50 protein-coding genes and 1 other RNA gene (1 of these 51 only partly in view) are annotated in these 57510 nt (G+C 63.7%); 33 read left to right on the forward strand and 18 right to left on the reverse strand.

Annotated elements, in window-relative coordinates:
- From dnaA to gyrB, 4 genes are all read left to right on the forward strand, one after another.
- Entirely contained in the window at window positions 1–1488 is a 1488-nt protein-coding gene (dnaA, locus tag LCW13_RS00005; RefSeq protein WP_043331654.1) for a chromosomal replication initiator protein DnaA, read from the forward strand.
- 145 nt (window positions 1489–1633) lie between these two features.
- Window positions 1634–2737: a DNA polymerase III subunit beta gene (gene dnaN / locus LCW13_RS00010; RefSeq protein ID WP_043331653.1), complete on the forward strand. Its 1104-nt coding sequence runs from the start codon at window positions 1634–1636 to the stop codon at window positions 2735–2737.
- 176 nt (window positions 2738–2913) lie between these two features.
- Window positions 2914–3999: a DNA replication/repair protein RecF gene (recF, locus tag LCW13_RS00015; RefSeq protein WP_153636738.1), complete on the forward strand. Its 1086-nt coding sequence runs from the start codon at window positions 2914–2916 to the stop codon at window positions 3997–3999.
- Window positions 4000–4018: 19 nt separating this feature from the next.
- Window positions 4019–6436, forward strand: a complete 2418-nt coding sequence (gene gyrB / locus LCW13_RS00020) for a DNA topoisomerase (ATP-hydrolyzing) subunit B (RefSeq protein ID WP_153634997.1) — start codon at window positions 4019–4021, stop codon at window positions 6434–6436.
- 159 nt (window positions 6437–6595) lie between these two features.
- On the opposite strand, the gene LCW13_RS00025 is transcribed toward gyrB, so the two are convergent.
- From LCW13_RS00025 to glyQ, 5 genes are all read right to left on the reverse strand, one after another.
- Window positions 6596–7543 carry an alpha/beta hydrolase gene (locus tag LCW13_RS00025; RefSeq protein ID WP_153634998.1) on the reverse strand — a complete coding sequence of 316 codons (948 nt, stop codon included), beginning with the start codon at window positions 7541–7543 and terminating at the stop codon, window positions 6596–6598.
- A 155-nt stretch (window positions 7544–7698) separates the two neighbouring features.
- On the reverse strand, window positions 7699–8211 hold the full coding sequence (gene luxS, locus LCW13_RS00030; RefSeq protein WP_043331647.1) for an S-ribosylhomocysteine lyase: 513 nt from the start codon (window positions 8209–8211) through the stop codon (window positions 7699–7701).
- A gap of 137 nt (window positions 8212–8348) precedes the next feature.
- The gene (gene gmhB, locus LCW13_RS00035; RefSeq protein ID WP_153634999.1) at window positions 8349–8978 is read right to left on the reverse strand and encodes a D-glycero-beta-D-manno-heptose 1,7-bisphosphate 7-phosphatase; all 630 of its coding nucleotides are present in this window, start codon (window positions 8976–8978) and stop codon (window positions 8349–8351) included.
- Between the two features lie 376 nt (window positions 8979–9354).
- Complete coding sequence (glyS, locus tag LCW13_RS00040) at window positions 9355–11424, reverse strand: glycine--tRNA ligase subunit beta (RefSeq protein WP_153635000.1); 2070 nt, start codon at window positions 11422–11424, stop codon at window positions 9355–9357.
- A 2-nt stretch (window positions 11425–11426) separates the two neighbouring features.
- Window positions 11427–12383: a glycine--tRNA ligase subunit alpha gene (gene glyQ / locus LCW13_RS00045; RefSeq protein ID WP_107335756.1), complete on the reverse strand. Its 957-nt coding sequence runs from the start codon at window positions 12381–12383 to the stop codon at window positions 11427–11429.
- Between the two features lie 169 nt (window positions 12384–12552).
- On the opposite strand from glyQ, the gene rfaD reads away from it, so the two are divergent.
- The 3 genes from rfaD (at window position 12553) to LCW13_RS00060 (ending at window position 15569) form a co-directional block, all read left to right on the forward strand.
- A complete protein-coding gene (gene rfaD, locus LCW13_RS00050) occupies window positions 12553–13509 on the forward strand; it encodes an ADP-glyceromanno-heptose 6-epimerase (RefSeq protein ID WP_054556380.1) in 957 nt (318 codons plus the stop codon).
- A 132-nt stretch (window positions 13510–13641) separates the two neighbouring features.
- The gene (gene waaF, locus LCW13_RS00055; RefSeq protein WP_043331640.1) at window positions 13642–14661 is read left to right on the forward strand and encodes a lipopolysaccharide heptosyltransferase II; all 1020 of its coding nucleotides are present in this window, start codon (window positions 13642–13644) and stop codon (window positions 14659–14661) included.
- On the forward strand, window positions 14658–15569 hold the full coding sequence (locus LCW13_RS00060) for a hypothetical protein (protein WP_153635001.1): 912 nt from the start codon (window positions 14658–14660) through the stop codon (window positions 15567–15569). Before waaF ends, LCW13_RS00060 begins: the two co-directional genes overlap by 4 nt.
- 162 nt (window positions 15570–15731) lie before the next feature.
- On the opposite strand, the gene LCW13_RS00065 is transcribed toward LCW13_RS00060, so the two are convergent.
- From LCW13_RS00065 to LCW13_RS00075, 3 genes are all read right to left on the reverse strand, one after another.
- On the reverse strand, window positions 15732–16865 hold the full coding sequence (locus tag LCW13_RS00065) for a glycosyltransferase family 4 protein (protein ID WP_153635002.1): 1134 nt from the start codon (window positions 16863–16865) through the stop codon (window positions 15732–15734).
- A gap of 2 nt (window positions 16866–16867) precedes the next feature.
- Complete coding sequence (locus LCW13_RS00070; RefSeq protein ID WP_153635003.1) at window positions 16868–17713, reverse strand: glycosyltransferase family 2 protein; 846 nt, start codon at window positions 17711–17713, stop codon at window positions 16868–16870.
- A gap of 203 nt (window positions 17714–17916) precedes the next feature.
- Entirely contained in the window at window positions 17917–18705 is a 789-nt protein-coding gene (locus tag LCW13_RS00075) for a 3-deoxy-D-manno-octulosonic acid kinase (protein WP_153635004.1), read from the reverse strand.
- Between LCW13_RS00075 and LCW13_RS00080 the strand changes: the two genes are divergently transcribed.
- From LCW13_RS00080 to waaA, 3 genes are read left to right on the forward strand one after another with little or no spacing between them, the layout of a single operon-like run.
- A complete protein-coding gene (locus LCW13_RS00080; RefSeq protein WP_153635005.1) occupies window positions 18704–19867 on the forward strand; it encodes a glycosyltransferase family 9 protein in 1164 nt (387 codons plus the stop codon). The genes LCW13_RS00075 and LCW13_RS00080 overlap by 2 nt on opposite strands.
- Window positions 19867–21297, forward strand: coding sequence for a bifunctional D-glycero-beta-D-manno-heptose-7-phosphate kinase/D-glycero-beta-D-manno-heptose 1-phosphate adenylyltransferase HldE (hldE, locus tag LCW13_RS00085; RefSeq protein ID WP_043331637.1), 1431 nt, complete (start codon window positions 19867–19869; stop codon window positions 21295–21297). The genes LCW13_RS00080 and hldE overlap by 1 nt, the downstream gene beginning before the upstream one ends.
- A gap of 2 nt (window positions 21298–21299) precedes the next feature.
- Window positions 21300–22622: a lipid IV(A) 3-deoxy-D-manno-octulosonic acid transferase gene (gene waaA / locus LCW13_RS00090; RefSeq protein WP_153635006.1), complete on the forward strand. Its 1323-nt coding sequence runs from the start codon at window positions 21300–21302 to the stop codon at window positions 22620–22622.
- A gap of 151 nt (window positions 22623–22773) precedes the next feature.
- Here waaA and LCW13_RS00095 read toward each other — a convergent pair whose 3' ends face one another.
- A complete protein-coding gene (locus LCW13_RS00095) occupies window positions 22774–23550 on the reverse strand; it encodes a DeoR/GlpR family DNA-binding transcription regulator (RefSeq protein ID WP_054556386.1) in 777 nt (258 codons plus the stop codon).
- A 319-nt stretch (window positions 23551–23869) separates the two neighbouring features.
- On the opposite strand from LCW13_RS00095, the gene LCW13_RS00100 reads away from it, so the two are divergent.
- Window positions 23870–25138: a NupC/NupG family nucleoside CNT transporter gene (locus LCW13_RS00100; RefSeq protein ID WP_225347452.1), complete on the forward strand. Its 1269-nt coding sequence runs from the start codon at window positions 23870–23872 to the stop codon at window positions 25136–25138.
- A 349-nt stretch (window positions 25139–25487) separates the two neighbouring features.
- On the forward strand, window positions 25488–26342 hold the full coding sequence (locus LCW13_RS00105) for an outer membrane protein OmpK (RefSeq protein WP_082388693.1): 855 nt from the start codon (window positions 25488–25490) through the stop codon (window positions 26340–26342).
- 140 nt (window positions 26343–26482) lie between these two features.
- Here LCW13_RS00105 and LCW13_RS00110 read toward each other — a convergent pair whose 3' ends face one another.
- On the reverse strand, window positions 26483–27208 hold the full coding sequence (locus tag LCW13_RS00110; protein WP_153635008.1) for a DUF3157 family protein: 726 nt from the start codon (window positions 27206–27208) through the stop codon (window positions 26483–26485).
- Window positions 27209–27217: 9 nt separating this feature from the next.
- On the reverse strand, window positions 27218–27889 hold the full coding sequence (gene rpiA / locus LCW13_RS00115) for a ribose-5-phosphate isomerase RpiA (RefSeq protein ID WP_054556388.1): 672 nt from the start codon (window positions 27887–27889) through the stop codon (window positions 27218–27220).
- A gap of 237 nt (window positions 27890–28126) precedes the next feature.
- On the opposite strand from rpiA, the gene ilvA reads away from it, so the two are divergent.
- Complete coding sequence (ilvA, locus tag LCW13_RS00120) at window positions 28127–29650, forward strand: threonine ammonia-lyase, biosynthetic (RefSeq protein ID WP_263643043.1); 1524 nt, start codon at window positions 28127–28129, stop codon at window positions 29648–29650.
- Window positions 29651–30429: 779 nt separating this feature from the next.
- Here ilvA and LCW13_RS00125 read toward each other — a convergent pair.
- The 3 genes from LCW13_RS00125 to LCW13_RS00135 all read right to left on the reverse strand — a co-directional run bounded on the left by LCW13_RS00125 (window position 30430) and on the right by LCW13_RS00135 (window position 31802).
- Entirely contained in the window at window positions 30430–31146 is a 717-nt protein-coding gene (locus LCW13_RS00125; RefSeq protein WP_153635009.1) for a 5-formyltetrahydrofolate cyclo-ligase, read from the reverse strand.
- A gap of 22 nt (window positions 31147–31168) precedes the next feature.
- Window positions 31169–31351: non-coding RNA, 6S RNA (gene ssrS, locus LCW13_RS00130), on the reverse strand.
- A gap of 73 nt (window positions 31352–31424) precedes the next feature.
- Window positions 31425–31802, reverse strand: coding sequence for a cell division protein ZapA (locus tag LCW13_RS00135; protein WP_064503224.1), 378 nt, complete (start codon window positions 31800–31802; stop codon window positions 31425–31427).
- Between the two features lie 260 nt (window positions 31803–32062).
- Between LCW13_RS00135 and LCW13_RS00140 the strand changes: the two genes are divergently transcribed.
- The 4 genes from LCW13_RS00140 to LCW13_RS00155 all read left to right on the forward strand — a co-directional run bounded on the left by LCW13_RS00140 (window position 32063) and on the right by LCW13_RS00155 (window position 36979).
- Window positions 32063–32704 (forward strand): UPF0149 family protein, encoded by a 642-nt coding sequence (locus tag LCW13_RS00140; protein ID WP_064503223.1) that lies wholly within the window; start codon window positions 32063–32065, stop codon window positions 32702–32704.
- A gap of 134 nt (window positions 32705–32838) precedes the next feature.
- A complete protein-coding gene (pepP, locus tag LCW13_RS00145) occupies window positions 32839–34182 on the forward strand; it encodes a Xaa-Pro aminopeptidase (protein ID WP_153635010.1) in 1344 nt (447 codons plus the stop codon).
- Between the two features lie 4 nt (window positions 34183–34186).
- The gene (gene ubiH, locus LCW13_RS00150; RefSeq protein WP_153635011.1) at window positions 34187–35449 is read left to right on the forward strand and encodes a 2-octaprenyl-6-methoxyphenyl hydroxylase; all 1263 of its coding nucleotides are present in this window, start codon (window positions 34187–34189) and stop codon (window positions 35447–35449) included.
- 204 nt (window positions 35450–35653) lie between these two features.
- The gene (locus LCW13_RS00155) at window positions 35654–36979 is read left to right on the forward strand and encodes a UbiH/UbiF/VisC/COQ6 family ubiquinone biosynthesis hydroxylase (RefSeq protein ID WP_153635012.1); all 1326 of its coding nucleotides are present in this window, start codon (window positions 35654–35656) and stop codon (window positions 36977–36979) included.
- 208 nt (window positions 36980–37187) lie between these two features.
- On the opposite strand, the gene LCW13_RS00160 is transcribed toward LCW13_RS00155, so the two are convergent.
- From LCW13_RS00160 to gpmI, 3 genes are all read right to left on the reverse strand, one after another.
- A complete protein-coding gene (locus tag LCW13_RS00160) occupies window positions 37188–38573 on the reverse strand; it encodes a S41 family peptidase (RefSeq protein ID WP_153636739.1) in 1386 nt (461 codons plus the stop codon).
- A gap of 235 nt (window positions 38574–38808) precedes the next feature.
- Window positions 38809–39978 carry a murein hydrolase activator EnvC family protein gene (locus LCW13_RS00165; RefSeq protein ID WP_172978605.1) on the reverse strand — a complete coding sequence of 390 codons (1170 nt, stop codon included), beginning with the start codon at window positions 39976–39978 and terminating at the stop codon, window positions 38809–38811.
- A 118-nt stretch (window positions 39979–40096) separates the two neighbouring features.
- Window positions 40097–41659, reverse strand: coding sequence for a 2,3-bisphosphoglycerate-independent phosphoglycerate mutase (gene gpmI, locus LCW13_RS00170; protein WP_153635014.1), 1563 nt, complete (start codon window positions 41657–41659; stop codon window positions 40097–40099).
- Window positions 41660–42103: 444 nt separating this feature from the next.
- Between gpmI and LCW13_RS00175 the strand changes: the two genes are divergently transcribed.
- The 11 genes from LCW13_RS00175 (at window position 42104) to LCW13_RS00225 (ending at window position 50758) form a co-directional block, all read left to right on the forward strand.
- Window positions 42104–42523 carry a rhodanese-like domain-containing protein gene (locus LCW13_RS00175; RefSeq protein WP_043331622.1) on the forward strand — a complete coding sequence of 140 codons (420 nt, stop codon included), beginning with the start codon at window positions 42104–42106 and terminating at the stop codon, window positions 42521–42523.
- A 125-nt stretch (window positions 42524–42648) separates the two neighbouring features.
- The gene (gene secB, locus LCW13_RS00180; protein ID WP_043331620.1) at window positions 42649–43152 is read left to right on the forward strand and encodes a protein-export chaperone SecB; all 504 of its coding nucleotides are present in this window, start codon (window positions 42649–42651) and stop codon (window positions 43150–43152) included.
- 165 nt (window positions 43153–43317) lie between these two features.
- Window positions 43318–44064, forward strand: a complete 747-nt coding sequence (locus tag LCW13_RS00185) for a 16S rRNA (uracil(1498)-N(3))-methyltransferase (RefSeq protein WP_153635015.1) — start codon at window positions 43318–43320, stop codon at window positions 44062–44064.
- 212 nt (window positions 44065–44276) lie between these two features.
- The gene (gshB, locus tag LCW13_RS00190; protein ID WP_043331619.1) at window positions 44277–45248 is read left to right on the forward strand and encodes a glutathione synthase; all 972 of its coding nucleotides are present in this window, start codon (window positions 44277–44279) and stop codon (window positions 45246–45248) included.
- Window positions 45249–45356: 108 nt separating this feature from the next.
- The gene (locus LCW13_RS00195) at window positions 45357–46271 is read left to right on the forward strand and encodes an energy transducer TonB (RefSeq protein ID WP_153635016.1); all 915 of its coding nucleotides are present in this window, start codon (window positions 45357–45359) and stop codon (window positions 46269–46271) included.
- Between the two features lie 15 nt (window positions 46272–46286).
- Entirely contained in the window at window positions 46287–46844 is a 558-nt protein-coding gene (locus LCW13_RS00200; RefSeq protein ID WP_043331610.1) for a YqgE/AlgH family protein, read from the forward strand.
- Window positions 46837–47292, forward strand: coding sequence for a Holliday junction resolvase RuvX (gene ruvX / locus LCW13_RS00205; protein WP_054556397.1), 456 nt, complete (start codon window positions 46837–46839; stop codon window positions 47290–47292). The genes LCW13_RS00200 and ruvX overlap by 8 nt, the downstream gene beginning before the upstream one ends.
- Window positions 47293–47390: 98 nt before the next feature.
- Window positions 47391–47924 carry a bifunctional pyr operon transcriptional regulator/uracil phosphoribosyltransferase PyrR gene (gene pyrR, locus LCW13_RS00210; protein ID WP_225347453.1) on the forward strand — a complete coding sequence of 178 codons (534 nt, stop codon included), beginning with the start codon at window positions 47391–47393 and terminating at the stop codon, window positions 47922–47924.
- Entirely contained in the window at window positions 47921–48973 is a 1053-nt protein-coding gene (locus LCW13_RS00215; RefSeq protein ID WP_052384301.1) for an aspartate carbamoyltransferase catalytic subunit, read from the forward strand. The genes pyrR and LCW13_RS00215 overlap by 4 nt, the downstream gene beginning before the upstream one ends.
- Window positions 48970–50235, forward strand: coding sequence for a dihydroorotase (locus LCW13_RS00220; RefSeq protein ID WP_225347454.1), 1266 nt, complete (start codon window positions 48970–48972; stop codon window positions 50233–50235). Before LCW13_RS00215 ends, LCW13_RS00220 begins: the two co-directional genes overlap by 4 nt.
- 337 nt (window positions 50236–50572) lie before the next feature.
- Entirely contained in the window at window positions 50573–50758 is a 186-nt protein-coding gene (locus LCW13_RS00225; RefSeq protein WP_043331603.1) for a tautomerase family protein, read from the forward strand.
- A 288-nt stretch (window positions 50759–51046) separates the two neighbouring features.
- On the opposite strand, the gene serA is transcribed toward LCW13_RS00225, so the two are convergent.
- The gene (serA, locus tag LCW13_RS00230; protein ID WP_043331602.1) at window positions 51047–52297 is read right to left on the reverse strand and encodes a phosphoglycerate dehydrogenase; all 1251 of its coding nucleotides are present in this window, start codon (window positions 52295–52297) and stop codon (window positions 51047–51049) included.
- Window positions 52298–52618: 321 nt separating this feature from the next.
- Here serA and xseB point away from each other — a divergent pair, with 321 nt between their 5' ends.
- From xseB to LCW13_RS00255, 5 genes are all read left to right on the forward strand, one after another.
- Window positions 52619–52903 (forward strand): exodeoxyribonuclease VII small subunit, encoded by a 285-nt coding sequence (gene xseB / locus LCW13_RS00235; RefSeq protein ID WP_225347455.1) that lies wholly within the window; start codon window positions 52619–52621, stop codon window positions 52901–52903.
- Window positions 52903–53835, forward strand: coding sequence for a polyprenyl synthetase family protein (locus tag LCW13_RS00240; RefSeq protein ID WP_225347456.1), 933 nt, complete (start codon window positions 52903–52905; stop codon window positions 53833–53835). Before xseB ends, LCW13_RS00240 begins: the two co-directional genes overlap by 1 nt.
- A 12-nt stretch (window positions 53836–53847) precedes the next feature.
- A complete protein-coding gene (dxs, locus tag LCW13_RS00245; protein WP_225347457.1) occupies window positions 53848–55770 on the forward strand; it encodes a 1-deoxy-D-xylulose-5-phosphate synthase in 1923 nt (640 codons plus the stop codon).
- Window positions 55771–56009: 239 nt separating this feature from the next.
- Window positions 56010–56639, forward strand: coding sequence for a glutathione S-transferase family protein (locus LCW13_RS00250; RefSeq protein ID WP_192839049.1), 630 nt, complete (start codon window positions 56010–56012; stop codon window positions 56637–56639).
- Window positions 56640–57397: 758 nt separating this feature from the next.
- Window positions 57398–57510, forward strand: partial view of a DUF4172 domain-containing protein gene (locus LCW13_RS00255; RefSeq protein WP_225347458.1) — the beginning only. The gene runs 1189 nt beyond the window's last position; the window shows 113 of its 1302 coding nt (coding positions 1–113); the start codon lies at window positions 57398–57400; its stop codon lies beyond the right edge, outside the window.

Genomic DNA, 57510 nt, shown 5'->3' on the forward strand with positions numbered 1-57510 from the left:
GTGTCGCTCGCACTTTGGCAACAATGTCTTGACGCCCTGCAAGACGAGCTGAATTCACAGCAGTTCAATACCTGGGTTCGTCCCCTGCAGGCTGAGGAAGGCGACAGCGGAGAGCTGTGCCTGCTCGCCCCCAACCGCTTCGTGCGTGATTGGGTCAATGACAAGTACCTCAAACGAATTCACGAGCTGCTGCGTGAGCTGGCACCGGGCAAGCCGCCCAAGGTCGAGCTGAGCGTCGGTAGCCGCCGGACCGTCTCGAACCCGCGTCCGGAAGGCGCGGCTGCGTCGCCGGTATCTGCCCAGGCGCAAGCGCCGGGCCAGATGCCGAGCCCGCGTGCCCCTTCCGTGCATACGCCGCCGCGGGGCAATTTCGCGGAAGAGCGTGAGATGGCCGGCGATGGCGCCCGGGAACAGGCACCGCGTCGCAACACGCGCCAGGTGCAGGTAGAAGGTAGCCTCAAGCATTCCAGTGGCCTGAATCCGAACTTCACCTTCGAAACCTTTGTCGAAGGCAAGTCCAACCAGCTGGCCCGCGCGGCCTCGCGTCAGGTCTCCGAGAATCCCGGCGGCGCCTACAACCCGCTGTTCCTGTATGGCGGCGTGGGTCTGGGCAAGACCCACCTGATGCACGCGGTGGGCAATCATCTGGCCAAGCAGGGCGGCGAGAATGCCAAGGTGGTCTACCTGCATTCCGAGCGCTTCGTGGCGGACATGGTCAAGGCGCTGCAGCTCAATGCCATCAATGACTTCAAGCGTTTCTACCGTTCGGTGGATGCGCTGCTGATCGATGACATCCAGTTCTTCGCTGGCAAGGAGCGTTCCCAGGAGGAGTTCTTCCACACCTTCAATGCGTTGCTCGAGGGTGGTCAGCAGATGATCCTGACCTCGGACCGCTATCCGAAGGAGATCAATGGGGTCGAGGAGCGTCTCAAGTCACGCTTCGGCTGGGGGCTGACCGTCGCCATCGAGCCGCCGGAGCTCGAGACGCGCGTCGCGATCCTGATGAAGAAGGCCGATCAGGCCAAGGTCGATCTGCCTCACGATGCCGCCTTCTTCATCGCGCAGAAGATCCGCTCCAACGTGCGCGAGCTCGAGGGTGCCTTGAAGAAGGTCATCGCCGACTCCCACTTCATGGGGCGCGCGATCAATCAGGACTTCATCCGTGAATCCCTGAAGGACCTGCTGGCACTGCAGGACAAGCAGGTGGGTGTGGACAATATCCAGCGCACCGTGGCCGAGTACTACAAGATCAAGATTTCCGATCTTCACTCCAAGCGCCGCTCGCGCTCCGTCGCCCGTCCGCGTCAGGTCGCGATGGCGCTCGCCAAGGAGCTGACCAACCACAGCCTGCCGGAAATCGGCGATGCCTTCGGTGGGCGAGACCACACCACGGTGCTGCATGCCTGTCGCAAGGTGGCCTCGCTGCGTGAAGAGAACGCCGATATCCGCGAGGACTACAAGAATCTGCTGCGTCTGTTGACCAGCTGATCGAATTGCAGCGGCAGGTCGGGTTGGCGACAATCACGCTATCGGCCTGCTGTGCTCCGGGCTTGCCTGTCGCGGCCCCGAATTTCTTTTGCGTGCGCGCTGCCTGTCAGCGAGCATTGCCCCGTTTCCAGAGAGTGGAGTCTCCATGAAATTTGCCATTTCGCGTGAAGCCCTGCTGCGCCCGCTGTCCCTGGTGGCGGGTGTCGTCGAGCGTCGTCAGACACTGCCGGTGCTGTCCAATGTGCTGCTTGAAGTGTCCGATCAGCAGCTGTCGCTGACCGGGACTGACCTTGAGGTCGAGCTGATCGGGCGCGTCGAGCCCAGCCGTGTCGATGAGCCGGGTTCCGCGACGGTGCCGGCGCGCAAGCTGATGGATATCTGCAAGTCACTGCCCGAAGGCAGCGAGATCATTCTCGCGCTGGAAGAAGGGCGTGCCATTCTGCGCAGCGGCCGTTCACGCTTCACCCTGTCGACCTTGCCGGTGGCCGAGTTCCCGAACATCGATGATGGTCAGGGCGATATCACCGTCAGCCTGCCGCGCGGCACCCTCAAGCATCTGATCGACGCGACCTCCTTCGCGATGGCGCAACAGGATGTCCGGTATTACCTCAACGGCATGCTGCTGGAACTGACCAGCAACCTGGTGCGTACCGTGGCGACCGATGGTCACCGCCTGGCCGTCTGCGAGCAGGCCGCTGACATCAGCGTGCCGGAAGCGCAGAAGCTGATCATTCCGCGCAAGGGTATCCTTGAGCTGACGCGCCTGCTCGACGGCAGCAACGAGCTGATGACATTGACGGTCAGCGGGACGCACGTGCGTGCCCAGACCGGCGACTTCACCTTCACCTCCAAGCTGGTGGACGGCAAGTTCCCGGATTACGAGCGCGTTGTCCCGCGTGGCGGTGACAAGGTCATCGTGGCCGAGCGTGCCGAGCTGCGTCAGGTACTGTCGCGCACCGCGATCCTCTCCAACGAGAAGTACCGTGGCGTGCGCCTCTATCTGGAGGCCGGCAACCTGCGTGTGCTGGCCAACAACCCCGAGCAGGAAGAGGCTGAAGAGAATATTGCCCTTGATTATCAAGGGGCTGGCCTCGAGATCGGCTTCAATGTCGGTTACCTGATCGATGTGCTGGGAGTGCTGGATGCCGATCGCGTACAGCTGACGCTTTCCGATGCCAACAGCTCGGCGCTGTTGGAAGAGCCGGGTGGTGGCGATGCGCGTTACGTAGTGATGCCGATGCGTCTGTAATATCGTAATTGCTATTTAAATCAGTACCTTGAATCGTAATTGTGGCGCGATTGACGCGCGCAATCGCAGAATGAGCCTCGACAACACCCGCCATTTTCACTCCTGAATGGCGGGTGTTGTCGTATTTGAGCCCCGAAGGCGGCCATGGCTCTATTTCTCTATCGAATGAGGCCGTCATGGCGCTTGAACGACTTCAATTCCAGAATCTGCGCAACCTGGCGACAGTCGATATGGCGCCGGGAAAAGGGGTGAATCTGGTCAGTGGTGCCAATGGCAGTGGCAAGTCGAGCCTGCTGGAAGGTATCCATGTGCTGGGGCTGGCGCGCTCTTTCCGCACGCACAAGCTCAAGCATGCCATTGCGCATGACACGGCGGGAATGACGCTGTTTGGCCGCTTGGCAGGCGATCCACCGCGCCCCCTGGGGGTAAGGCGTGATCAGGCTGCAGATGGGCTGGAGATGCGGCTGGATGGCGAGAAGGTAGAGCGAGTCGCCCAGCTGGCTCAGGCCTTGCCGTTGCAGCTGATCAATCCGGATGCCTTCCGGTTGCTGGAGGGGTCGCCCTCTGCCCGACGTGAGTTCCTCGATTGGGGTGTGTTTCACGTGAAACACGACTTCTTCGACGTCTGGCGCCGTGTGCGTCGGGCGCTCAAACATCGGAACGCACTGCTCAGGCATGGTAAGATGGACGTTCAGGCACTTAACGTCTGGGATCGAGAGTTTGCTCACTGGAGCGAGCGTCTTGATGCCCTGCGCATGGAATATATGCAGGCGCTGGCGCCTCTGTTTCAAGCCACGCTTGCCGAGCTGATTGATTTACCCGAGCTGACTCTGCGCTATCAGCGCGGTTGGGATGCCAAGCGCCCTCTGGGCGACGTGCTGGCAGCAGGGCGCGACAGTGATAGCCATATGGGCTTTACCCAGACTGGCCCACAACGCGCCGACTTGCGTATTCGCCTGGGGCGACGCCCTGCAGTCGAGGTGTTGTCTCGCGGCCAGCAGAAGCTGGTGGTCAGCGCTCTCAAGCTGGCTCAGGGTCGCTTGCTCGAAGAAATGAACGGACGTACCTGTGTCTACCTGATCGACGATCTGCCGGCGGAACTGGATGGCGAGCATCGCCGTCTGTTCTGCCAGCTGTTGGCAGGCCTCGAGTGCCAGGTCTTCGTGACCTGCGTCGAACCCGAAACATTGGATCGGGTATGGTTGCCGAACACTGATGTCAGGATGTTTCACGTGGAACACGGGCGACTGCACACGGAATGATTTCACGACGGAGAAGCCAATGAGCGAACAGGCTTACGACTCATCAAGCATCAAGGTCCTCAAGGGCCTGGATGCCGTACGCAAGCGCCCCGGCATGTATATCGGTGATACCGATGACGGCACGGGGCTGCATCATATGGTGTTCGAGCTGGTGGATAACTCCATCGACGAGGCGCTGGCCGGTCACTGTAGCGAAGTCCGGGTCGTTATCCATGCCGACGAGTCAGTTTCCGTCAGCGACAACGGTCGTGGTGTGCCGACCGAGATCCATGAAGAGGAAGGCGTCAGCGCAGCGGAAGTCATCATGACCGTGCTGCACGCAGGCGGTAAGTTCGATGACAACTCCTACAAGGTCTCCGGCGGTCTGCACGGTGTGGGTGTCTCGGTCGTCAACGCGCTATCCGAAGAGCTCAAACTGACCATCTGGCGTCAGGGCAATGTCCACGAGCAGATCTATCGCCATGGCGAGCCGCAGTCGCCGCTGGGCATCGTGGGCCAGACCGAGAAGACCGGTACCCTGGTGCGCTTCAAGCCTTCCCCGCTGACCTTTGCCAATATCGAATTCCACTACGAGATTCTGGCCAAGCGTCTGCGCGAGCTGTCCTTCCTGAACTCCGGTGTCGCCATCCGTCTGATTGACGAGCGCAGCGGCAAGGAAGAGCTGTTCCATTACGAAGGTGGCCTCAAGGCGTTTGTTGACCATATCAACACCAACAAGGCGCCCTTGAATCCGGTGTTTCATTTCGAGATGGAGCGCGAGGATGGCATTGCCGTCGAAGTGGCGATGCAGTGGAATGAAGGCTTCGCCGAGAATATCTTCTGCTACACCAACAATATTCCTCAGCGCGATGGCGGGACTCACCTGGCCGGCTTCCGTGCGGCACTGACGCGTACGCTCAATAGCTATATTGAGGCGGAAGGTCTGCTCAAGAAATCCAAGGTCGGTACGACCGGGGATGATGCCCGTGAAGGTCTGACCGCGATCATCTCGGTCAAGGTACCGGACCCGAAGTTCTCCTCGCAGACCAAGGACAAGCTGGTATCGTCCGAGGTCAAGACAGCCGTCGAGCAGGAAATGGGCCGTCTGTTCTCCGAGTATCTGATCGAGAAGCCCAACGAAGCCAAGGGCATCGTCAACAAGATGCTGGATGCGGCGCGGGCGCGTGAAGCCGCACGCAAGGCGCGTGATATGACGCGTCGCAAGGGCGCCCTGGATATCGCAGGTCTGCCGGGCAAGCTGGCTGACTGTCAGGAGAAGGACCCGAGTCTCTCTGAACTGTACCTGGTCGAGGGTGATTCCGCTGGTGGCTCCGCCAAGCAGGGGCGTGATCGTCGTACCCAGGCGATCCTGCCGCTGAAGGGCAAGATCCTCAACGTCGAGAAGGCGCGCTTCGACAAGATGCTGTCGTCTGCCGAGGTTGGCACGCTGATCACCGCGCTGGGTTGCGGTATCGGTCGTGAAGAGTTCAACCCCGACAAGCTGCGCTATCACTCCGTCATCATCATGACGGATGCCGACGTCGATGGTTCGCACATCCGTACGCTGCTGCTGACCTTCTTCTTCCGTCAGATGCCGGAGCTGATCGAGCGCGGTCATATCTTCATTGCCCAGCCGCCGCTCTACAAGATCAAGCGTGGCAAGCATGAGCAGTATCTGAAGGACGAGCAGGCGCTGCAGGACTATCTGACCGCCACGGCGCTTGACGGCGGCAAGCTGCACGTCAACGCTGATGCCCCGGGTATCGCCGGCGCTCAGCTGGAAGCGCTGGTCAACCAGTATCGTGGCGTGATGAAGCGCATCGATCGTCTGGCGCGCGTCTATCCGTCTGCCGTGCTGCGCAAGATCGTGCACGCTCCGCATCTGGATGAGGCCGCTCTCGCGGACCAGTCTCAGGTGCAAGGCTGGATCGACGGTCTCCAGAAGGAAATGGATGACCTGATTGCCTATGAGGGCGGCCCGCACTACAGCTTCACTCTCAGCCACGACGGCGAGCGCAATCTCTATCTGCCGGCGGTGACGCTGACGGCACATGGTGTCAGCAGCGATTACCTGTGGGATGTCGACTTCTTCAAGTCCGCCGACTACCGCGAGATGAGTGAGCTGGGCAACATGCTGGAAGGCCTGCTGGAAGCTGGCAGCTACGTCTCGCGCGGTGAGCGCAAGAAGGAAGTCGTCACCTTCTACGAAGCCCTCGACTGGCTGATGAAGGAAGCGGCACGTGGCTTCAGCATCCAGCGCTACAAGGGGCTGGGCGAGATGAACCCGGATCAGTTGTGGGAAACCACCATGGATCCGGAGTCCCGTCGCATGCTGCGTGTGACCGTCGAGGATGCGATCGGTGCCGATCAGATGTTCAACACCTTGATGGGTGATGAAGTCGAACCGCGCCGTGACTTCATCGAGCGCTTCGCGCTGGTGGCCAACCTCGACGTCTGATGGCGTTGAGCTAGCGCTTGGCAGATGTCTTGCCAAGCCGGGCTAGAAAAACGGCCCCTGATCTTCGATCAGGGGCCGTTTTTGCATGTGCGTGTTGCCGCAATCAGGGGCAAGGATAACAGCGAGGAGTAGGGCTCGGTCACGGCTGAGGGTGTCGTCTCAGCCGGGCGTGCCGCCCTGATCGGTGCGTTGCTTGGTCAGCCAGGCGGTGATTCGCTCTGCCGTGATGGAGGACGTCGCAAGCCCCAGGTGATCAATTGTCTCGAGGACTTCCACCTGCGCCGCGGGGTGGTGGGGTTGCAGACATTGAGCAAGTCGCTCGGCATGAAACGCCTCGTCATGCTCGCCGATCAGCGCCAGCACTGGCAGCTGATGATGGGCGAGCGCCTTGAGGTCACTTTGATAGTCGCGAGGATTGAGGCCCGTCATCAAGCGCCACGAGTAGGCGTCGGTGGTATGTGCATCGCGGTACTCTGGCGGGATATTGAAGCCAAGGACCTCAATATGATCCAGGCGATGGATGCCGAGCCGATTCAGCAGCGCGCAGGCCAGCATTCGCGCGATGCGTGGCTGTGCCCAGCGTGAATCACGGCGCATGTTGGGCGCGAGATGATGCAGGTACGGCGCCAGCAATATCACGCCGTGGAGCGGAATATCGGCACGCTGGCGCTGACAGGCAGCGGCCGAGAAGCGCAGTGCCAGGCCGCCTCCGGCAGAGTGGCCAGCGACAATGACTCTGGCATCGGCTGGTAGCTCGAGCGACAGGATCAGGTCCTCGAGGTCTTCCTCGAGCTGGAGCAGGTGGTCGATGTCGCCACGTCGCTGCGGGGCTGGGCCGTGGCCGCGCAAGTCCGGCGTATGCACATGATGACCAGCCTCAGCCAGGCGCGTTGCCAGCGATGCGAGATAACGGCTGTCAGCGCTGGAGCCATGCAGCAGGATTAGGTGTGAGCGGCTCCCTGACATGCCTGCTGCGGGATAATGGCGACAGCCCAGGCTGCTGTCATCGCGGCAGCGGTAGGGGACGAGTTCATTCGGCGCTGACCACGCTTCCTTGTCTGCCAGGAAGGTTGTGAAATCAAAGGCATGGCTGCTGGAATCTGGCATTGGCTACACTCGCTCGGATGTCACGTCATGAAAAAAGCCCGCTATCTGATCCGGTCAGATAGCGGGCTTTTTCGTTCAAGTGCTCGGCGCACTCGACAGGCTGATCAAGCCCCGTGCCTCAAGGCTCGATGTCTCAAGGCTTGCTGCCTCAAGGCTTAGTGCGCCTGATTGAGGAAGCCTTCATCCAGCTTCAGCTCGTCATTGCGGTTGACGCCGATATCGCGGGACAGGATGTTGCTGGCGATCTGCTTGGCTTCTTCCAGAGAGTGCATCTGTGCGGTGCCGCACTGATAGACGTTGAGCTCCGGAATCTCCTCCTGACGCGCCACGTTGAGCACGTCCTGCATGGCAGCAGACCAGGCAGCGGCCACGCGAGCTTCTTCCGGTTCACCGATCAGGCTCATGTAGAAACCGGTACGGCAACCCATCGGTGAGATATCGATGATCTCGACGTCATCACCGTTGAGGTGCTCGCGCATGAAGCCGGCGAACAGGTGCTCGAGGGTGTGAATGCCTTTCTCGGAGAGAATCTCTTCATTCGGCACGCAGAAGCGCAGGTCGAAGACGGTGATGTTGTCGCCTTTCGGGGTGCCCATCTTCTTGGCCACGCGCACGGCAGGCGCCTTCATGATGGTGTGATCGACAGTGAAGCTATCCAGCAGTGGCATGTGAAGCCTCCAGCATGAGGAAGTGAGACAGGCAGGCAGTCGCCCGCCCGGATTCATGTCTGAAGGGTAGCATATCGCCGCTACTGATTAGAGAGGCAAGCGCGCCGTGCGCAGGGTTATCGCAGGGCCGGCGCGCCTCACAGATAGCTTTCGGCAGCGGCTTCACAGCTGACGCAGCGGCGCTGGGACTTTCCCGGCTCACCATCCGACATGGGGTGATTGAGCTCACCATCGAGCAGGCGGTTGGTGAAGTCGGCCAGGTTGGCCACTACCAGCACGTCCTTGAGCCCCTCGCCATCTGCCAGCGTCTTCTGGCCCTTGCCGGTCATCACCAGCGCGGCGCGACAGCCGGCCTTCTGGCCCGCGATGAGGTCACGCAGGCTGTCGCCCAGCATCCAGGCACCTTCGAAGTCGGGAATCTGCAGGGCATCCTGGATCTGGTGGAGCAGACCGGGTTCCGGCTTGCGGCAATCGCAGCCGTCGTCCGGGCCATGCGGGCAGTAGGCAATGTGAGCGATATCGCCACCGGCTTCCTTCACCAGCTGCATCATCTTGGTGTGCATCTGGTCGAGTTCGCGGTGGCCGAAATGGCCACGGGCGATTCCGGACTGATTGGTCGCCACGGCCACGGTATAGCCAGCGCGGGTCAGACGGGCAATGGCCTGGATGGAAGTGGGGTATTCGATCCACTCCTCGGCGTTCTTGACGAAGGCATCGGAGTCTTCATTGATGACACCATCACGGTCGAGCACGATCAGTTTTTGCATGGTCAACTCTTCACTTCAGGGCAGTCAGGGGCGTCAGCCGGGCTGCTTGTCAGGGGTCGCCGCTTTGCCTGGAAAATTGTGAGCCGAGTCACAAGATGACGCTCGCACGTGGGGATGGGCAAATGGCGCCGAGTGGTCGAAGTGCGTGGTGCGACAGGCTGCCGCGCTTTTCGAACACTGTTTCTATACTGGAATACTAGTGCGACCTAGGTAGGGGATCAAGGCAGAAATTGTGACATCGCTGCCGTGTTGCGTGAAATCCTGTCACGCAACACGGCATTTCGGGACCCCGGATGCAAAAGAACCCCGCCGTGGCGGGGTTCTTTTGCAGAGACTGCGCGTTACCGATGTCAGGGACAGCGTGGATCGGCAGTTCTTATTGGGTCAGCAGACTGATGTCGGCCACACCCATGAACAGGCCTTGCAGACTGGCCAGCATCGCCAGACGATTGGCGCGCACGGCGGCATCGTCGGCGTTGACCATCACCTGATCGAAGAAGGCATCGACCGGCTCGCGCAGGCTGGCCAGTGCATCGAGGGCCTCCTGGTAGCGCGCCGCGGCGAACAGCGGTGCCACTTCCGCGCCACGTGCCGTCAGGGCCTCTGCCAGTGCCTGCTCGGCCGGCTCGCTCAACAGGCTCGCATCCACCTCGGTGCGACCATCGTGCTCGGCCTTGGCGAGGATGTTGGAGACGCGCTTGTTGGCTGCAGCCAGAGCAGCGGCCTCCGGGCGTTCGCCGAAGGCGTGCACGGCACGCAGACGACGCGCGAAGTCCAGCGGATTGCTGATCTTCAGGGTACGCACGGCCAGGTACAGTTCGGCACCCATGCCTTCATCGCTGGCCCAGGCGCGGAAGCGATCGAGCATGTACTCGAGCACGTCCTCGACCAGTCCTTCGGCCTTGGGCAGATCACGATGCTGCTTGGCGCTGACGGTCAGCAGCTCGCGCAGGTCGAGGTCCAGCTCACCCTTGATCAGGATGTTGAGCACCCCGATGGTGGCGCGACGCAGTGCGAACGGGTCCTTGGCGCCGGTCGGACGCTGACCGATGCCGAAGATGCCGGTCAGGGTGTCGAGACGGTCGGCCAGGGCAATCGCCATGCCGGCCTTGGTCGTGGGGATCGCATCGCCGGCGAAGCGCGGCAGATACTGTTCTTCCAGCGCGAGAGCGACGGTGGCATCTTCGCCATCGTGACGGGCGTAGTAGTGGCCCATGATGCCCTGCAGTTCCGGGAATTCCAGCACCATCTCGGTGACCAGGTCGGTCTTGGCCAGCTGTGCGGCACGTGCGGCGTGGTCGACATCGGCACCGATGCGTTCCGCGATGTGGCGTGCCACGGCTTCGCTGCGACGGGCCTTCTCGGCCATGCTGCCCAGCTTCTGCTGGAAGACGACGCTCTCGAGCTTCTCGCGACGCGATTCCAGCGTGCTGCGCAGGTCGGTCTCGTAGAAGAAGGCGGCATCGCCCAGACGCGGACGAATCACCTTCTCGTTACCGGAGATGACCTGTTGTGGGTCCTTGCTCTCGATATTGGAGACGGTGATGAAGGCCGGCTTGAGCTTGCCGTCGTTGTCCAGCAGGTGGAAGTACTTCTGGTTGGCCTTCATGGAGGAGATCAGACACTCCGCCGGCACTTCCAGGAAGCGCTCGTCGAAGGTGCCTGTCAGTGCCACCGGCCATTCCACGAGGCCGTTGACCTCGTTGAGCAGGGCTTCCTCGATGACGGCGTTGGCACCATAGACTTCCGCCTCGGCCTGGACCTGTTCGCGGATACGCTCACGGCGCACCTCACGGTTGGCCAGCACGCGGGCATCTTCCAGCGCGTCGAGATAGTCCTCGGCGTGCGCCAGCGTGATGGCCTGCGGCGCATGGAAGCGGTGGCCGAAGGTGGTGCGACCGGAGTCGAGGCCGAGCACGCTGGCCTCGATCACTTCGCTGCCGTAGAGCGCGACCAGCCAATGCACCGGACGCGAGAACTCGATGCGTGAGGCACCCCAGCGCATGTTCTTCGGCACCGGCAGGCGAGCCACGACCTGCTCCAGCATGGCCGGCAGCAGGGCGGAGAGATGCTCGCCCGGCTGGGTGTGACGATAGCCGAGCCAGGTGCCCTTGTCGGTTTCCAGCTCGATCAGATCACTGACTTCGACACCGCAGGAGCGGGCGAAGCCCTGCACCGCACGGGTCGGTTCGCCATCCTTGAAGGCGGCGGCCTTGGCCGGCCCGCGCTTCTCGATCTCGCGATCCGGCTGGCGCTCGGCCAGGGATTCGATCATCACCGCCAGACGACGCGGTGTGGCGTAGGCACGTACCTGACCGAAGGCGACTTCGGCGTCGCGCAGGCCATCGGCGAGGCCGTTGGCGAGGCTGTCAGCGAGTGCGTCGATGGCGCCCGGCGGCAGTTCTTCGCAGCCCAGTTCGATCAGCAGGGTATTCACGGAGGCCATGCTTACGCGTCTCCCTCGGTAGTGGTGTCATCGGCGGCGAGCAGCTCATCACGCAGCGCTTGCGGGGCCAGCGGGAAGCCGGCGGCCTTGCGCGAATCGTAATAGGCGTGGGCCACATCACGGGCGAGAGTGCGCACGCGCAGGATGTAGCGCTGACGCTCGGTGACGGAGATGGCGTGACGCGCATCCAGCAGGTTGAAGGTATGTGATGCCTTCAGTACCTGCTCGTAGGCCGGCAGCGGCAGGTTGGCGGTCAGCAGCTTCTGGCACTCGCTCTCGCAGTGATCGAAGGCAGCGAACAGCTCCGGCACGGCAGCGTGCTCGAAGTTGTAGGCCGATTGCTCCTTCTCGTTCTGCAGGAAGACGTCGCCATAGGTCACGACGGAGCCGTCCGGCGCGGTGGTCCAGATCAGGTCGTAGACGCTGTCCACGTCCTGCAGGTACATCGCGATGCGCTCGAGGCCGTAGGTCAGCTCGCCGGTGACCGGGAAGCATTCGATGCCGCCTGCCTGCTGGAAGTAGGTGAACTGGGTCACTTCCATGCCGTTGAGCCACATTTCCCAGCCGAGGCCCCAGGCGCCCAGCGTCGGAGATTCCCAGTTGTCCTCGACGAAACGGATGTCGTGGACCAGCGGGTCGATGCCCAGACGCTCCAGCGAGCCCAGATAGAGCTCCTGCAGGTTGGCCGGTGACGGCTTCATCACCACCTGGAACTGATAATAGTGCTGCAGGCGATTGGGGTTTTCGCCGTAGCGGCCGTCGGTGGGACGGCGGGAAGGCTGCACGTAGGCAGCGTTCCAGGTTTCAGGACCGATGGAGCGCAGGAAGGTCGCCGGGTGGAAAGTCCCCGCGCCAACCTCCATATCCAATGGTTGCAGGATGATGCAACCCTGTTCGGCCCAGTATTGCTGCAGGGCCAGAATCAGGCCCTGGAAGGTTTTCACGTCTGGCTGTGTCATTGGTGAAGCCCGTTGGCCCATGAATTCGAGAACTGCCGAGTATACAATCCCCGCTTATCGGGTTATAGGCCGCAGACGAAACCGAGTGCGTGCCATTTCCAAATTCTGATGTGTCGCGTTACTGAACGCGCGCGTTGCCTACAAGCCTCTAGAGGCTCTGGGAGCTCAAATGATCGTCGTTACCGGAGGCGCCGGCTTCATCGGTGCCAATATCGTCAAGGCACTCAATGACCGCGGCCGTACCGATATCCTGGTGGTGGATGACCTGAGTGACGGCACCAAGTTCGTCAATCTGGCGGACCTGACCATCGCCGATTACCTCGACAAGGACGACTTCCTGATTCGCGTCCAGTCGAGCCTGATGGGCGAGTATGCCGAGTTGCCGAAGATCGAGGCGATCTTCCACGAAGGCGCCTGCTCGGACACCACCGAGTGGGACGGCCAGTTCATGCTCGAGAACAACTTCGAGTACTCCAAGGTGCTGCTCAACTTCTGCGAAGCGAACCAGATTCCCTTCCTCTACGCGAGCTCCGCGGCGACCTACGGCGACAGCCAGGTCTTCAAGGAAACGCCGGAGTTCGAAGGTCCGCTCAACGTCTACGGCTACTCCAAGCTGCTGTTCGATCAGCACGTGCGCCAGCGCTGGGACAGCCTGACCACCCAGGTCGTCGGCTTCCGCTATTTCAATGTCTACGGCCCGCGTGAGCAGCACAAGGGCAAGATGGCCAGCGTAGCCTATCACCATCACACCCAGGTGAAGGCGGGCGAGAACCCCAAGCTGTTCGGCGCCTACGATGGCTACGATGCCGGCATGCAGAGCCGTGACTTCGTCTATGTCGGTGATGTGGTCGACGTGAACCTGTGGTTCCTCGATCACCCGGAAGCCTCCGGCATCTTCAATCTGGGTACCGGTCGCGCCGAGCCGTTCAAGGCGATCGCCGAGACCGTCATCGAGTACTACGAGAAGGGCGAGATCGAGTACATCGACTTCCCGGAAAACCTCAAGGGTCGCTACCAGAGCTTCACGCGTGCCGATATCGGCAAGCTGCGCAAGGCCGGCTGCAACGTCGAATTCAAGACCGTTGCCCAGGGCACGCGCGCCTATCTCGAATGGCTGAATCGCTGAGTCCGAGCACGTGTGGACTGAGCGCGTGCGGACTGAGCGTGTGTGGATTGAGGGTGAGCGCCTGCCTCGCAAGGGCGATGGGGCAGGGCAAGCGCACCCGCAAGGAGGATTGGCCGTGAAGAGGAGCAAGGCATGAGTGAGCGCATTCTGGTGGTCGGGCCCAGCTGGGTCGGCGACATGGTGATGGCGCAGAGCCTGTTCATGACGCTGAAGCAGCGCTCGCCCGGCTGCCGGATCAGTGTGCTGGCGCCCGCCTGGTCGCAGCCGATCATCGAGCGCATGCCCGAGGTCGAGGAGGCACTGGCGTTGCCGGCGGGGCATGGTGACTTCGCCCTTAAGGCGCGCTGGCAGCTCGGGCGTTCGCTGCGTGGGCGCTTCGACCGCGCCATCGTGTTGCCGCGCTCGTGGAAGGCAGCGCTGGTGCCGTTCTTCGCGCGCATTCCGGTGCGCGTCGGCTTCACCGGTGAGCAGCGCTACGGCCTGCTCACCGAGTGCCGCAAGCTCGACAAGTCGGTGCTCGATCAGACCGTCAAGCGCTTCACGTCGCTGGGCCTGCCCGTTGAGGAGGCCAATCCGCCGGCGGGCATCCCGGAGCCCGCTCTGGTCACTGACAGCGCCAATCAGCTGCGCTTGCGCGGCGAGTTGGGACTGGTGGCGCCGCCGGCACCCATCATCGGCATGATGCCCGGGGCGGAATATGGCCCGGCCAAGCAGTGGCCGCTGGCGCACTTTCGCGCGCTTGCCGAGTCATTGACTCGCCAGGGGGCCGAGGTGCGCATCTTCGGTGGCCCCAAGGATGTCGCGGCGGGAGAGGAGATCGCCCAGGGGCTTGCGGGCGTTCACAACCTGTGTGGCAAGACGCGGCTGGCGGATGCGGTGGACCTGATCGCCGAGTGTCGGGAAGTGGTCAGCAATGACTCCGGCCTGATGCATGTCGCGGCCGCGGTAGGGGCCCGTATCCAGGGTATCTACGGTTCCTCGTCGCCGCATTACACGCCGCCGCTGACGGCCAATCGCGAGATCCACTGGCTGGCGCTGGAGTGTTCACCCTGCTTCAAGCGCGTCTGCCCGCTGGGGCATACCAATTGCCTGAACCATATTGCTCCCGAGCGACTGTTGACGGCGATCTCGCTGGATGAGGATGCGCGGTGAACCTGCCGAGAAACCGTACGACGGATGATCTGATCCACCCGCGCATGCGCGGGGCCATGCAGCGTGCTCAGCGGATCGAGGCGCTGCGTGCCTGGTGCGAGCACCACCTGATACTGCCGTTCAGTCGTTGCTGGTTGATGCGCTGGAAGCGCCAGCGTGCACGCCATCAGTCCCTTGAGCGCCGTGGCCTGCCGCGTCATGCGCTGGAAGACGTGATGGGGCAGGAGGCGTTGACGGTCTGGGTCAATCCGCGTGAGCTGGTGCGCGACGTCAACTTCGGGCGTGACAAGCGCAACCGGCCTTCCTCCAACGCCTTCATCTGGGATGGCGACTGGGACCTGCGGCGCGGTGCCTTCCGTTTCGGTTCACGCTCGCGTCTGATGCGGGACCTGATCGAGCATGGCGATGACCTGACGGTGACGGAGCGCTATCAGCACTTGAAGGCCTTGCTGGAGGCGGGCAAGCCGTGGGCGTCTCCGCGTGATGGGCTGTTGATGGACAGTGAGGAGCAGATTCTCGGCTATCTGCGCTGTTATCGCGGTTATCTGCAGGACATGGCCAGCAATGGCTTTCGTCAGGGGGTCACCAAGGACGAGATGGGTGTCGCGGTGACGCGTGAGGGTCGCCTGCTCAAGATCAACCGTGGCCTGCATCGTCTGGCCATGGCGCAACAGGTCGGTGTGCCCAGCGTGCCCGTCGTCATCAAGGCGGTACATCGTGAGTTCTGGGACAGAGTGACCGCTGGTGCCGAAGGCGGTGAGGCCCTGCAGCGGCTGCAGGCTGCGCTGCGTGAGTGTCGACCCGAAAGCGAACCAGGTCCGCTGGATCCCAAGACATATCCCGTATTGGGTGTGGATGAAGGTTGGCCGGATCTGCGCGGCCTGGAGGACGGTGATTCGCGCGCCTGAGTTGCTGACCTGCTGTTTGGAAAAACGAAAAAAGCCCTGTTTCATTGTGATGTTTCACATGAAACAGGGCTTTTTTATTCTCTAGCCGGGCGATAGGTACTTGGATGATAGGTGCCTGGACGATAGGTGCTTGTGGGCCAGCTGTCTGAGATGAAAAGTGGTCTAGCGTGCCAGCCGCTGATAAAGCCCCAGATAGGCCTCGCCCATGGCGCTGGGAGTGAAGCGTGCCAGATGCCTCCGTGCCCCCGCGACCAGCCGCTCCCGACGTGGTGCATCAGCGACGAGTGCCACGATGGCGGCAGCCAGTGCCTGGGCATCGCCGGTGGGTACCAGCACGCCGGTGCTGTCGTCATGCACGATATCGGGGATGCCATCCACATCGCTTGCGATGATCGGTACGCCGTGATCCATCACGTCGAGCAGAATCGAGCCGAGACCCTCGTTGCGTGACGGAAAGGCGAACAGATCGAAGGCTTCCAGATAGTCGCCGACATTGGTGTGGAAGCCTTCCCAGACCAGATTGTCGAGATCGCCACTTTCCGCCTTGAAGGCCGCCTCGTCCTCACCAGCGCCCAGGCAGACGAACAGCAGCTGCGGGTGGCTGTCGCGCAGCCTGCGGGCCGCCTCGATCAGCACTCGCTGGCCCTTGTGGCGGTCCACCAGGGCGCCGACATGCCCGATGACAACACGATCCCCTGCGGGCGTATTGCCGAAATGCTGGCGTAGCTCGGCCACGGCCTGCTTGTCGCTGGGCAGATGGGCGAGGGTGCTGGGAATCAACGCCGTCTCGCCCCATTGGCGCTCCCGCAGGTGAGATTCGATCACCGACGAAATCGCCACCCGGCAGGCGGCCGCGCGATAGGTCAGGCGATTGAACGGCTTGTCCTTCACCGGCTGGGGCACCCGGCGTGTCAGCAGGTAGGGCGTGCCGGTGAGGCGCTGATGCAGCCATGCCCAGTGCACGGCCTTGGCTTCGTGAGCATGCACGATATCGGCGCGGGGCTGGCCGAGATGGCCCTTGAAGCGTCCGCTGATCTCGATCACGTCCACCGTGACGGCAAGCTCAAGCGCCGCCAGTTCGCTGATCAAGGGCGAGCCCCGTAGGCACACCAGTGACTGGCGGATCGGCGCACCGGCTTCGCCGTTCTCCCCCGGACTTGCGCGTCGCGCCAGGTCCGCGATCAGGTTGAGCGTCTGGCGCTCACCGCCGCGAAAGCCGCGTGCCAGATTGACATGGCGTACGTGAAGCGGGCGCGTCACACCTCGCGCGGCAGTCGGCTCACAGCTAGAGGTCATGGTCACCATACCTTGTTGAAATCTTCGGCCTCACGCACCTTGGCGTCGCGCTGGAATTCCAGCAGCTTGGCGTATTTCAGGTAGGCATTGACGCTGGCTGACAGCGCCACCGAGAAGCCATCGACGCCATCGCGGAAGCCGGCCTGGAAGACGAACTTGCGCATGAAGGCATTGCTGGCATGCAGGAAGGGAGTGAAGGCGTTGGCGCGTTTTCCCTTCTGATACATGATCTTGGCGGCGCGGTTCGAGAAACGGCCACTGGCCTTGACGAACAGTTCACCGAGATTGGCGAAGCTGTAATGCTCGAGATCGGCGTCCAGCTCGCAGGGATGGTTGGCCTGCACCGAGCTGTGCTGACGCGAATCGCGGAAGGCGAGTTTCTCGCGGTCATACAGGCGCAGGCAGTAATCGGGATACCAGCCGGCATGCCTCACCCAGCGCGAGCCGATGAAGTTGCGACGGCGTAGCGCGAAGCCATCATGGGGCGTGCTGTCGAGTGCCAGTTCCCGGATGGCGCTGACGGCACCGTCGGTCAGGCGCTCATCGGCATCCAGAGACAGCACCCAGCGGTGGCTGGCATGGCTCGGCCCGACATTCTTCTGCGGCCCGTCGCCCAGGTAGGGTTGATCGATCACCACGGCGCCCATGTTGCGCGCCAGCTCGCAGGTGGCATCGGTGGAGCCGGAATCGACCACGATCAGCTCATCGCAGACCTGGGCCAGCGAGCGCAGGCAGTCCTCGATGTTGTGGGCTTCATTGAGGGTGATGACACAGCCGGTGATGGGTACGGCGGTGTGTAGCTTGCCATCAGAAGAATGGGCGGCCGGGGCCTCGTCGCTCGTATTCATGACGGTCTCTGTCATAAGGGCGCCTGCAGCACGACGGGGTGTGGCAGGCGCCGATGGGACTCAGTGGCAGGCTCGCCTGGGCGATGCGTCTGCCGACGATTCATGTCGCTATCGTACACTGCATGGTCGCCGATGCCTTGCCGGGCGGTATTCTGAAGTGCCATTCGGGAAGCGCCATGCGTGAAGGATCAGTCTTGGTCGGCTCAAGCTTGATAGGCGCTGCGGATGCGGGCCAGGCACGCCGCATGATGTGTCGGGGTGAAGCGGGCCAACGAACGGCCCAGGCGGGAGAGATTGCTCTCGCGCCAGCGTGCATCCGTGGGAGCCTCGGCATGCAGCTGGCAGCGATCGAGATCGATCACGTAGACGCGTTCGCTTTCATCGATCAGCAGGTTGCGTGCGTTGAGGTCGACATGCTCGAGCCCGGCGTCATGCACGGCGCGAATGGCGTGGCCTGTGGCGTCGAGCAGGCGAAGCAGAGCCTCGGGCAGCTCGGCCCCGGCAGTCAGGCGCTGTGCTTCGAGGGCGATCAGGTCATCGGCGAAGGCGCGTGCGCCGGGAATCAGCACCGTGATCAGGGCGGCCTCGTAGGTCAGACCATGCCGCCACACGCAGGCACCGACGGGCTCTGGCACCGGCAGCCCCTGGCGATACAGACGCTCCGTCAGGCGCAGTTCGGCGAAGGCGCGGGTGCGCTCAAGGCCGGTATAGAGGTAGCGCTGACTGGCGAGCTTCGCGATCAGGCCGCCGCGACGATAGGGGCGCAGTGCCCAGCGGCGAGCCGGTGTCGCGGTGGTATTGGCGGGTTGCAGTTCGGCGGGCAAACGACAGACATCGAGGAACAGACTCGCCCCGCGCCCCGGCGCTTCGCCGGTCACGGCGTCGTGTTCGCGCCAGAACGATGGCATGAACCAGTCCGGCGTCATTTGTGGCGCTGTTTCGCCATCATATAGAATGTGGGCATTCTCATTTCGGAAAACTGCCATCCGCATGAAGCATCCTCTCCCTGCCCAGCCCGCACATATCTGCGTGCTCCGGCTCTCCGCTCTCGGCGATGTCTGCAATCTTGTGCCAACGGTACGCGCCTTGCAGCGTCAGTGGCCTGAGGCCCGCATTACCTGGATCGTCGGCAAGGGGGAGCACAGTCTACTGTCCGGCCTGACCGGGGTCGAGTTCGTGGTCTATGACAAGTCCACCGGCCTTGCGGGCATGCGCGCCATCTGGCGGCAGCTCAAGGACACGCACTTCGATGTGCTGCTGCACATGCAGCAGGCACTGCGTGCCAGTGCGCTGTCCCTGGGCCTCAAGGCCAAGGTGCGCATCGGTTACGACCGTGCGCGCGCCAAGGACTGGCAGTACCTCTTTACTTCCCATCAGCTGGCCCCGAGAGAGCGCGCCCACGTGCTGGAGTCGTTCATGGACTTCGCGCGTACGCTGGGTGTCGAGGACTGCCGCCTCGACTGGCGCCTCGATGTACCGCCCGAGGCCTACACCGAAGCCGCACGCGTCACCGGTGAGGCGCCGTATCTGATCATCAGTCCGTGTGCCAATCCGCGACTGCGCAACTTCCGCAACTGGTCGCCGGAAGGCTATGCGGCGGTCGTCGATCATGCCTGGCAGCAATATGGCATCCGCAGCGTGATGACCGGTGGCGGCAGCCCGCAGGAACGTGAAATGGGCGCGCGCATCAAGGCGCTGGTCAGCGAAGGCGCGGTCATCGATGCCATCGGTGGCACCTCGCTCAAGGGCCTGTTGGCGATGATCGATCGCGCCGTGGCCGTGATCGCGCCGGATTCCGGCCCGGTGCACATGGGCAATGCGCTCAACACGCCGGTGATCGGCCTGTACGCCACCACCAACCCCGAGCGCGCGGCACCGTACTGCTGGCAGCATCTGGTGGTCAATCGCTATCCGGACGCCGTGAAGACCTATCTTCACAAGCAGATGGACGAGATCAACTGGGGCCAGCGCGTGCGCCATCAGGACGCCATGAGCCTGATTCGCGCCGAGGATGTCATCGCGCGCCTCGCTGAGCTGCTGGCGGACACCGATGGCGTCATTCGTGGCCAGAGCTGCGAACGTCTGCCGGTCGCGGCTGTCTCCTCTACGGATACCTCTTCTTCCCAATCCCCCTCTGCACGCGGAGACGCCTGATGAAGCTTGATCTGACTGCGCTTGAACAGGCTCGCCTGCTGGTCGTGGGTGATGTGATGCTCGACCGCTACTGGCACGGTGGCACCTCACGCATCTCGCCGGAAGCACCGGTACCGGTGGTACGAGTCGGCGAGAGCGAAGACCGCCCCGGCGGTGCCGCCAACGTCGCGCTCAACATCGCCTCGCTCGGCGCACATGCCACCCTCGCGGGTGTGGTCGGTGAGGATGACAACGCTGCCATCCTCACGCGCGCGCTGGAAAACGCCAATGTCATCACGCGCTTCCAGGCCAGTGACAGCGTGCCGACCATCACCAAGCTGCGCGTGATGAGCCGCAATCAGCAGCTGCTGCGCCTCGATTTCGAGGAGCCGCTGCACGAGGTGGATACCAGCGCGCTGGTGAGCCAGGTCGAGGCCGAGCTGGGCGCCAGTGGCGTGATGATTCTCTCCGACTACGGCAAGGGCTCGCTGAATCAGGTCGAGGCGCTGATCGCCGCTGCGCGTGCGGCGGGCAAGCGTGTGCTGGTCGACCCCAAGGGCAGTGATTTCTCGCGCTATCGCGGCGCCAGCATCATCACCCCCAACCTGACCGAATTCGAGACCATCGTCGGGCCGTGCCGCAGCGATGAGGAACTGGCCGAGAAGGGCGAGGCACTGCGTGCCGAGCTCGAGCTGGAAGCCCTGCTGGTGACGCGCAGCGAGAAGGGCATGACCCTGATCCGCGAGGGCTATCAGCCGCTGCACCTGCCGACGCATGCGCGTGAGGTCTACGACGTCACCGGTGCCGGCGATACGGTGATCGGCGTGCTGGGCCTGGCGCTGGCGGCCGGTCACGCCTTCCCGGAAGCCGTGATGCTGGCCAACCTGGCCGCGGGTCTGGTGGTCGCCAAGCCGGGCACCGCGACCCTGTCGGTGGCGGAGCTCTACACCGCGCTGCACGGCGACAAGCTGGCGGAATTCGGCGTGATCCAGGAGTCCGCGCTCATCCCGGCAGTCAAGGCCGCCCAGGCACGCGGCGAGCGCGTGGTGATGACCAATGGCTGCTTCGACATCCTGCACGCCGGTCACGTGGCCTACCTGCAGGAAGCGGCACGCCACGGCGATCGCCTGATCGTGGCCGTCAACGACGACGACTCGGTGGCACGCCTGAAGGGGCCGACACGCCCGATCAACCCGGTGCTGCGCCGCATGCAGGTGCTGGCGGGCCTCGGTGCGGTCGCCTGGGTGGTGCCCTTCAGCGAGGACACCCCGGCACGCCTGATCGAGGCCGTGCTGCCGGATGTGCTGGTCAAGGGCGGCGACTATCGTCCCGAAGAGATTGCCGGGGGAGAGGCGGTTATCGCCAATGGCGGTGAAGTCCGCGTGCTCGGTTTCGAGGACGGCGTCTCCACCACCGCGATGATCGCCACCATTCTCGATCGCGAGGACTAGGCGTGAGCCTTGCCCGCGGCCTCTACAGCACCGCGCTGACCCTGTTGTCGCCCCTCATCTGGCAGCGGGTCTGGCGCGAGCACGATGCCCAGCACCCGCGCCTGGAGCGGCTGGGTATCATCCCCTCTACGCCGAGCACCACGCCCGACAGTGAGCGCCCCATCTGGCTGCACGCCGCCTCGCTGGGCGAGGTGGTGATGGTGGCGAGTCTCGTCGAGGCACTGCGTCAGCGCTACCCACGGCGCCCGCTGGTGCTGACGACCATGACAGCCACCGGCGCTGCACAGGCCGCACGTCTGCTGCATACCCCGCAGGGCTCGCCCGAGCTTGCCCCGGCCCGTCACCATTATCTGCCGCTGGATTTCCCGCTGAGCGCGCGGCGCTTCGTGCGTCGGCTGCGTCCGGCGCTGGCGATCATGGTGGAAACCGAGCTGTGGCCCAACCTGATGGCGGCCTGCGCGCGGGATGACATTGCGCTGTGCGTCATCAATGGCCGCCTGTCGCCGCGCGCCTTCCAGCGCTATCGCAGGATCGGCGCCCTGATGCGCGACAGTCTTGCTCACGTCAGTGGCCTGTCGGCCAAGTCGCAGCAGGATCTGGAGCGTTTCATGGCGCTTGGCCTGCCGCCAGCGTGCGGCGCGGCCGTCGGCTCGCTCAAGTTCGAACTGGACATTGCTGAACAGGTCATTGCCGACGGCCAGTCGCTGCGCCAGTCATTCGCGCAGCGGCCGGTATGGATCGCCGCCTCGACGCATGACGGCGAGGATGGCCAGATACTCGCGGCGCATGCCGCGGTGCGTGACCAGCATCCTCAGGCCTTGCTGCTGTTGGTACCGCGCCATCCGCAGCGCTTCGAGGCAGTGGCCGCTCAGGCGGCGCAGTGGTGTCAGGCGCGCGGCGAGAGCAGCCTGCGGCGCAGTGCCATGTCAGAGAGCGGCACCGAGGTGGTTGGCGCCGTATCGGTACTGGTCGGTGACAGTCTCGGGGAATTGCTGACGCTGTATGCGGCCAGTGATATCGCCTTTATCGGCGGCAGTCTGATGCCCATCGGCGGGCACAACCTGCTCGAGCCCGCCGCGTTGGGGCTGCCACTGCTGAGTGGCCCATCGCTGGACAACTTCAGCGAGATCGCCGAGGTGATGACCGCGGAAGGCGCGCTTCAGGTCGTCGCGGATGACACGGCATTGGCCGAGGCGGTGAATGCGCTGTTCTCGGATCAGGCCGCGCAGCAGATGGCAGGTCAGGCGGCCAGTCAGGTCGTGGAGCGCAATCGCGGCGCGCTGAGTGGCACCTTGGCGATGCTCGAGCACCACCTGCCGCTGTGACGTCCCTGCGCACGCAAAGTGTGCATTGACTGTCTGGTCAGACAGAAAACGCCGCACAATCGTGCGGCGTTTTCTGTTTGTCAGTGGTCTGGCGCTGCGAGTGGCCTGGCTCTTTCCTGCGAAGCAATCGACAGGCTCGGCAATCTGCAGCTCAGCAGTCGACAAGCTCGGCTGTCACGCCCATTTCTGCCTCCAGCGCCCCCAGGCAATCACGTGCGGCGGGGCTGGCATTGCTGATCACCACATCAAAGTCACTCAGCGGGGCGATGAAGGCGGGGCGCACCATCTCGAACTTGCGCGCATCGACGATCAAGAAGCGCTGCATCGCGCTTTCCAGAGCGGCCTGCTTGGCTGCGACCTCATGGAAATGGAAGCAGCTGACGCCTCGCTCGGCATGCACTCCGCCCGCCGAGAGAAAGGCCTTGTTGATGCCGAGGCGGCGGATGGCTTCCGGCATGTCGGTGGCGGTGAATGACTGGGTGGCCGGGTGAAACAGGCCCCCCAGCATCACCAGCCGCACCCCGGGCAGATGGCCGACCGCATTGGCCACATTCAGGGCGCAGGTCACCAGGGTCAGCGTCTGCTGGCGGTCGATGGCGGCCGCAAGATGGACCAGCGTGGTGCCGCAATCCACGTACAGGGTGTCGCCGTCCTCGATATGACTGGCCAGCTGCTGGCACAGCGCTTGCTTGATCGGGGCGCTGGCGTCGATCTCGCGATCCAGGCGATAGACGCTGCCGGCGGATGAATCGACCAGCAACAGGCGGCCACCCAGAATTTCCAGCAGTCCGTTGCTGTGCGCCACGTCGCGACGAATGGTCATCTCCGAGACGGCGCATAGCTGTGCGGCGTCGCTCAGTTGCAGAGGGCTGCCTTCGCGCAGAATGGCCTGCAGGCGGTCGAGTCGGGCGGCGCTGTGATTGTTCATGCGGCTTTTGTCCTTTGGTGCCGGTTCCGATGAGGGAGCGTTGGCGAAAACCTGGGCTGAAGCGCCACGTCCCACGTCAGAAGCAGATGATAAACCACTGACACACAGGGAGAACCTCAAAAATGCCCCTGACACTGCCAGTCTGGCACTGGAAGACAAGTGGGCGTGAGGTAAAACGGACGTATTGACTATTTGGTCAGGCTGTGACTTTTTGAACATGGTGAGAATGCAGGATAACACTGCACGACGTTGAGAACGGGTCGTCGCAGCCCTGCACGCAGCACCCATAACAACCACAAGAACCCTCAGGATCTTCCCAATGAATCCCCTCATGAGTCTCGTCGGGATGGCTTCGCTCATCCTCATTGCCGTGGCGCTGTCGTCGAATCGACGCGCCATTCGCCTGCGTACCGTGGGTGGTGCCTTTGCCATCCAGCTGGCCATCGGCGCCTTCGTGCTCTACACCTCCTTCGGCCAGGGAGTGCTGGCCGGTGTCTCCGGTGCCGTCAGTCAGGTGGTCAACTATGCCGATCAGGGCATCAACTTCCTGTTTGGCAGCCTGGCCAATCCGGGCAGTGGTGTCGGCTTCATCTTCGCGGTCAAGGTGCTGCCGATCATCATCTTCTTCTCATCGCTGATCGCGGTGCTCTACTACCTCGGCATCATGCAGTGGGTGATTCGCCTGCTGGGCGGCGGCCTGCAGCGTGTGCTGGGCACGTCGCGTACCGAGTCGCTCTCGGCCACGGCCAACATCTTCGTCGGTCAGACCGAGGCGCCGCTGGTGGTCAAGCCGTATCTGGCCAGCATGACGCGCTCCGAGCTGTTCGCGGTGATGTGTGGTGGCCTGGCCTCCGTCGCCGGTTCGGTGCTGGGCGGCTATGCGGCGCTGGGCATTCCGATGGAATATCTGGTGGCGGCATCCTTCATGGCCGCGCCCGGCGGGCTGCTGTTCGCCAAGCTGCTGTTCCCGGAGACGGAGAAGCCGGATGACTCGATCGCCCTCGCCGATGCTGCCCTCAAGGATGATGATGCGCCCTCCAATGTGCTGGACGCTGCGGCCTCCGGTGCGTCTTCCGGCCTCAAGCTGGCGGCCAATGTCGGGGCGATGCTGCTGGCCTTCATCGCGCTGATCGGCCTGATCAACGGCATTCTCGGCGGCGTGGGTGGCTGGCTCGGCATGGACACGCTGAGTCTCGACATGATTCTCGGCTGGTTGTTCGCGCCGCTGGCCTTCCTGCTGGGCGTGCCGTGGAGCGAGGCGACCCTGGCGGGTTCCTTCATCGGCCAGAAGCTGGTGGTGAACGAGTTCGTCGCCTACATCAATCTGGCGCCCTACCTCAGCGGTGACAGCATCGTCGCGGCCACCGGCGCGGTGATGACGCCCTACACCATGGCAGTGCTGTCGTTCGCGCTGTGCGGCTTCGCCAATCTGTCGTCGATCGCCATCCTGCTGGGGGGGCTGGGCAGTCTGGCACCGACACGCCGTCATGAGATCGCAAGCCTGGGGCTCAAGGCGGTACTCGCCGGCACGCTGTCCAATCTGATGTCGGCGGCGATTGCCGGTTTCTTCCTGGCGCTGGCGGCCTGATGCATTCCTCGCTCTCCGCCCGGTCAGTCGACGGGAGCCATCCTGCCGGCATGCGCCGGGCGGCAAGCGAGGAAACATCGGGGCGTCATCTCGGGGAAGCCGAGGGTGGCAAGGTGCCAGGCGAGAGTGTGAAAAGGTTCACATTGTCGTCGAGGGCACGTTGATCACCCCCGAAATGTCGCTCTGTCGTTTTTGCGAGGAAGTGCTAACATCGCCGCCTTTCCAGACTGGGCCCCGTGCGAGTTTCACTCCCGCGCCTTCGTCGGACTTCATAGCGACAAGACCCGCTCAGCGGGCAAGACCACAAGAATTCGAACAGTCTCATCATTCAGGACAGGATCGTTACGCGATGACCATGCTCAAGACCCTCGCGGCCAGCACTCTGGCTGCCACCACGCTGCTGACCGCTGCAGCACCGGCGCAGGCTACTGACTTCAATGGCGATATCCACGCCAATGATTACAAGTGGCTGACCTTCAACCTGATGCGCAGTGAAGACAACCGCCTGCCGTTCCGCAACAGCGAAGATACCTACCTGGAGATGGAGTTCGGCGGCCGCTCGGGCATCGTCGATCTCTACGGGTATGTCGACTTCTTCGACCTGCTGGACGACAGCTCCGATGACCTGAACGACGGCGACAACTTCTTTGCCAAGCTGGCGCCGCGCTTCTCGCTGGACGCCATGACCGGTTACGACCTGTCGTTCGGCCCGGTGGATGAGCTCTACATCGCCACCGTCACCAACATCGGTGACAACGGCGCATTCGGCGGTCTGTGGGAGCACTACGTCGGCCTGGGCAGCGATGTGCAGGTGCCGTGGTTCGGCAAGATGGGCTTCAACCTCTACGCGCGTTACGTGCGTGAGAACTACGGCGGCGAAGACGAGAGCAAGTGGGACGGCTACATGGCCTCCACCAACTGGTTCAAGCCGTTCGTCAACTTCGATGATGGCAGTTTCATCGCCTATCAGGGCTACCTGGACTACAAGTTCGATGCCGACGAAGTGGGCAGCCAGGCGGGCCGCAGCGTCAACAGCATGGAGTGGTTCAACGGTATCTACTACCACACCCAGCGCTATGCGATCGGCTATGGCCTGAAGTACTACAACAACATGGCGTTCTTCACCGATGGCTCCACTGCCACCGGCGTTCGCCAGGACACCACCGGCTTCGGCAACTACTTCAGCATCAACTACAAGTTCTGATCACCGCTTCGCTCTCGCTGAGCGACCGGCGCTAAAACAGAAACGGGAAGCCCCTCAGGGCTTCCCGTTTTTCGTCTGGCTGCTGTGGCATCTGACACCTGGAAGCTGGCATCCGGCATCCGGCATCCGGCATCCGGTGATCAGCGGAACTCCACCTCGGTGACTTCCACGCGCACCAGCTGGCGTGACCACTCACCCTCCGGCAGCGAGACGCGCACTTCGCGGCTATCGCGTGTCTGGCCGGGGCGCAGGTAGGTCTGGGGCAGGCGATATTCACCGACCCACAGCGGCACCTCACGCGTCGCGAGCAGATGGCCATCATCGGCATACAGGCGCAGTCTGGCCTGCACGCCGATGACACTCTGGCCGGCCGTGTTGTCGAGGCTGAACTGCAGAAGCGCCTCGTCATCCTCTTCGCTCACCGAGGACAGGCGCGCGACCAGACCATCGCGGTGGCCTTCACTCAACAGCCGCGGATTGGCCAGCGCGCTGCTGTTGAGGCGTGACGCGCTGTCAGGCGCTGCGTTGCTGGCACTGGTAGAGGCCGCACCGGCTGATGGTGAGGTCGAGTCGCCCGGCGCAGTGACCGCCGCCGTCACCGGCACAGCCGTCGAGGTCGGCACCAGCGCGCTGCCAGCGCCAGTTTCCACGGACGGTTGTGTGGCCGGGGGGGAAGCGGCCTGTACCTCATCCAGCTGATATTCCCAGCTGTGGTCCGGCTTGAGCAGGATCTTGACGCCGCTGTCGAGCGTCACGGTGACTGGCTGGCTGATCGGCAGGCTATCGGCCAGCGCCAGCGGACTTGCGCTGGCTGCCAGCAGCAGTGCGGTCGCCAGGCGCAGTCGTGGGCGCAGATTCATCGTCATGCCAGCTCCTCAGGCAGTGATGCGTTCGACGCCACTTTCGCGTCCCACCAGCAGCACATCGGCACCGCGTGCCGCGAACAGGCCGTTGGTGACGACACCGACGATGGCGTTGATGCGCGCTTCCATGGCGATCGGGTCCTCGATCAGGAAATTGTAGCAATCGAGGATACGGTTGCCGTTGTCGGTCAGCACGCCATCGCGGTAGACCGGGTCGGCGCCCAGCTTGACCAGCTCACGCGCGACATAGGAGCGCGCCATCGGAATGACTTCCACCGGCAGCGGGAAGCCGCCGAGAATATCCACCTGCTTGGAGCCATCGGCGATGCACACGAAGCGCTCGGCGCAGGCCGCGACGATCTTCTCGCGGGTCAGCGCGGCGCCGCCGCCCTTGATCATCGCCAGGCGCGGGTCGATCTCGTCGGCACCATCCACGTAGACCGGCACGGTGCCGACATGGTTGAGTTCGAAGACGTCGATGCCATGGCCCTTGAGGCGCTCGGCAGTGGCTTCGGAGCTGGCGACGGCACCGGCGAAGTCGTGACGCACTTCCGCCAGCGCATCGATGAACAGATTGGCCGTCGAGCCGGTGCCGACGCCGATGATGGTGTCGCGGCTCAGCAGTGGGCGAATCTCGTCAAGGGCGGCGCGGGCCACGGCCTGCTTCAGCTCATCCTGGGTCATGTGATACCTCGGGTCGGTGGGGCGGTGGTGAAAGTGGGCATTGGCGCGGTCTTCCCCGCGTGGCCAGCAGTTTACCGCCGACAGGCACTGGAAAACGGCTTGACGTGAAGCGCAACGCCGGAAAACGCCACATTATAACGGCAAACCCGGCGATGGCGCTGGACGCTCTCGCCAGCGGTCTGATAACAATGGGGGTTCGGTCGCGCTCATGCGGCCCGCGCTGTGACACATCAGGACATTCCTATAATGCTCGAACATTACGTCAAGAAAATCCTGTCGGCTCGTGTCTACGAAGCCGCCCATGAAACTCCGCTCTCGCCGGCACCCTTGTTGTCGCGTCGTTTCGGCAATCACATCTTCATCAAGCGTGAAGACCTGCAGCCTGTCTATTCCTTCAAGATTCGCGGCGCCTACAACAAGATGGCCCAGCTGACGGATGAACAGAAGGCGTGTGGCGTGATTGCGGCCTCGGCCGGCAATCATGCGCAGGGCCTGGCGATGGCGGCCAAGCTGATGGGCGTCAAGGCAGTGATCGTGATGCCGCGCATTACGCCGGAAATCAAGGTGCAGGCCGTGCGCGAGCGCGGCGCGCGGGTGATTCTCAAGGGCGACGCCTTCCCCGAGGCACTGGCCCACGCGCGTACCCTGATGGACGAGCACGGCTATACCTTCATTCCGCCCTATGATGACCCGGATGTCATTGCCGGCCAGGGCACCGTCGGCATGGAAATCCTGCGTCAGCACCCCGGCAAGATCGATGCGATCTTCGTGCCGGTCGGGGGCGGTGGTTTGATCGCCGGTGTCGCGGCCTACGTGAAGTACCTGCGCCCCGAGATCCGCGTCATCGGGGTCGAGGCGGAAGATGCCGCCTGCCTCAAGGCGGCCATGGAAGCCGGCGAACGCGTGGTGCTGGACCAGGTCGGCGTGTTCGCCGAAGGCGTGGCGGTCGCGCAGATCGGCGCGGCACCGTTCGAGCTCATCCAGCACACCGTCGATGAGGTCATCACCGTCAATACCGACGAGATGTGTGCGGCGGTCAAGGACATCTTCGAGGATACGCGCGCCGTCTCCGAAACCAGTGGCGCACTGTCACTGGCGGGCCTCAAGAAATACGTCCAGCAGTCAGGCGCGGAAGGGGAGACGCTGGTGTGCATCAACTCCGGTGCCAACACCAACTTCGATCGCCTGCAGCACATTGCCGAGCGCACCGAGCTGGGCGAGCAGCGTGAGGCGATTCTGGCCGTGACGCTGCCGGAGCGCCCGGGGGCCTACAAGCAGTTCTGCAAGGTGATCGGCAAGCGCATGGTCACCGAGTTCAACTATCGCTATGCCAACCCGGAGGAAGCGCATGTCTTCGTCGGCGTGCAGGTCAAGCCGGGCGGTGAAGACCGCGCCGCTGTGGTCGAGAAGCTGCGTGAGGCGGGCTATGCGGTGGAAGACCTGACCGACAACGAACTGGCCAAGCTGCACACGCGTCATCTGGTCGGTGGGCGCACGACCAGCGATCTCGAGGAAGAGGTCTATCGTTTCGAATTCCCGGAGCGCCCTGGCGCCCTGATGAATTTCCTCACCCACCTGCCGGCGGACTGGAATATCTCGCTGTTCCACTACCGTAACCACGGCGCGTCGCATGGCCGGGTGTTGATCGGAATGCAGATCCCCAATGGCGACCGCGCGCGGGTCGAGGAATATTTCAATGAGATAGGCTATCGCTTCTGGAAAGAGAGCGACAATCCCGCCTATCGCCTGTTTCTGTCCTGAGCGAGGCAAGCGATGGGGCGATGATGGCTATATGAGTCATTTGCGTTGAAGGCGGCGAGCTGAGGCGCAGCTCATCATGCTTCATTGGTCATATTCGTGGAAAGAAAAGCCCCGGCCTTCGCGTGGAAGGCCGGGGCTTTTTCATGCGTATCCGGCGGGCATGCCGCAGGAAATTCCACATTTCATGCCAGGCGCGAAAAAGAACGGTGTTTTTGATGGAAGCCCTTGTCGGCTTGGGCGAGCAGACATCAAAAGCTGCGTGGAAAAGCGTCCATTCAAACGATTGCATGGTGATTGTCATACAGAAGTCAGATGCCTATCATCTGGTCACTGTCAGGAAGACAGTCATCGACAACCGTCACGCGAAAGCCACTGACGATATAAGAAGAAGCCCGCTCTCATGAAACGTAAGCCCGATCTGGTCATGGCCCTGGTATTCATCTTCGGGATTGGTGTAGTGGCAACCGGCTACGCCCAGACCGTAATGGGTTCCTGAATCCTGCGCTGCTGCCATCACCGGCGGTAGCGGTGCTGCTGGCGTCAGTCTCTCTGGCGCCACGCACCCATGCCATGACCCTCCTGCCAGGCTTTCCAGCGTTTCTGCTCCCGGCTTTCCAGCTCCCCGACTCCCCCTCAGCTTGACCCCTCGTCTGGCTTCACTGCGTTGCTGCTTCGCCTCCTCACAGATAGCCCCTTTCTGCCTGCTTTCACCCTCGTGCTCCGGCGTCTCGCGGTCGTCTCATGGTCGTGCCATCGATCTCGTCGTAAAGCCCGGCGCCTCATTCGGCACGGGCAGGACGCACGACTTCGCGATCACTGATGATGGCGTCCAGCGGGACATCCCAGGACTGTACCGGCAGGGCGGGGACTTTCTGACAGTGGTGGGCGAGGCCGATCAACAGTGGCCGTGGGCCGGGACGGCGCGTAAAGGCGAAGCTGCGATCGTAGAAGCCACCGCCCATGCCGATGCGAGCCCCGCGCCCATCGAAGCCGACCAGTGGCATCAAGACGACATCCAGCGCCCAGGCAGGCAGGCGCCGCGCCCTGGAAGCCCCATGACGGGTGTCCGGTTCGGCGATGCCGAAGCGGTTGCTGACCAGGGGTGTCTGATCGTCGTAGCGCACGAACCATAGCGAATTGGCCGCGAACGGACGCAGTACCGGCAGATAGACCTTCGCTCCCCGTCGCTGCAGCCAATCGCACAGACGCGTGGCATCGATCTCGCCATCGTAGGGCAGATACAGGGCGACGTGGCGGGCGCGCAACAGTTCTGGCAGCCGTTTCAGCTGACGCAGGAGTGCATCTTCGGCTTGCAGACGAATGGCAGGTGGTAGCTGACGGCGGCGTTGGCGCAGCAGACGGCGAAGCGCACGGCGGTCGGCCTGAGGGTGATCGAGCTCGCTGGGCAGTGCCCAGAGCGTGGTATCGAGTGCTGCAGAAGGGAGTGGCGAGCGTGGGCTCGCGGATGCGGCATAGGCCGCGGGGGGCTTGTGCATGCCTGACAATCTCCGTCAGACAGGGTTCTCCAAGGTGCCGGTGTTACCGGGGGCCCTTGAACCCAGCGGTTCAAGGTGGGTAGTCCCGCGCAGCGCATCAGGCGTTCCGACGCACGGACATGCACACAGCACTGCGCAGTGGACTCCCTGGGAATAGCTTATAAGCTCGAGGGACATCGGCAACTGTCGTACACCCCAGAGAACTCATTCAGTCTACCAAACCCCGCCTGCCTGCCCAAGGGCTAATCCTGTCGGGAACAATCTGTTGCCTGAATGTATCAGTTGTTTGATTCTGAAGCGTTTTTACGCTCAGCAGCGCGCGCCTTCGCCTGATCGGCATAGTCGGCTGGCAGCTGACTGAGCGCGGCATCCAGTTGACGGTCCAGCGCGGTGAGGCGAGTCTCGAAGTCGCGCTGTAGGGCGCGTTCGCTGTCACGGCTGTTGATCAACTCATGCGAGATATTGAGCGCTGCCATCAGGGCGACCTTGTCGGCGCTGATGGTGTTGCCGCGCTGCTGGATGCCTTGCATGGCGAGATCCAGATAAGCCGCCGCACGGGTCAGGCCATCTTCCTCGCCGGGCTGACAGCTGACGGTATAGCTGCGGCCGAGCAGGCTGATCTCGGTGGTATTGCGTGGGGTGGCGGAATCGCTCATGTAGATCCTCTCGGGCCTTGTCCGGCGTCATCCAGATTGATGCCGACGTCCTGCTGTCAGTGCGTCACCGTCGCAGTCAGGACGGCAAGCCAGAAGGAGGGCCAGTGCGGTAAGATGGGGGCATTCTCGAGCCACTATAGAGAGCCGCTTCTGGAGGGTCAACGCGCCGCGCGGCGCGGCTGCCTTGTGCTGCAGCACATCCTTCAGATGCCATTCTCCCGCTACAGAACCACTTCTCACTGACTCAATGGGGCCGCATCATGGCGATCATCAACGATACCTTCGACTTCTCGCTCGTCGCAGACCACTTCCTGGCTCACGGCAGCCTCAACAATCCCTCCTTCCTCGATGGTCAGCTGGTAGCCGCACTGGCGCTGGATGACATCAGTGCCGAGGATTGGCTGGCGCGCGTCTGCGCCTCGCTGGGGGTCGAGCAACCGGCCACGCGTGAGGCCGGTGAAGTCTTCCTCACCTGGCGCACGCGCAATCAGGAGCGTCTGGCCGCCAGCGAGATGAGCTTCGAGCCGCTGCTGCCGGATGACATGTTCTCGCTGGCCGAACGTGGTCAGAGCCTGCGCGAATGGACGCTGGGCTTCCAGGAAGAGCTGGCCGGTGCCGATGACGATGTCCGTAGTGGCTGGAGTCAGGCGCTCAAGGATGCGCTGAGCGATGTCGAAGCCATCTCGAGCGGCCTCGCCAATGCCGAAGACCTCGACGACGACAACGCCGAGGACGAGGCCGACCTGTTCGCGCTGGCTGACCATGTGCGCATGGCGGCCTTGCTGCTTTACACCGAGCAGCACCCGGGCAACCCGGACGTCGAGAAGCCCAGCGATGACCAGCTGCCGGAAGGCGGTCTCGAGGGTAGCCTCGGCGTCAGCTCACGTACCGATACCCACTGAATCGATGGTCACCCACCGCTTGCGCCGCGTCTGATGCAAGGCTGGTACAAGAGGGCGGGTGACCCCATCTACAGCATCACGCCTGTTTGTCACTCGAACGCGCCATGCTCGGCGGGTTCTCGACGGAGATTGCCATGACTGCCCCAGCCATCCTGCCCGCACCTGCTGCCCTGACGGCAGAGGATTTTCGTGCACGCCGCCAGCGCCTGATCGCGCAGCTGCCGCAGGGGGCTGCCGCATTGGTGGTCTCGTCGGGCCTGGCCCAGCGCAACCGCGACAGTGAATACAACTTCCGTCAGAACAGCGACTTCCACTATCTGACCGGCTGGCCGGAACCCGAGGCCGCCTTGCTGTTGCTGCCCGGGCGCGCCGAAGGGGAGAGCGTGCTGTTCTGTCAGGAGAAGGACCCGCTGGCCGAAGCCTGGACCGGCATCCGCATCGGCGCCGAGGGTGCCGTCGCCACGGCAGGCTTCGATCAGGCCTTCACCAATGAGGCCCGTGATGAGGTGATGGCCAGCCTGCTGGATGGCCGCGAGCGTCTCTATGTGCTGTTCGAGGATGACGAAGCCCTGGCGCTGGCTCAAGCGCTGCGCGATGAGCTGGCCGCCGCGGTGCGTCGCGGAGCACGGCCGCCGGCCGCCTTCGAGGATCTCGCGCCGCTGCTGCATGAGCAGCGCCTGATCAAGGATGAGCGTGAGCTGGCACTGATGCGCCACGCCGCCGAGATTTCCGCGCGCGCGCATGTGCGTGCGATGCAGATCAGCCGTCCCGGCCTGCACGAGTATCATCTGCAGGCCGAGATCGAGCATGAATTCCAGTGGCAGGGGGCGCCGGCTCCGGCCTACACCAGCATCGTCGGGGCGGGTGTGAATGCCTGTGTGCTGCACTACATCGAGAATCGCGCGCCGCTGGAGGATGGTCAGCTGGTGCTGATCGATGCCGGCGCCGAGTACGCCCTCTATGCCGGCGACATCACGCGTACCTTCCCGGTCAATGGCCGCTTCAGTGAGCCGCAGCGCCGTCTGTACGAGATCGTGCTCAAGGCGCAGGAGCGTGCGGTGGCCGCCGTGGTACCGGGTGCAACGTTGGTGGGCATTCACCAACAGGTGGTGCATGACCTGACCACGGGGCTGGTCGAGCTGGGCCTGTTGCAGGGCGAGGTCGAGGAATTGATCAGCAGCGATGCCTACCGTCGCTTCTATCTGCACTCCACCTCGCATTGGCTGGGGCTGGATGTGCACGACGTGGGCAGCTATCGCGAAGCGGGTGAGCCACGTCCGCTGGTGCCGGGCATGGTGCTGACCATCGAGCCGGGCCTCTACATTCCGCAGGACGGCGACATTCCTGTCGAATATCGCGGCATCGGCATTCGCATCGAGGACGACGTCGCGGTGACTGCCGCGGGCCACGAGGTGTTGAGTCATGGCGTGCCCAAGTCCGTCGAGGCCATCGAGGCGCTGATGCGCGCGGAGGCCTGACGCCATGAGCGAGCCTGAAGCCATGAGCGGGCGTGATGCCGAACACTTCGACATCGTGATCATCGGCGGCGGTCTGGTGGGCGCCAGCCTGGCCTGTGCGCTGGCGCCGCTGATGGCGCGTGTGGCCGACGAGAAGGGCCTTGAGGCCGCAGCGTTGCGTGTCGCCGTGATCGAGGCCAATGAGCTGCCCGCGGCGACGGCAGACGCCCAGCGCTTTCAGCCCAGTTTCGATGCACGTGCCAGCGCCATCGCGGCGGGCTCACGCCAGCGGTTCACCGCCTTCGGGGTCTGGGAGGCGATGTGCGAGCACGCCACGCCGATTCGCACCATCCATGTCAGTGAGCGCGGCCACCTGGGCGCGACCCGCATGCGGGCCTCCGAACTCGAGGTAGCCGCGCTCGGCCACGTGATTCCCAATGCCTGGATGGGCCAGGTACTACATCGCCAGCTGGCCGAGCTGCCGCTGGCCTGGTATTGCCCGGCGCGCGTGGCAGAAATCGCCGTCACGGCGCAAGGCCATCGCCTCACGCTCGAGGATGGTCGTCTGATCGAGGCTGAGCTGACCGTGCTGGCGGATGGCGGTCGCTCCGGACTCAAGGAGCGCCTCGGCATCCACAGTGCGGCGCAGGACTATGAGCAGCATGCCTTGATCGCCACGGTGGAGATGAGCCAGCCTCACCAGGGAGTCGCCTACGAGCGCTTCACCAGCGAAGGCCCGATGGCGCTGCTGCCGCTGGCCGGCAAGCGCATGGAGCTGGTGTGGACACGCTCGCCCGCGGACACGGGAAGCCTGATGGCGCTGCCCGACAGCGACTTCCTGCAGGCGCTGCAGCGCGCCTTCGGTGAACGCGCTGGACGCTTTCGCCGCGTCGGGCAACGCCACGCCTATCCGCTGTCGTTGGTGCGTGCCAGCGAGGGCACGCGTCCCGGCCTTGCGGTGCTCGGCAATGCCGCCCACGCCCTGCACCCGGTGGCAGGGCAGGGCTTCAATCTGGCGCTGCGCGGCGTGACCGACCTGGTCGCGGCCATCGAGGCGGGCCTGACGCGTGGCGAGTCGCCGGGGGCCACCAGTGTGCTGAGTGACTTCGAGGAACGGCGCGGCGCGGATCGCGACAATGTGGTGCTTTTCAGCGATGGCCTGATCCGTCTGTTCGGGGTCGAGAGTCGTTGGCTGGGGCATGCACGGGCAGCGGGCCTGATCGGGCTCAATCTGGTCTCGCCGCTCAAGCGCCTGTTGGCCAGACGCTCGATGGGCATTGAACGCTGAGGTTGGTGGGTGCTCGCTGACTTGGCTCGTGGGCAGAGCCTCGCAGGCAGGGCGTCACTGACAGGGCGTCACTGACAGCGCCTTGGTGTCGAGCCACGCGACGGGGCTTCGAGATCAGGGCACGAGATTGGTCTTCGAGATCAGGCTACGAGACAGAACTACGAGACAGAACTACGAGACAGAACTTCGAGACAGGGAGCAGGCATGAAGGACGGTCGATCAGCAGGTAGCGCACATGACGCCGATGTCGCCATCGTCGGTGCCGGTATCGTCGGTGCCACCCTGGCGCTGCTGCTGGGGCAGGCGGGACTGCGGGTCATGCTGGTCGAGGGGCGTGAGTCCGCGACCCGCTGGCAGCCAGATAGTGCCCCCGAGCCACGGGTGAGTGCATTGACGCCGGTCTCTCAGCAGCTGTTGAGCGGTCTGGGTGTGTGGCCGACGATCGCCGCCAGTCGCTTGATGCCCTATACCGGCATGCAGGTGTGGGACGCAGAGGGCAATGGCGAGATCCAGTTCAGTGCCGAGGACAGCGGTGTGCCGGTGCTGGGGCATATCGTCGAGAACCGGGTCACGCTCGCCGCGCTGGAGCAGGCCATCGATGCCTGCCCGGCAATCACGCGCTGCTTCGGGGCGCGTGTGGCAGGCATGGCACTGCCACGCTCAGGCGCTACATCAGTAGTGAATGCTTACCAACTAGATGAGGCGGAAGCGACCAGCCTGACGCTGACCGATGGCCGGACAGTCACCGCGGCGCTGGTGGTCGCGGCGGATGGTGCGCGCTCACGGCTGCGCGAGCTGGCCGGGATCGCCACGCGGGAACACGACACCGGCCAGGTCGCGCTGGTGGCCACGGTGCGCACCGAACTCGCGCATCAGGCCGTCGCGCGTCAGCGCTTCCTGCCGACCGGGCCGCTGGCCTTCCTGCCACTGGCCGTCAATGACGCCCTGGCTCAGCCGGCCGAGGGAGCCTCGGCCGCAGAACGGCATTGCTCCATCGTGTGGTCGACCACGCCAGAGGAGGCCGAGCGGCTGCTGGCACTGTCACCGGCGGCATTCTGTAGTGAGCTGGAAGACGCCTTTGAAGGTCAGCTCGGCGCCATCGAATGGGCGAGTGAGCGCTTCAGTTTCCCGCTGCATCAGCGCCACGCCGAAGACTATGTGCTGCCGGGGCTGGCGCTGGTAGGGGATGCTGCGCATGCCATTCACCCGCTGGCAGGCCAGGGCGTCAATCTGGGTTTGATGGACGTGGCGGTGTTGGCAGACGAGCTGCTGGCAGGACATCGCCGCGGGGTGGCGCTTGGCGACGAGCGCTGGCTGGCGCGCTATCGCCGCCGGCGTCGCAGCGACAATGCCATGATGCTCAAGATGATGGATGGCTTCCGGCTGTTGTTCGGCAGTCGTCAGCCGGGCGTGCGGCTGCTGCGCAACTTCGGGCTTGGTTTCGTCGACGGCCAGGGCGAGTTGAAGCGTATCCTGATGCGTCAGGCGATGGGGCAGCGGGGTGAGTTGCCCGCCAGCTGCAAGCCGTAACAAGAGTGAAGGTGATGTAGTATATGACCTGCCGGGTATGTGAGTGCCAACTATCATTGCTTGGGCGCAGGATTGGCCGATCGCCGCCACACAGCGCTATATATCTCCATACAAGTGCGCATGTCATGCCCCCTGCAACGACAAGGCCCCGCCATCTGGCGGGGCCTTGTCGTTGTGGCCTGATGATCAAACGATCATGGCGTAATGCTTACTCGTCGCTTGTGGGCACGGTGGCCTTGAGCGCCGCGCTGCGCCCCAGCACGTTCATGCCCTTGAGCAGATTGAGCGCCTCACCCAGCTGATAGTCGCTTTCCGCCACTACCGGGCTGTCGGGTGCCTTGCTGCTGGCGGATTCGCTGGCGGCGTTGGCATTGTCGAGGCGCCCGTCGAGGTCTGCCTCGCGCACGCTGAAGTCACGTCGCGTGTCGCGCTCGAGACGGCCTCGCACGACCTCGACATCCGGGCGAATGCCCTCGGCCTGGATCGAACGTCCGCTGGGCGTGAAGTAGAGCGCGGTGGTCAGCTTGAGCCCATCGCCATTGCCCAGCGGCATCACCGTCTGGACCGAGCCCTTGCCGAAGCTGTCGGTGCCCATGATGATGGCGCGGTGTTGATCCTGCAGCGCGCCGGACACGATTTCCGCGGCCGAGGCCGTGCCGCCATTGATCAGCACCACCAGCGGGGTGTCGCCCGCCGGGGTATCGGGCTTGGCCGAGAAAGACAGCTCGCTGTCGGGCAGGCGGCCTTCGGTGTAGACGATGCGGCCGCTGGACAGGAACAGGTCACTGATCTCGACGGCGGCCGAGAGAAGCCCGCCGGGGTTGTTGCGCAGATCCAGCACCAGCCCCTTGAGCGGCTCGCCATCGTTGTCTTCCCGCAGCCTGGCCAGCGCCGTGTGGGCCTCGTCACCGGTCGCGCTCTGGAACTGGCTGATGCGCAGATAGCCATAGCCCGGGTCCAGCAGGCGCTGACTGACGCTGCTGCTCTTGATGATGGCCCGCTCCAGCACCACTTCGCGCGGCATGTCGGCGCCCTCGGACAGAATCAGCAGCCGAATGCGTGAGCCTGCCTCACCGCGCATCAACTTGACCGACTCCGACATCGACAGGCCGTCCAGCGGCGTATTGTCGATCTTGAGGATGACGTCTCGCGGCTGCAGGCCCGCACGCGCCGCCGGGGTGTCGTCGATGGGGGCGATGACGGTCAGCTGGCCATCGTCGCCGGTGCCGACCTCGATACCGATGCCGCCAAACTCGCCATCGGTATTCTCGCGCAGGTCCTGCCAGTCTTCCTGATCCAGATAGGCGGAGTGCGGGTCCAGCCCTTCGAGCATGCCGCGCATGGCATTCTTGAGCAGCGTGCGGTCATCGACCTGATCGACGTAGGTGCGCTTGATGCGCTCGAAGACCTCGGCGAAGGTGCGCAGCTCATCCAGCGGCAGGTCCGTGCCCTGGCGGGCATCCTGAGCGCTGTCGGCCGGTGAGGTGACATCTTCTGCACTGGCCGGCAGTCCGCCACCCAGCAGGGCAAGGCTCAGCGGCACGCTGACCGCCAGCTGACGCAGGCGGCGCGGGGCAGGACGGAACGGCGACATTGCAGACATGCGATTTCCTTCTCGACGGATACTGACTCGACTGGTACCGAAATGCGCTGAGCGCCGGGGCCGGATGTCGAGGCATGGCAGGGGGAACACCGCCCAGCATGCTCGCAGTCACAGGCTACTGCGAGCATATCCCGCGCGAGTGCCTGGCGACTAGCCCGCTGGCTAGCGGTGGCATTCAGCGCTGGCTGACAATCAGGCGATGCGTGAGGTGCCGCTGCCAGACACTTCAGCGGCGCGAGAGCCAGCGACTCGGGTCTGTCGGCTGACCGCTGCGGCGCACTTCGAAATAGAGCGCCGGGCCATCACGCCCGCCGCTGCTGCCGACACTGCCCAGCTGCTGGCCGCGTGACAGGCTGTCGCCCGGGCCTACGCTGAAGCTTGCCAGGTGGGCGTAGAGCGTCAGCACGTTGTCACCGTGATCGAGTATCAGCAGGTTGCCATAGCCGCGCATCCAGTCCGCGAAGACCACGCGACCGGCGTGCGGCGCCGTGACGGCGGTACCCTGCGTCGCGCGAATCAGCACGCCATCACGGTTGACGCCCTCGCCACGTCCATAGGCGGAGATCACCTTGCCCGGCGCCGGCCAATCCATCTTGCCCATCGCACGCGTGATGCGGGTCCTGGGGGGCGGCGCGCTCTTGATCGACTTGAGGCGCTTCTCGAGGGTCTGGATCAGCTGATTGGCATGCGCGCGGTCCTGGTCCAGTTCGGCGATCTTCGCCTCATGGCTGGCATAGCGCGCATCCAGCTTGCGCAGCAGGGCGGCGCGTTCATTCTGTTGCGCGATCAGCTGACTGGCCTGCCGCTTGAGGCCTGCCTGCACGTCATCCAGGCGTGTCTGGCGAGCCAGCAGTTGTGCGCGGGTGTCGGCCAGTGACTGGTTCAGCTCGGCCAGGCGCTCCAGCGCCGCACGCCGTGATTCGCTCAGATGGTTCAGATAGACCTGCAGGCGCTCAAGACGTGCGGGATCATCCTGGTTGAGCAGCAATTTCAGTTCAGGCTGACGACCGAGGCGATAGAGGGCGGCCATCTCTTCGGCCACTGCCGCCTTCTGGGCCGTCTGCTGCTGACTGAGGGCTTCACGCTTGCGCGTCAGTGCCACCAGCTGCTGCTTGATGTCATCGCGCTCATCCTCGAGCTTGCCGGTCTGCTGGCGCGTGGCATTGAGCTGGCGCTCGATCTTCTCCAGCCCGTTGCGGGTGTCGCTGCGCCGCGCTGCCGTGGCCTTGAGCTCGCCCTGCATCGCCTGGATCTCGCGCTTGAGGCGCTTGAGGTCTTCCTGGGAGGCCTGCTTCTTCTGGGTCAGGGTGGCGGTGTCGTCAGCGGCCTGCGCGGTGGTCGACACCACGGGGCCGAGTGCCAGCGGGGCGAGACTCAGCAGCCAGGCAGACAGCACAACGCCGGAGACTCGGCTCCGGCGCTTGAAGATTCGGGGGCGGTCGCCCAGCCCGAGCGGCTTGCTCGGGCTGGGCGAGAGGCACGACGCACCGAAGGGTGCGCCATGCAGCCTGCTATCAGGCCTCGGCATAATCGACCAGCACCTTGCCATCCATCTCTTCCGGCACCGACTGGCCCATCATGGTCAGCAGGGTCGGGGCGAGATCGCACAGACGCCCGTCGGCGGCCAGCTTGGCATCGCGCTGCGTCACGTAGATCAGCGGCACCTCGAAGGTGGTGTGCGCGGTCTGCGGATTGCCGGTTTCCGGGTGCACCATCTGCTCGGCGTTGCCGTGGTCGGCGGTGATCAGGCATTCGCCTCCGACCTTCTCGAGCGCCTCGACCACGCGTGCCACGCACTTGTCGAGGAACTCGACGGCCTGGACGGCGGCATCGAACTTGCCGGTGTGGCCGACCATGTCGCCGTTGGCGTAGTTGCAGACGATGAGGTCGTAGCCGCCGGACTCGATGGCTTCCACCAGCTTGTCGGTGACTTCGCCGGCGCTCATTTCCGGCTTCTCGTCGTAGGTCTTCACGTCCTGCGGGGACGGCACGAGGATGCGCGTCTCGCCGGGGTATTCCTCTTCACGGCCACCGGAGAAGAAGAAGGTGACGTGTGCGTACTTCTCGGTCTCGGCGATGCGCAGCTGGGTCAGGCCACGGTCGGACACGACCTCGCCCAGGGTGTTGTGCAGCTCGGACGGCGGGAAGGCTGCCGGCGCCGGGATGTCGGCGGCGTACTGGGTCATCATCACCAGGCCGTCGTGGGCCAGCTTGGGCGGTGTGCGCTCGAAGCCTGCGAAGTCCGGCTCGACGAAGGCGCGGGTCAGCTCGCGGGCACGGTCGGCGCGGAAGTTCATGAAGATGGCCGCATCGCCTTCCTGCATGGCGACGGAATCGCCGATGCGGGTGGCGGTGACGAATTCATCGGTCTCATCGCGCTCGTAGGCGGCAGCCAGACCGGCGACACCGGTGGCGGCTTCATGCTCGGCTTCGCCGTTGGCGATCAGGCGGTAGGCCTGCTCGACGCGGTCCCAGCGGTTGTCGCGGTCCAGTGCGAAGTAGCGACCGACCAGCGTGGCGACACGGCCGTCTTCCAGGCCCAGGCCCGCGAGGTGCTCATCGGCACGCGCGATGGAGGCCTCGGCGCTCTTGGGCGCGGTGTCGCGGCCATCGGTGATGGCGTGGATATAGATGCGCTTGGCGCCCCGCTCGGCGGCCAGGTCGGCCATGGCCAGGGTGTGGTCTTCGTGGGAGTGGACACCGCCCGGAGATAGCAGGCCGATCAGGTGCACGGCACGCCCGGCCTTGACGGCGGCATCGATGGGCGCGGTCAGGATGGCATTGTCCTTGAGGGCATTCTCACGCACCGCCTTGGTGATGCGCGTGAAGTCCTGATAGACGATGCGACCGGCACCGAGGTTCATGTGGCCGACTTCGGAGTTGCCCATCTGGCCGTCCGGCAGGCCGACGAAGCCACCATCGGTGTGAATCAGTTCGCTGGGATATTCACGACGCAGGCGGTCCATCACCGGCGTGTCGGCGGCGAGGATGGCGTTGTCCTTCTCCTCTTCGCTGTGACCGTAGCCGTCCAGAATGATTAGGGCGACGGGACGCGGACCTTGTGCTTGAGCTGCCATGACTTCCTCGCTGTGATGACGAATGATCTGGGGTGAGCAGGGGCCGGGATGACAGGATGATGTTCGACGGGCGACGCATCATGCAGCTGTCATGTCCTGCGGCCATGCTGTGGCGCATCCGTGGGGCAGAACCCTCGGCGGAAACGACATGTAGTGATAAAACTACCTGCTCGTTCTGCCCTCTATTAGAGGGGTGGTAAGGTGCCGAGTGCAAGTGCCGCAAGTGTATCGCCGGGATTGGGTTGCGCTATCGGTGGATCGCCCCGGCCCGGCTGAGCTGACAGCAGCCGGCGCATCGCCCGGCTACGCCTTTTTGATGCCATGCAGCGGCATTCATGCTTGGGCCTGTCATGTATAATGCTGGCTCCGTTACCTCAGGTAGCGGTCTATTTCCTTTGCCGCGTACGCGTCGGCATGCACGTCACAGCGGAGTTAGCCCGTCTCATGATCGAACAGCTGCTTCAGTTCGCGCAGAATCATCCCTTGCTGGTCGGCGCCTTCGTCGCCCTGCTGGTCGCCCTCATTGTCATGGAAACCATGCGTGGCAACCACGGCGTCAGCGTCAGCGAGGCCACGCGACTGGTCAATCGCGAAGAGGGTGTCTTCATCGACATCCGCGACAGCAAGGAATTCAAGGCCGGTCATATCGCCGGTGCCGTCAACGTTCCCAGCAGTCAGCTGACCAGCGAGACCACTCCGCTGGCCAAGTACAAGGAACGCCCGGTGATCATCGTCTGCAAGCATGGCCAGACGGCGGGACCGCTGGTGGCGCGCCTCGAGAAGGATGGCTTCAAGCAGGCCGTCAAGCTCAAGGGCGGCATGGGCCAGTGGGAAGCCGACAGCCTGCCGGTCGTGACTCGCTGAGTCGCAGACTCGCACGTCGCGTGTCTACCAGCTGTCATTGCCCCGCTGGCTGGGCAAGTTTGCGGGTCTGCTGGAGGCCGGCTCGCAACCAAGAATAAATCTCCGAACCCTCAAGGATATGTCTCATGGCTGAAGAACAGAACGCACAGGCTGCAGCAGGCGCAGAACAGGCTCAGGATCAGCTCCAGTTTGCCCTGCAGCGCATCTACGTGAAGGACGTGTCCTTCGAAGCCCCGAATTCTCCGGCGGTCTTCTCCCAGCCGTTCCAGCCGAAGGTCGCGCTGGAGCTGGATACCGAGCACCAGCAGGTCGGTGAGGAGCTGTTCGAAGTCTCCATCAAGGTCACCGCACAGGTCACCAATGGCGAAGACAAGACCACTGCCTTCCTGGCGGAAGTCGAGCAGGCTGGCCTGTTCCGTATCGCTGGCCTGTCTGCCGAGCAGCTGGACCACACCCTGGGCGCCTTCTGCCCGAACGTGCTGTTCCCGTATGCGCGTGAAGCCATCGACAACCTGGTCAACCGTGGCAGCTTCCCTCCGCTGATGCTGGCTCCGGTCAACTTCGAGGCCATGTACGCGCAGCGCAAGCAGCGTGAAGCCCAGGGCGCCGCCGAGGCGACCGCTCACTGATCAGTGAGCCGGCCTTGATTGGCCACATGACAGGTACGACCAGCGACGGGCCCCAGTGGCCCGTCGCTGCGTTTTTGGGCGACAATGACCGCCGCCTTGCCTGCGATGCTGCATCGACTCATCGCGGTTCACTTTCATTGCTTCTCTGTCCGCGAGACCCCGTCCATGGCCATCCGTCTGTACTGCCCCGATCTTGATCTCAATGTCAGCGCCGGGGCGTCCTTCGCGCTCCCCGAGGGGCCTGCACGCCACCTCGGGCTGGTGCTGCGTGCCAAGGTCGGCAGTGAGGCGCAGCTGTTCGATGGCCGTGGGCAGGAGGTGCGCGTGCTGCTGGAGGAGGTGACCCGCAAGGGCGTCAGCGTGCAGGTGATCGAGGCGGTGCCCAATGACCGCGAGGCGCCGCTGGCGGTGCATCTGGGGCAGGCGATCTCCAAGGGCGATCGCATGGATTACGCCATCCAGAAGGCCTGTGAGATGGGCGTGGCTGCCATCACGCCACTCTACACCGCGCGTGGCGACGTCAAGCTCAAGGGCGAGCGCGCCGACAAGAAGCTGGCGCACTGGCAGGGCGTGGCGGCCAGCGCCTGCGAGCAGTGCGGAAGAAGCGTCGTGCCGGTCGTGCATGCCCCGGTGGCGATGACGCAGTGGCTGTCCGAGCGTGATGAGCCGCTGCGCCTGATTCTGCAGCCGGGCGGTGCCGAGGCGCTGAACGTGGCCGAGGCCGAGGGCGGCGTGACCCGTGCCAGCCTGCTGATCGGCCCGGAAGGCGGCTTCACGCAGGAAGAGGTGGCAGAAGCGGCCGCAGCCGGTTGTGAAGTGCTCGGCCTGGGGCCGCGTATCCTGCGCACCGAGACGGCGCCGGTGGTGGCGCTGACCTTGCTGCAGCAGCGATTTGGTGACCTGCCGCGCTGATCTCCCGTCATCTGGCACCCGGGCGGAATTGTTGATCTGCCGGCAACACAGCGTGAGCCGGCAAGGGCGTTTCGCCAGTGGTGAGCAGCACGGCGCTGCTGCATACTTGTCCCATCGCTCCCGCGCCATGGTGTCATGTCGCGACGGGAGTCTCCGTTATCCCCGCTGCCGGCCGCGTGCCGGGCTGGCAGTGTCGTCACAAGGTTGCCTCAATGACTGCTCGCAAGCTCAAGATCGGCGTGGTGATGGACCCGATGTCCAGCGTCGCCTACAAGAAGGACACCACTCTGGCCATGTTGTGGGCCGCCAGCCAGCGTGGCTGGTCGCTGCACTATCTCGAGCAGGAAGACCTCTATCTCGAGAATGGTCGCGCCATGGGCCGGATGCGTGATCTGGAGGTCTACCACGACCCGGACAACTTCTATCAGCTGGGCGAGGTCGTCGCGACTCCGCTGGCCGAGCTTGACGTGATCCTGATGCGCAAGGATCCGCCCGTCGACGAACACTTCCTGAATGCCGTTCACCTGCTGGGCTTTGCCGAGCGGGAAGGCGTGCTGGTGGTCAATCCGACGGCCGCGCTGCAGACCTGCAACGAGAAGCTCTTCGCTCAGCAGTTCCCGCAGTGCATCCCGCCGACCACCGTGTCGGCCAACGACAAGGTGCTGCGCGCCTTCCACGCCGAGCATGGCAACGTGATCTTCAAGCCGCTGGATGGCATGGGTGGCAGTGGCATCTTCCACGTCGCCGAAGATGGCCGCAATCTCGGCTCGGTGATCGAGCAGCTGACGCTGCGGGGCACCCGTCAGATCATGGCCCAGCGTTATGTGCCGGAAATCAGTGCCGGCGATACGCGCATTCTGCTGGTGGATGGCGAGCCGGTGCCGTTCGGCCTGGCGCGCATTCCCAGCGCCGGCGAGACGCGCGGCAACCTGGCGGCTGGCGGACGTGGCGAATCGCGTGAGCTGACCGACCGCGATTACTGGCTGATCGAGCAGGTCAAGCCGGTGGTGAAATCATTGGGGCTGATGTTCGTCGGCCTGGACGTGATCGGCGACTACATCACCGAGATCAACGTCACCAGCCCGACCTGCGTACGCGAGATCGATACCCAGCGCGGCACTGATATCGCCGGTCTGTTGATGGATGCCATCGAAGCGCGTCTGGCGGCGCAGACGCCCGCCTGATCAACGTCGCGGTGAGGTCGGCACCAGTTGGCTGACCCGCAATGGATTCGCAGTAAACGGCAAGGAAGCCGAAGCTGCCAATGAGGTTCCGTGGACAGGGAGTGGGGTATGGCAGCACCCGTCGAATGGTGGGCAGGCAATCATAGCGTCACCGACCCGATCACCTATGTACCGGTGACGCGGGTGCATCGCCGTGTGGTGGCATGGGGCGCGGCACTGGCCGTCCATGCCGTCATCGGCTGGTGGTTGCTGGGCAGCGGCCTGCTGACGCCGCCCGAGGTGCCGCCGATGCCAAAGCCGGTGATGCTCGATGTGACGCTGGTCAGTCAGGCCAGCACCACTGCCGTCGACTCGCAGGTGGTGGCCGAGCAGGACCAGCAGGCCAGTGGCAGCGGGCGCGAGGCAGCGGTGCAGGCCGGGCCAGTCAATCAGGCGCCCCCACAGCCGGGTGAGCAGAGTGCGTCCGAGGCCAGCGAGCCGGCCGTGTCGGAAGCCCAGGCCCCGGCCACGCAGGCGCTGGTACTGCCGGAGCGCATCCCCGAGGTGATCGCGACCCAGCAGGCGTCGTCACAGCAGGTGACGCGTTCCGAACTGCTGCCGGATACGCCGGACAATGAACAGCAGGCCAGCGAGCAGGACGTTCAGCGAATCCAGGCCTCCGGCCAGTCGCGTGAGGTGGTGGGTGACACCGCCTCACGCAAGGCGGCGCGTGCCTCGGCCCGCGCGCGCTATATCAATGACTGGACCGGCACGGTGCAGGCATTCGGCAATCAGCACTATCCGGCGCCTGCTCATCTGAGCGGCGAGCTGCGGATTCGCGCCGTCGTGCTGCCCAGCGGTCAGCTTGAGTTCGCGGAAGTGTTACAATCCTCGGGACATGCTGAACTCGACCAGGCGGCTCTGGATACGGTCTACGGCGCGGCTCCTTATGCGCCCTTTGATGAAAGTCTCAAGGGGATGAGCCAGCTGACCATCACCCGCATCTGGCGATTCGGCCCCGGCAACGATTCTGGCGCGCCCTGACGCCTCGGGAGGACCATGCAAAGTCTGCGAGACTATTTCCTGCTGGCGATGCCGCATCTCGATGATGACAATTTTTCCGGCTCGCTCAGTTACCTCTGTGATCATGATGACAAGGGCACCCTCGGTGTCATCGTCAACAAGCCGATCAAGCTGACCATGCGCGGTCTGTTCGAGCAGCTCGAGATCGCTGCCGACAGCTGTGAGCGCCTCGATGAGGTGGTCTATTACGGTGGCCCCGTCCACAAGGACCGCGGCTTCATCCTGCATCGCGGCAAGGCCAGCGAGTGGGATTCCAGCCTGCAGGTGACCGACGAGCTGGCGCTGACCACCTCGTTGGACATCCTGAAGGCGATAGCCGGCAACGAAGGCCCTGATGACTTCATGGTGTGCCTCGGCTGCGCTGGCTGGGAGCCGGACCAGCTCACCAACGAGCTGAAGGAAAACAGCTGGCTGATCGTCGAAGGCGACAGCGGCATCCTCTTCGATGCCGACAGCGAGTCCCGTCTCGAAGCGGCTGCCAGCAAGCTGGGCGTCGACATGAATCTGATGTCGCGGGAGATCGGGCATGGCTGAGCGGCAAGTCAGCCGTACGGCGCTGGCGTTCGATTTCGGCACGCGCCGCATCGGTGTCGCGGTGGGCACCGAGATGCTCGGCACCGCGACGCCCCTGGTGCCGCTGCATGTGCGGGACGGCATTCCGGACTGGAATGTCGTCAATCGCCTGATCGAGGAATGGCAGCCCGACCTGTTCGTGGTCGGCCTGCCCCTCGAGCTGGACGGCAGCGAGACACTGATGTGCAGCCGAGCCCGCAAGTTCGGCAAGCGCCTGTATGGCCGCTACGGCAAGCCGCTGGAAATGTGGGATGAGCGCGGCTCCACCAAGGCGGCCAAGGGCTTGGCGCGCGAGCGCGGCCACCGCGGCAATTATCGCGATGATGGCGTGGACGGCCTCGCCGCTCAGCTGATTCTCGAGAGCTGGTTTGCAAGCCAGCGAGGCGAGGGCGACCTTGTCGGTTACTGAATACTCCACCCGCTTCCTTTCCGGAAGCGGGTTTTTTTTGTCTGTTTGCCGCCATCCGGCAGGGAAGATAGGAAGCGATATCCATGCAAGAGTCTGAGATGCACGAAGAACATGAGGCACTGCCAGAGGTCGAGGCACTGCTCGAGGCCATGACCGAGGAGCTCGAATTGCTGTTCGAGCGCCGTGAACTCGATCGTGAACGTCTGATTCCGGTCGGCATTCATACCGGCGGTGTCTGGGTCGCCCAGGCACTGCGTGAGCGGCTGGGGCTGGAAGAGCCCCTCGCGACACTGGATATCGGTTTCTGGCGCGACGACTTCGGCCACAAGGGCCTGCCGGATGGCGGCCAGGGGTCACAGCTGCCGGATATCGAGAACCGCGATCTGCTGCTGGTGGACGATGTGCTGATGAGCGGACGTACCGTGCGCGCGGCGCTCAATGAGCTGTTCGACTATGGCCGTCCGCGCCGCGTGCTGCTGGCCTGCCTGGTAGAGCTGCCGGGACGTGAGCTGCCGGTGCAGCCGGACGCCCTGGGCGCCAACCTGGCGCTGGCGCCCGGCAAGCGCATCAAGCTGGAAGGCCCCGGCAACCTGCGCCTGACACTGGTCGATACCGGCGAGGTGACGGCATGAACCTGTTTGATCTCTCGCAGGCCAGCGCGGACGTGCGGGCTGCCTCGCCGGCACAGGTCCAGCTGGATGAGCAGGGCCGGCTGCGCCACTTTCTGGATATCGAAGGCCTGCCGCGCAGCGTGTTGACCGAGATTCTCGACACCGCCGATCACTTCCGTGGCATCGGCGATGCCGAGGTCAAGAAGGTGCCGTTGCTGCGCGGACGTACGGTGGCCAACCTGTTCTTCGAGAACTCGACCCGGACGCGTGCCACCTTCGAGCTGGCCGCCAAGCGTCTGTCGGCGGATGTACTCAATCTGGACATCAAGACCTCGTCGGCCGCCAAGGGCGAGTCGCTGATGGATACCCTGGTCAATCTCGAGGCCATGCAGGCGGATGCCTTCGTGGTGCGTCATGGCGACTCCGGCGCGGCGCACTTCATCGCCAGCCAGATCACGCCGCATGTGGCGATCATCAATGCCGGCGACGGTCGCCATGCGCACCCGACCCAGGCGATGCTCGACATGCTGACCATCCGCCGCCACAAGGGCGAGTTCGCCAATCTGCGCGTCGCGATCGTCGGTGACATCCTGCATTCACGCGTCGCTCGCTCGCAGATTCAGGCGCTCAATACGCTGGGCGCAGCGGAGGTGCGGGTGGTCGCGCCGCAGACGCTGCTGCCCATCGGGGTCGAGACGCTGGGCTGTCAGGTCTTCACTGAACTGGCAGCAGGGCTGAAGGATGTCGATGTCGTCATCATGCTGCGCCTGCAGAAGGAGCGCATGGATGGCGCGCTGCTGCCCTCGGAGTCGGAATACTACCGCCGCTATGGCCTGACCCGCGAAAGCCTGGCACACGCGCACCCTGACGCCGTGGTGATGCATCCGGGGCCGATCAACCGGGGTGTCGAGATCGAATCCGCCGTCGCGGATGGTCCGCGCTCGCTGATACTCGATCAGGTCACCAACGGTATCGCGGTGCGCATGGCGGTGCTGTCGATGGCGGTCTCCGGACAGATGAAGGCGCGCGCCGAGCGCAGGGGTGAACGTTCACGAGGAGCTGGCGCATGAAACGCAGCCTGATCAATGCACGGGTGATCGACCCGACCAACGGCCTCGATGGCCAGTACGACCTCCACCTCGACGGCGGTCGCCTGATCGCGATCGGCGAGGCGCCGGCGGATTTCAGTGCCGAGCAGCGCGATGATCTGGCGGGCAAGCTGGTCACGCCGGCCTTCATCGATCTTGGCGCGCACTTGCGCGACCCGGGTCCGCGCTACAAGGGCAGCCTGGTCAGTGAGTCGGCTGCCGCACTGGCGGGTGGCTACGCGACCATCCTGCCGCGGCCCGACACCAGCCCGGTGCTCGACAGCGCCTCGCATATTCGTACGCTGCTGGACCGTGCGCGTGATGTGGCGGGGGTGCGTCTTGCGCCGCTGGGGGCACTGACGCAGGGACTGGACGGTGATCTGCTCGCCAATATGGCCGCGCTCAAGTCCGCAGGCTGCGTGGCACTGACCAACCTGCGCCAGCCAATACGCGATCTCGGCGTACTGCGCCGTTGTCTGGAGTACGCGCGGACCTTTGATATCACCGTCGTGTTCCAGGCCCAGGAGGCCGCCTTGGCTGGGCAGGGCTGCGCCCATGAGGGCGCCATTGCCTCACGTCTCGGGCTAGCCGGCATTCCGGAATCTGCCGAGACGGTCGCTCTGACCCAGTGGCTGCTGTTGATCGAGCAGACCGGTGTACGGGCGCATGTGTCGCTGCTCTCCAGTGCACGGGCCGTGGAGCTGGTACGTGATGCCAAGGCCAGAGGGCTGGATATCAGCGCGGATGTGTCGATGGCGCAACTGCACTGGACCGATGAGCAGCTGGAAGGCTTCAACGCCAATTTCCATCTGGAGCCGCCACTGCGCAGCGCGGCAGACCGGGATGCGCTGCGGGCAGGTGTGGTCGATGGCACCATCGACGCCATCGTCAGTGATCATCTGCCCCATGAAGCCGCAGCCAAGAGCGCGCCCTTCGCGGTATCCGAGCCCGGCATGACCAGCCTGGAAACCATGCTGCCGCTGGGGCTGGCGCTGGTGGAGGCCGAGCTGCTCAGCCTGCCTCGCCTGATCGAGACATTGACGTTCAGTGCCAGACGCTTCGGACTCAAGGGCGGCATGCTGGAAGTGGGCGAGTACTGTGATCTGGCGGTTATCGATATGGAACAGGAGTGGCGTGTCTCAAGCGAGACGCTGGTCAGTGCCGGCCATAACACGCCGCTGCTTGGCATGCTGTTGAACGGTCGCGTCGAAGAAGTGCTGCTGGGTGATTCCTGCTACGCCTAAGCAGTGTTTCACGTGGAACATGATGCTTGAGATATTTGGCTAAAGCGCGCCAACAGACTGATAGCCAAGCGATTTTTTGAATGACGTATGGAGAGAATTGGCTGCTTTTTCGTAAAGCAGCCAATTTCTTTACCAGCCTATGCCGCAGACTGACATCGCTGGGCTGCGCTCTTTGCTGCCGGCAGATGTTTCACGTGGAACAATGGCTTCAGGAGCGATTTGCGAGAGCCCATTGGCCACAGCGCCTTAAAGCGGCTGTGGCAATAGCGAGCAAGGCGGCTGGCCAGGCTGATCTGGCATGTAGAAAAAGAGATCTGAACAACAAGGAGAGAAAACCATGCCGATGATTCGTGCGGAATTTCTGACTGGCAAGACACAGGAACAGAAGCGGGAGCTGGTGGAGGCGTTGACGCGCGAGACGGCTCGCGTATTGGGCGTGCGTGAGCAGTCTGTCTGGGTGGTGCTGCAGGAAGTGGAGCCGGAAAACTGGGCCGTCGCTGGCACGCCATTGTCAGAGCGCTAAGAGAAGAAGTTTCAACTGGGCACTTGTTCTCAACTATCTGATTCAGACGGTGTTTTACGAGGAATCAAGATGTTCCACGTGAAACACGCCCCTGGTCTTGGCCCGGCATTGCCAGTGTATGGAAAACCGGCTGAGGCATGACAGAGGCATTAAAGAGGGGAGTGGGACGCAGGGCACGGCGAGCAACGCGCCTGGTAATCCGGAACAAAAAAACGCCGCAGCCATTTCTGGCTGCGGCGTTTTCATTTGCCTGCCCTCTGCTCCACGGCCATGAAGCAGAGCACGGACTCAGTTCTCGAAATCAGCTTCCGAGTACAGGGTTCGGATACGCAGGGTATGGTCGACGGTCTTGAGCGCTTCGAGCGCTTTCTTGCCGTAGGCCTTGTCGACATCGATGACCACATAGCCGACCGTGTTGTTGGTCTGCAGGTACTGGCCAGAGATGTTGATGCCTTCCTCGGACAGCACCTGGTTGATGCGTGACAGCACGCCCGGGACGTTGTCGTGGATATGCAGCAGACGGTGCTTTTCCGGGTGCGCCGGCAGGGCGACTTCCGGGAAGTTGACCGAGCCGATGGTGGTGCCGTTGTCGGAGTAGGTCACCAGCTTCTCGGCGACTTCGACACCGATGTTTTCCTGGGCTTCCATGGTGGAGCCACCGACGTGCGGCGTCAGGATGACATTGTCGAACTCGCGCAGCGGAGACACGAACTCTTCGCCGTTGCCTTTCGGCTCTACCGGGAAGACGTCGATGGCGGCGCCCAGCAGCTTGCCGCTGGAGAGGGCTTCGGCCAGGTCTTCGATGACGACGGTGGTGCCGCGTGCCGCATTGATGAAGACGCTGTTCTGCTTCATCAGCGCGAACTGCTGCTTGCCCATCATCCACTTGGTGGAGGGGATTTCCGGCACATGCAGGGTGACGATGTCAGCGCGCGCCAGCAGCTCTTCCAGGCTTGCCACCTGACGGGCATTGCCCATGCCGAGCTTGGTGACGGCATCGTAGTAGATGACGTCCAAGCCCAGGGATTCGCTGAGCACGGACAGCTGGGAGCCGATGCTGCCGTAGCCCACGATGCCCAGCGTCTTGCCGCGGACTTCATGGCTGTTCTTGGCGGATTTCATCCACTGGCCACGATGTGCCTTGGCGCTCTTCTCCGGCACGCCGCGCATCAGCATGATGGCTTCGGCCAGTACCAGCTCGGCGACCGAGCGAGTGTTGGAGTAGGGCGCGTTGAACACGGGAATGCCGCGCTTCAGTGCGGCTTCCAGGTCGACCTGGTTGGTGCCGATGCAGAAGCAGCCGATGGCGGTGAGCTTCTCGGCAGCGGAGATCACGCGCTCGTTGAGCTGAGTGCGGGAGCGAATGCCGATGAAGTGCACATCGCGGATCTTCTCGATCAGTTCTTCCTCGGCCAGCGAGGTCTGAAGCAGTTCGATGTTGGTGTAACCCGCGTTGAGGAAATTATCCACGGCGGATTGGTGGACACCCTCGAGCAATAGAATCTTGATCTTGCTCTTGTCCAGGGACGTCTTGGCCATTGTCGGATCAACCCTCTCGCCGGTCATGCCGGCGTTTCTGTTCGTTTGGTCTTTTTCATGACCTGCTGGCGTGTCACACCTCAAGAAAATGCCAGAGAAACAGCGGGGCGTGCTGTCAACAGGGGAGCAAAGAATATCACAGCCGACGGGGCCTCCGGATGAAATGTCCGCGTGCCGGGCATGAAAAATTCACAGCACAGCCGTTTGATGTGACTCTTCCTCCGTGCGCAGGGGGTGGGCAGCGTCGTGAAGCCCTTCGGGTTATACTGGCGCTCCACACAGAGACACCGGGCCCGCCCGGTCGGATGAGCGAGAGCACCCATGGCCGAAAAGGAAGTGCCACAGGATTTCGCCGCCACCCTGGCCCGTCTTGAAGGGTTGGTGACGCGGCTCGAGGCTGGCGACATGTCGCTGGAAGCGTCACTGGGCGCTTTTGAAGAGGGCGTGGGACTGGCGCGTGAGGCGCAGCAGCGGCTCGACAGCGCCGAGTTGCGCCTGCAGGCATTGGTGGAAGGCCCGGAGGGAGCGCTGACGCCCACGGCGTTTACGGCGCCCGATGCCGCAGGCAGCATGGCGGGTGAAGCGGACGAGGAGAAGGACTGGTGATGTCAGGTGGATTGAATACGCAAGTCACGCCGACAGCATCGCAGGCCAGCGAGCTGATTCGCTCTGGACAGGCGCGCAGTGAGGCCGTGCTTGAGGCGTTGTTGACTCCCGGCAGTGCGGCGGTGAGTGAGCGTCTCGAGGACGCCATGCGCTACAGCGTGCTGGGTGGCGGCAAGCGTCTGCGCCCCGTGCTGCTGTATGCGGTGGGTCGTGCCCTGGGCTGCGATGAGGAGGCCGCTGACCGCGCTGCGCTGGACGCGGCGGCAGCGGCGCTCGAATTGGTGCATGCCTATTCGCTGGTCCATGATGACCTGCCGGCCATGGACGATGACGACCTGCGGCGTGGCCGTCCCACCGTGCATCGCGCCTTCGATGAGGCGACCGCCATTCTCGCGGGCGATGCCCTGTTGACGCTCTCCTTCGAAGTGATGGCGACGACCGGCCATGTACGGACACCGGCCCTGGTGCGTACCCTGGCCGAGGCCTCCGGGCGGCGCGGCATGGTGGCCGGTCAGGCGCTGGACCTCGAGGCGGTCGGCCAGTTCCGCGAGGTAGAGGCGCTGTCACGCATGCATGCCTACAAGACCGGCGCGCTGATACGCGCCGCGGTCCGTCTGGGCGGATTGGTGGCAGTCGACGAGCAGGATTCGCGTCTTGCTGCCCTGGAGCGCTACGCTTCGGCTATCGGCCTGGCCTTCCAGATCCAGGATGACATCCTGGACGTGACGGGCGACACCGCAACGCTTGGCAAGACGGCCGGTGCTGACGCTGCGCGCGACAAGCCGACCTATCCCTCGCTGCTTGGACTCGATGGTGCTCAAGAGCGAGCAGGTCAGCTACTGCAAGAGGCCCTGGATGCCCTGGCACCGTTGGGAGAGGCCGCAGAGCCACTCGCGGTGCTGGCGCGCTACATGATCGAGCGAGACCACTGATTCCTGACGCCTATGAAGCTGTTTGACGAGATACCTCAGGCGCGCCCCGCGACGCCACTGCTCGATGCGGTCGAGACACCTCAAGCGCTGCGCGCCATGAGCGCGGCACAGCTGCGCCAATTGGCTGACGAACTGCGCGCCTACCTGCTTTACAGCGTCGGCTGTACCGGCGGGCACTTCGGTGCCGGGCTCGGTGTGGTCGAGCTGACCGTGGCCCTCCACCATGCGCTGGAAACGCCCCATGACCGTCTGGTGTGGGACGTGGGTCATCAGGCCTATCCGCACAAGATTCTGACCGGCCGTCGTGAAGCCATGTACAGCATGCGCCAGTACAACGGCCTGTCTGCCTTCCCCAAGCGTGCCGAGAGCGAGTTCGACACCTTCGGGGTGGGCCATTCCAGCACCTCGATCAGTGCGGCGTTGGGCATGGCGCTCGGCGCCCGCACGGCGGGTGAGTCACGGCGCGCCTGTGCGGTGATCGGCGATGGTGCCCTGACGGCTGGCATGGCGTTCGAGGCACTGGCGCATGCCGGGCACGTGAAGGCCAATATGCTGGTCGTGCTCAATGACAACGAGATGTCGATCTCCGAGAACGTCGGCGGCCTGGCAAGCTATCTGGCACGTATTCTGGCCAGCAAGCCGTATACCCAGATGCGCGCCAACGGCAAGCGACTGCTGTCGCCCTTGCCGGGTGCGCTGGAGCTTGCCAAGCGTACCGAAGAGCACATGAAGGGCTTCATCAGCCCGGCGACGCTGTTCGAGGAGATGGGCTTCAACTACATCGGCCCCATCGACGGCCATGACCTGCCGGCGCTGGTGCAGACGTTGCGCAACATGCGTGATCTGGATGGCCCGCAGTTCCTGCATGTGGTGACGCGCAAGGGCAAGGGCTTCCTGCCGGCGGAGCGTGACCCGATCGGTTATCACGCCATCACCAAGCTCGAGAAGGCCGCGCCTCAGGCAGCCGAGCAGGCGCCTGCCGTCACCGACGCGCCGGCTCCCAAGCCGCAGAAATACTGCAGCGTCTTCGGCAACTGGCTGTGTGACGCCGCCGCCGCGGATGCGCGCGTCATCGGCATCACGCCGGCCATGCGGGAAGGCTCGGATCTGGTGCGCTTCTCGAAGGAATATCCTGATCGCTACTACGATGTCGCCATCGCGGAGCAGCACGCGGTGACAGTGGCAGCGGGCATGGCCTGTGAGGGCATGAAGCCGGTGGTGGCGATCTATTCCACCTTCCTGCAGCGTGGCTATGATCAGCTGATCCACGATGTCGCGGTGCAGAAACTGGACGTGACCTTTGCCATCGACCGTGCCGGTCTGGTCGGCGAGGACGGCCCGACCCATCACGGCAGCCTGGACATGTCGTTCCTGCGCTGCGTGCCGGAGCTGGTGCTGATGGCGCCGGCCGATGAAGCCGAGTGCCGTGGCATGCTGAGCGCGGCACTGGCCCACTCCGGGCCTGCCGCAGTGCGCTATCCGCGCGGTACCGGGCCGGGGGTGGCCACCGATGCCGACCTGACGCCAATGGCCATCGGTCAGGGGGAATATCGCCGTCGTATCAGCGGCAGCCCCGAGGTGCGTGTCGCCATCGTCGCCGTGGGCAGCATGAACACGCCGGTGGCCGAGGTCGCCGAGGCGCTGGACGCGACCCACTTCAATCTGCGCTCCATCAAGCCGCTGGACCGTGAGGCATTGCTCGAGATCGCCGCGGAGCACGACCTGGTCGTGACCGTCGAAGAGAATGCCATCGCGGGTGGCGCGGGAGCCGGCGTGGCCGAGCTCTACCTGAACGCGGGACTGGCTCAGCCCATGTTGCTGCTGGGGCTGCCGGATGGCTTCGTCGAGCATGGCAAGCCGGTCGAGCTGCTGCGTGATTGCGGTCTGGATGCCGCCGGCATCCGCGCCAGTATCGAGGCTCGCCTCGGCAGCTGATCCTGGTGACATGCAATACCGAAACGCCTGTGGATGACTCGAGAGTTCGAGTTGTCCACAGGCGTTTTTCGTTGTGTGACTGCCTGCGGCGAGACGGCGAAGGATGCATGGAAACTCCGCGACTTCCCGCCCATGCTGGATGACCATCAAGCCCTCTGCTCAAGCAGCCAGGGCCTGGCTGGCGCGAAAGCCGTCACCTGCGCCAGTCACCACCGCAACGCCACGGAGTGCGCCCGACCATGTTGACTCTCTACAGCTATCCGAATTCCCGCTCGCTGCGGGTCGCCTGGACGCTCGAGGAACTGGGGCTCGATTACCGGATTCATAGTCTGGATCTGAAGGCCGGTGAGGGGCACAGCCCTGAATACCTGGCCATTCATCCCGATGGCAAGGCGCCAGCCCTGGTGGATGGTGAGCTGGCCCTGTTCGAGTCCAGTGCCATCTGTCGCTACCTGGCGGCGCGAGAAGGGCGCCTGCTGCCACAATCGCTGGCCGGGCAGGCACAGATGGATCAATGGCTCAGTTTCCTGACCACCGAGCTTGAGCAGCCGCTGTGGACATTGGCCAAGCACACCTTCGCGCTGCCGGAGGACCAGCGCTGTGATGCCATCAAGCAGACAGCCCAATGGGAATTCCAGCGTGCTCTCAAGGCACTTCAGCGCCGCTTCGATGGCCAGGGCTGGCTGGTGGCCGATGAATTCAGTGTCGCCGATATCTTTCTCGCCCAGACCCTCAGCTGGGCGCAGATGGCCGGGCAACCTCTGCCGGCCGTGCTTGAACAATGGGGCGAAGAGGTGCGAGCGCGTCCTGCCTGCGAGCGGGCCCGCCAGCGCGAGCAACAGGCCGCCGAGGAGCGTCAGCAACACTGAGCCCTGTTGCCGGAACCGTCATAGAACGCCGTCACAGGCCAAGCTGACGGGCTGATCTGTCCTGCATGTACTGCATGTTCTGCAATGACGTCATGAAAGCGCTCTGAGAGCGCGCACACGCCACGAGGCGCCATCCTGATATCAGGTGGCGCCTTTTGCGTTTCTGGGCCTCAGAGGCGCTTGCAGGACGCCTGACGAGGTTGAGGGGTCACCCTGCTCGTTCAGCGGCGTCAACTGTCTGGGGCGCGCCCCAGGCTGTCTGGTGGCGGGCTGACCCAGGTCGGTTCGAGACAGGTCGGTTCGAGGCAGGGCGGTTCGAGGCAGGGCGGTTCGAGGCAGGGCGGTTCGAGGCAGGGCGGTTCGAGGCAGGGCGGTTCGAGGCAGGGCGGTTCGAGGCAGGGCGGCGCGAGGCAGGCCCTCGATCGAGGGCGGGTTTCAGGCATTCGGTGGTGAATGATGCGCTGTTGAATATTTTGCGTATCTATTAATGATTCGGTAATTGGTTGTTTTCGTCATGGTGGTCAAGTGTTGATCGTGATGAGGGCGAGGGCAGTACTCATGCGTTGTGAGTGGCGACATATCCGATGAAAATCATGGGGTTGAGAGGTTTATTAGATTTTCATGACATGACATTGATCAAATCAAAAGCGATGATCGTATCTTTGCTATTTTGCGCATCATTAATTGATTCGGTATGTGGTTTATTGCGGATCTTTTTGATAAGATGTTGGTGAAAACATCAATGGGAATAACAACTTATGTGGATCTGGCAGCAGCCTGACTGGCCACGGGGGCGGTTGGAGGTCATGCCCTTGATGGGGCAGTTGGCGGCGACCCAGGCGGTGATGTCGCCGCTGGTCGCTCAGGGACA

Source organism: Cobetia amphilecti, assembly GCF_020217465.1.
Classification (GTDB): Bacteria; Pseudomonadota; Gammaproteobacteria; order Pseudomonadales; family Halomonadaceae; genus Cobetia; species Cobetia amphilecti.

Coding starts and splice junctions, on each gene's coding strand:
- pepP (WP_153635010.1), top strand. CDS start 32,839: ATGACTGCCCCAGCCATCCTGCCCGCACCTGCTGCCCTGACGGCAGAG.
- glyQ (WP_107335756.1), bottom strand. CDS start 12,383: ATGACACAGCCAGACGTGAAAACCTTCCAGGGCCTGATTCTGGCCCTG.
- xseB (WP_225347455.1), top strand. CDS start 52,619: ATGGCCGAAAAGGAAGTGCCACAGGATTTCGCCGCCACCCTGGCCCGT.
- dxs (WP_225347457.1), top strand. CDS start 53,848: ATGAAGCTGTTTGACGAGATACCTCAGGCGCGCCCCGCGACGCCACTG.
- gpmI (WP_153635014.1), bottom strand. CDS start 41,659: ATGGCAGCTCAAGCACAAGGTCCGCGTCCCGTCGCCCTAATCATTCTG.
- LCW13_RS00175 (WP_043331622.1), top strand. CDS start 42,104: ATGATCGAACAGCTGCTTCAGTTCGCGCAGAATCATCCCTTGCTGGTC.
- serA (WP_043331602.1), bottom strand. CDS start 52,297: ATGGCCAAGACGTCCCTGGACAAGAGCAAGATCAAGATTCTATTGCTC.
- LCW13_RS00135 (WP_064503224.1), bottom strand. CDS start 31,802: ATGAGCGATTCCGCCACCCCACGCAATACCACCGAGATCAGCCTGCTC.
- gyrB (WP_153634997.1), top strand. CDS start 4,019: ATGAGCGAACAGGCTTACGACTCATCAAGCATCAAGGTCCTCAAGGGC.
- LCW13_RS00185 (WP_153635015.1), top strand. CDS start 43,318: ATGGCCATCCGTCTGTACTGCCCCGATCTTGATCTCAATGTCAGCGCC.
- LCW13_RS00105 (WP_082388693.1), top strand. CDS start 25,488: ATGACCATGCTCAAGACCCTCGCGGCCAGCACTCTGGCTGCCACCACG.
- LCW13_RS00080 (WP_153635005.1), top strand. CDS start 18,704: ATGAAGCATCCTCTCCCTGCCCAGCCCGCACATATCTGCGTGCTCCGG.
- ruvX (WP_054556397.1), top strand. CDS start 46,837: ATGGCTGAGCGGCAAGTCAGCCGTACGGCGCTGGCGTTCGATTTCGGC.
- LCW13_RS00250 (WP_192839049.1), top strand. CDS start 56,010: ATGTTGACTCTCTACAGCTATCCGAATTCCCGCTCGCTGCGGGTCGCC.
- LCW13_RS00125 (WP_153635009.1), bottom strand. CDS start 31,146: ATGCACAAGCCCCCCGCGGCCTATGCCGCATCCGCGAGCCCACGCTCG.
- recF (WP_153636738.1), top strand. CDS start 2,914: ATGGCGCTTGAACGACTTCAATTCCAGAATCTGCGCAACCTGGCGACA.
- LCW13_RS00240 (WP_225347456.1), top strand. CDS start 52,903: ATGTCAGGTGGATTGAATACGCAAGTCACGCCGACAGCATCGCAGGCC.
- glyS (WP_153635000.1), bottom strand. CDS start 11,424: ATGGCCTCCGTGAATACCCTGCTGATCGAACTGGGCTGCGAAGAACTG.
- LCW13_RS00025 (WP_153634998.1), bottom strand. CDS start 7,543: ATGCCAGATTCCAGCAGCCATGCCTTTGATTTCACAACCTTCCTGGCA.
- hldE (WP_043331637.1), top strand. CDS start 19,867: ATGAAGCTTGATCTGACTGCGCTTGAACAGGCTCGCCTGCTGGTCGTG.
- secB (WP_043331620.1), top strand. CDS start 42,649: ATGGCTGAAGAACAGAACGCACAGGCTGCAGCAGGCGCAGAACAGGCT.
- LCW13_RS00215 (WP_052384301.1), top strand. CDS start 47,921: ATGAACCTGTTTGATCTCTCGCAGGCCAGCGCGGACGTGCGGGCTGCC.
- LCW13_RS00095 (WP_054556386.1), bottom strand. CDS start 23,550: ATGAACAATCACAGCGCCGCCCGACTCGACCGCCTGCAGGCCATTCTG.
- LCW13_RS00225 (WP_043331603.1), top strand. CDS start 50,573: ATGCCGATGATTCGTGCGGAATTTCTGACTGGCAAGACACAGGAACAG.
- LCW13_RS00140 (WP_064503223.1), top strand. CDS start 32,063: ATGGCGATCATCAACGATACCTTCGACTTCTCGCTCGTCGCAGACCAC.
- LCW13_RS00110 (WP_153635008.1), bottom strand. CDS start 27,208: ATGACGATGAATCTGCGCCCACGACTGCGCCTGGCGACCGCACTGCTG.
- rfaD (WP_054556380.1), top strand. CDS start 12,553: ATGATCGTCGTTACCGGAGGCGCCGGCTTCATCGGTGCCAATATCGTC.
- LCW13_RS00160 (WP_153636739.1), bottom strand. CDS start 38,573: ATGTCGCCGTTCCGTCCTGCCCCGCGCCGCCTGCGTCAGCTGGCGGTC.
- LCW13_RS00100 (WP_225347452.1), top strand. CDS start 23,870: ATGAATCCCCTCATGAGTCTCGTCGGGATGGCTTCGCTCATCCTCATT.
- ubiH (WP_153635011.1), top strand. CDS start 34,187: ATGAGCGAGCCTGAAGCCATGAGCGGGCGTGATGCCGAACACTTCGAC.
- rpiA (WP_054556388.1), bottom strand. CDS start 27,889: ATGACCCAGGATGAGCTGAAGCAGGCCGTGGCCCGCGCCGCCCTTGAC.
- luxS (WP_043331647.1), bottom strand. CDS start 8,211: ATGCCACTGCTGGATAGCTTCACTGTCGATCACACCATCATGAAGGCG.
- LCW13_RS00200 (WP_043331610.1), top strand. CDS start 46,287: ATGCAAAGTCTGCGAGACTATTTCCTGCTGGCGATGCCGCATCTCGAT.
- LCW13_RS00070 (WP_153635003.1), bottom strand. CDS start 17,713: ATGAATACGAGCGACGAGGCCCCGGCCGCCCATTCTTCTGATGGCAAG.
- LCW13_RS00195 (WP_153635016.1), top strand. CDS start 45,357: ATGGCAGCACCCGTCGAATGGTGGGCAGGCAATCATAGCGTCACCGAC.
- gshB (WP_043331619.1), top strand. CDS start 44,277: ATGACTGCTCGCAAGCTCAAGATCGGCGTGGTGATGGACCCGATGTCC.
- LCW13_RS00075 (WP_153635004.1), bottom strand. CDS start 18,705: ATGCGGATGGCAGTTTTCCGAAATGAGAATGCCCACATTCTATATGAT.
- LCW13_RS00220 (WP_225347454.1), top strand. CDS start 48,970: ATGAAACGCAGCCTGATCAATGCACGGGTGATCGACCCGACCAACGGC.
- dnaN (WP_043331653.1), top strand. CDS start 1,634: ATGAAATTTGCCATTTCGCGTGAAGCCCTGCTGCGCCCGCTGTCCCTG.
- waaF (WP_043331640.1), top strand. CDS start 13,642: ATGAGTGAGCGCATTCTGGTGGTCGGGCCCAGCTGGGTCGGCGACATG.
- LCW13_RS00065 (WP_153635002.1), bottom strand. CDS start 16,865: ATGACCTCTAGCTGTGAGCCGACTGCCGCGCGAGGTGTGACGCGCCCG.
- pyrR (WP_225347453.1), top strand. CDS start 47,391: ATGCACGAAGAACATGAGGCACTGCCAGAGGTCGAGGCACTGCTCGAG.
- gmhB (WP_153634999.1), bottom strand. CDS start 8,978: ATGCAAAAACTGATCGTGCTCGACCGTGATGGTGTCATCAATGAAGAC.
- LCW13_RS00155 (WP_153635012.1), top strand. CDS start 35,654: ATGAAGGACGGTCGATCAGCAGGTAGCGCACATGACGCCGATGTCGCC.